Genomic DNA, 56,227 nt, shown 5'->3' with positions numbered 1-56,227 from the left:
CCAAATCGGTCATTGGCGGATCCCAAGCCTTTGTCATAACGCCGAAGGGACCAAACGACTACGCTGTTGCTCTTCGCCGCAAGCTGGTCACTGAAGTAAGCATGAACGTCGACCGGCAATTCCAGCAACAGGCGGATGGGCGCTCTTCGCAACCGTAATTCCGGACATTGAGAGGATTAGCCTGATAGATTTGGGCCAACTCTCTGCACCCCGGCACTACTCTCCGTTTCGCTTCTGCGCGATGATGTCCAGCCGCTCGCGGTCGGAGCGTTCGCGCTCGTCGCGGTCGCGCACATCCTTGTAGGCGCGCTCGACCATGTTGGTGCGGGCGGTCGCGGCGGCGATGAGGCTGGCTTCTTGCTTCGCATTTGCCAAGTTCGCCTCCTGGCGGACGACGGCCTGGGCGATGCGGCGGTGGTAGAGATCGGGAAACAGGCCGGAGAGAGAATTGTTTTGGTCGAAATGCCCCACCAGATCGCGGGCTTCGGTCTCGGCGGCACTGGCTGCGGCAAGGAAGGTGGCGTGGCGAGTTTCGTGCAGCGCCTTCAGCTGTTCCTGCACCTTGACCAGTTTTCGGAGGCGGTCCTTGCGTGGGCTCATTTCTATCTCGCCAATGTCAGGTCGACAAAGCCATCGACGAACAACGACAGCATGGTGCCGACGGCAAAATAGAAGATGATCATGCCGCCGGCGATGATGAAGGGCTGGGAGATGAAATAGATCGGAATCTGCGGGGTCAGCTTGTTGACGAAGCCGATCGTCAGGTTGACGAGAATGGCATAGGCGACAAACGGGCTGCCGAGGCGGATGACCAGGAAGAAGGTGTCCGACACCGTGTCGGTGACATCGACGAGTGCGGCCTGCGGGTTGAAGAAGATGTTGACCGGCGCGACCGTGTAGGAAGACACAAGCGCGCGTATGATCTCGTGGTCGAAATCGAAGACGAACAGCATCAGCAGGGCCGAAAACGAGATGATGGCGGCAAGGGCAGCCTGGGGTTCGGGCTCCTCGATCGCCGGTCCGCCGGTGCCGCCATAGCCGACCAGCATGGCGATGGCCGAGCCCATGAAGCGCAGGGCTTCCATGTAGAGCCTGGTCATGGCGCCGATCAGGCCGCCGACCAGAAGTTCCGAGATGATCATCGGCACCAGGATTTGCGGACGCGGATCGACGAAGGGAAAGATCTTGTCCCACAGGAAGGCAAGCAGGCCGCCGGTGGCGGCGACCGCGACGAACAGCCTGACCTGGACGGGAACGCGGGCACTGGACAGGCCCGGCATCAGCATGAAGCAGGCACCGATGCGGCAGAAGGCGAGGAACGCCGCGATGACGACGCCTTGCGAAAGCACGCTCACGATATGGTTCCGAGCACCCTGATCTCGACGCCCTTGGCGATTTCGACATGGCTGAGTACCGGCAGCGTGGTGAACAGCCGCTCGATGATCATGCGCACATAGGGGCGGGCGTCGGGCGCGGTGACGAGGACGAAACGCTCGCCGGCTTCCAGATATTTCTTGATCGCCTTGGTCGCGTCCTGGCCAAACTCCTCGAGCTGGCGCGGGTCGATGTCGAACTCGCGCACCTCGCCCTTGGCGTCGCGCTTGAGGCTCTGGTGGAAGGCGAGGTCCCAGCGGTTGCCGAGGCGCAGCACCTTCAGCACGCCGCCCTCGGAGAGGTCGCCGCAGATCTGCTGGGCCATGCGGATGCGGACATGTTCGACGATCTGCTCGGTGCGGCGCACATGCGGCGCGATCTCGGCGATCGCCTCGATGATCAGGTGCAGATTGCGGATCGAGACGCGCTCGGCGAGCAGCAGCTTCAGCACCGCTTGCAGGCCGGGGTAGGAGATGTGCGTGGTGCAGATCTCGTCGGCGAGCTTGCGATACTCCTGGTCCTGCCGCTCGAGCAGCGCCTTCATGTCCTTGTAGGACAGAAGCTGCGGCAGGTTGTTGCGGATGACCTCGGAGAGATGGGTCAGCAGCACCGACATGTTGTCGGCGAAGGTGTAGTTCTCGCGCTTCAGATCCTCGGCGAAGGCCTCGACCACCGAATAGGCGCGCATGCCGAAGGCCGGCTCGCGGATTTCCTCGCCCGGTATTTCGGGTATGTCGCGGTTGCCCAGCAGCACCATGATCTCGCCGACGCGCATCTGATATTCGGCCACCACGGTGCCGTGCACCTTGATCTGGTAGCTCTTCGGCGGGATGGCGAAATCGTCGGCGACACGCACTTCCGGTACGACGAAGCCATACTGGGTGGCGAATTTCTTGCGCATCTTGCCCATGCGAAAAACCAGTTCCTGATGCGACGTCAGCAGCCTTGTCGACAGCTGCTTGCCGATCAAGAGTTCGATCTCGGCGGTGGCGAGCGAGGCCTTGACCGAGTTCTTCTCCTCCTCGACCTTGGTCGCTTTTTCCTGATCCTTGATTGCCTCGGCTTCGGCGACGGCGCGATTGTGGCGCATCGGGATGACGTAGCCGAGGCCAGCCATGCCGGCGGCGAGCGCGAAGAACGGGAACAGCGGCAGGCCGGGCATCAGGCCAAGCAGCACCAGCAGCGATGCCGCGACGTACAGGGCACGCGGATGGGCGCCGAGCTGGCCGAACACCGCCTGGTTGGTCGAGCCGCGAGTGCCGCCCTTGGAGACGAGCAGGCCGGCGGCGAGCGAAACGATCAGCGCCGGGATCTGGGTGACGAGGCCGTCGCCGACCGACAGCTTGATGAACACGTCGGCGGCTTCGCCCATGCCCATGCCGTGCCTGATGTAGCCGATGGCGATGCCGCCGACGATGTTGATGGCGGTGATGATGAGGCCGGCGATGGCATCGCCGCGGACGAATTTAGAGGCGCCGTCCATCGAACCGAAGAAGGAGCTTTCTTCTTCCAGTTCACGGCGGCGCAGCTGTGCGGTCTTGTCGTCGATCATGCCGGCGGAGAGGTCGGCGTCGATCGACATCTGCTTGCCGGGGATGGCGTCGAGGGTGAAGCGGGCGCCGACTTCGGCGATACGCGTGGCGCCCTTGGTGATGACGATGAAGTTCACCACGATCAGGATCATGAAGACGATGAGGCCAATGACGAAGTCGCTGGCCATCACCAGCTTGGAGAAGCCGGCGATGACGTAGCCGGCGGCGTGCGTGCCCTCATTGCCGTGCGACAGGATCATGCGCGTGGTAGCGATGTTGAGCGACAGCCGCAGCATGGTGGCGATCAGCAGCACGGTCGGGAATGACGAGAAATCGAGCGGCCGCTGGATCCACAGCGCCACCATCAGGATCAGCACCGAAAGCGCGATCGAGAAGGCGAGGCCGATGTCGATGAGAAAGGCCGGGATCGGCAGGAACAGCACGGCCAGGATGATGACGATGCCGATGGCAAAGAAGACGTCGCGGCCATTCTTGGCCACCGCGCCGGGCTGAATGCTTTCGCTGATCGCCATGTCGTCCCCAAATTCGAAGCCTGCCGAGCGCGCGACAGCCCTGCGAGAGTAGCCCGCCAAGCTTGCGCGAGGGTGGGAGATTGGCTAGTTCGAACGATCGTGAGCAGGTGGGCGTGCGGGCCGGCTTCGTAAAGAAGGGAAAACCCATGCTTCTGATCATCGGCACCATCCGCTTGCCGCCAGACAAATTGGAGGAAGCCAAGCCCGCGATGGAACGCATGGTTTCCGCCAGCCGCGCCGAGCCCGGCTGTGTCGAATATTCCTATGCGCAGGATGTGTTCGATGCCGGACTCATCCGGGTCACGGAAGTCTGGGGCGACAGGGCAGCGCTCGACGCGCATTTTCGCTCGCCGCACCTTGCCGACTGGCGCGCAAGCTGGCCGGCGCTGGGCATCGGCGAGCGCAACCTCGTGCTCTATGAAGCCGGCGAGCCCATGCCGACCTGATCGATCTGGGGTCTGTTTCGCACCACAATGGCGCCTTGTCTGTCGCCATTGTGGTTGCCATGCCGTGTCGCCGGGCGTATCAGGCGGGCTTTCCACTGCCTTTTGATATCGGCGAGCCGCCACGGTGCTTTCCAGAAACCAACCGCAAGTCTACGCCCGCCGGCTGCGCGCGGTGCTGATCCGATCGGTGCCGCTGCTCGAGGCGCGCGGCATCGCCGTGGTCATCTTGGCCGGCGTCGTAGGCGTCATGGCCGGCATCCTGGTCACGGCGATGAGTCAGATCGTGCAGGATCTGCACGGGCTGTTGTTCGGCGTTCAGCCCGGCGGTCGGCTTTCCGGCATGTTCTCACTCGCCAATCCGATGCAGGCATTGATCCCGGCGATCGGCGGTATCCTGCTCGGGCTGACGGTGATCTGGCTGCGGAAGCGGAAATTCCGCACCCCGATCGACCCGATCGAGGCCAACGCGCTCTATGGCGGGCGCATGTCGCTGACCGACACCTTCATTATTGCTGGCCAGACGATGATCTCCAGCGGTTTTGGCGCCTCGGTCGGGCTGGAAGCCGGCTACACGCAGGTCGGGTCCGGCCTGGCCTCGCGGCTGGCGGGCATCTTCCGGCTGCGCCGCAACGATGTCCGAATCCTGGTCGGCTGTGGTGCGGCCGGCGCCATCGCCGCCGCCTTCGATGCACCGCTGACCGGCGCCTTCTACGGCTTCGAACTGGTCATCGGCATCTACTCGGTCGCCAATGTCGCGCCTGTCATGACCGCCGCGATCTCAGCCTCGCTGACCGCCGAAATGTTCGGCGGCGTGCCGTTCCCGCTTGAGCTTTCGGGCCTGCCGGCGCTCACCGCCAGCCAGTACGTGCCGTTCCTGATGCTTGGCCTGCTCGGCGGTGCCGCCTCGATCGCCATCATGCAGCTGGTGACGCTGATCGAACGCGGTTTTGCCAGGCTGTCGATCGATGCGTCGCTGCGCCCCATCATCGGCGGCGTCATCGTTGGCTTGCTGGGGCTGATCACGCCGCAGGTCCTGTCCAGCGGCCATGGCGCTCTGCATCGCGAATTCTCGATGAATTACGGGCTGGCCGTGGTGGCAAGCGTCTTCGTGCTCAAGCTGGCGGCATCGGCGGTTTCGCTGGGATCGGGCTTTCGCGGCGGACTGTTCTTCGCCTCGCTGTTCCTCGGCGCGCTGCTCGGCAAGGCGTTCGCGGATGTGATGGTTGTCGTCTCGCCGGCAACCGGCATCGACCCTGCGGTTGCCGCTGTCGTCGGCATGACGTCGCTCGCCGTCGGTGTCGTCGGCGGTCCGCTGACGATGACCTTCCTGGCGTTGGAATCGACCCGCGACCTGACGCTGACCGGTGTTGTCCTTGCGGCCTCGATCATGTCGGCCATACTGGTGCGCGAGACCTTCGGCTACTCGTTCTCGACATGGCGCTTCCATCTGCGTGGCGAGACCATCCGCAGCGCCCACGATGTCGGCTGGATGCGCAGCCTCACCGTCGGCTCGATGATGCGCAAGGACATCAAGACCATCGACGCCACGACGACGCTGGCCGCCTTCCGCAGGCAAGTGCCGCTTGGCTCGGCCCAGCGCGTCATCGCCGTCGATGCGGGCGATCACTATGTCGGCGTGCTGATCGTGGCCGAACTGCACAGCGATCCTTCCGATGGCGAGGTGGCGGTGCGCGATCTTGCCAAGTACAAGGACGCGGTGCTGGTGCCGAGCATGAACGTGCAGGCTGCTGCTGAGACGTTCCAGCGCGCGGGCGCCGAAGAACTCGCCGTGGTCGAGGATTTCACCGACCATATCGTTCTGGGGCTCTTGACCGAAGGCCATCTGATGCGGCGCTATGCCGAGGAACTCGACAAGGCGCGCCGGGACCTGTCGGGCGAGGGTTAGCGGGAAGGCTAGCGGGCAACCGCTCGCGTTTTTCCACCCCACCAGCGCATGGCTATGACGGCGACGAGAAGCGCCACATAGGGCCAATAGTGGACGTCGTGCACCGCGCGTTTGCCCTCGGCGATCACGAAGGTCAGCCATATGTCGTAGCCGCCGGGCGCTCGGCATCGCCTATCTACGCTGGGTCATCGACAACCCGACGCATTTCCAGATCATCTCGATGCGCCGGGCGATCGATTTCGACGCCTCCGAGAGGCTTGTTGAACTCAACGAAGAAATCCGCGGCATGATGGTGCGGATCCTGGAAGACGCGCGCGCTGCCCGCCAACTGCGAACAATGGATATGGAAGGCATTCCGCTGCAGGCGCGAGCCCTGGTCTACGGGCTTGCCCGCATGTGGATCGACGGCCAGTGCGCAATGGGGCGGCGCCGAGAAGGCCGAGTTGCTGATGCGGCAAAGCCTCGATAATTTTCTCGCGCTGCTGGCAAAGTAGAGCAGCGATCACAGCCTCAGATTCCGCGCACTTCCACCAAAAACCGCCGCGCAGTTTTTGGCGATATACATTAATGCTCGATCGGCCCCTTGGCCATCACAAGCGTCGTGCCGGCGGTCGTTGGGCGCTCGATCATGCGCCGCACGCGTGGCGGCTCGTCGCCGCTGTGCAGCGCCCGCACGCGCTCGCCGATGACGGCGTCGGCATGGGTGATGCGTCCATTGTGGCGCACATATTCGATCCAGGTCGGCGTGTGGTAGTGCTCGATCCATATGGTGGGATTCTCGAGATCGCGCGCCAGCGTCCAGTTGCGGGCGCCGTCACGGCGGCGGACGCGGCCGCGTTCGGCCATGATGGCGAGGAATTCCGGTTCGTCCTCGTGCCGGATCACATACTCGATCATGATGGCGATGGGACCACTGCGCGGCTTCAGGTCAAGCGCCAAATGCGGTTCCTTGAAGCGGTTGAGCGGGTCGAGGTTGAGCACCTGCTGTTGCGGCAGCGGGAGCAAAAGACCGATGGCGGCGCCGGCCAGCATGGCGATGCTGGCGGCGATCAGCGCGGTTTCGGCGCCATGCGCATCGGCGACGACGCCCCAGATCCAGCTGCCGAGCGCGATGCCGCCGAAGGTCGCGGTCTGATAGACCGACAGCACCCGGCCGACCACCCAGCGCGGTGTCGCCATCTGGACCGTGACGTTGAAATGCGACAGCGCGATCACCCAGCAAGCGCCGCCGACAAGCAGGCCGAGCGACGTCTGCCAGGCATGCTGGCTGACGGCGGCATTGAAGGCGCAGACGGCGAAGCCGGCGAAAGCACAGCGCACCATCGTCTCGCTGGACAGCAGCTGCCGCAGCCTGACGCTGATCAAGGCGCCGCCGACCGCACCGATGCCGAAGGCGCCGAGCATGATGCCGTAGGTCAGCGCATCGCCCTTGACGACGTCACGCGCCACCAGCGGCAGCAACGCCAGCACCGCGCCGGCACTGAAGCCGAAAGCGGCGCCTCTGACCAGCACCTTGCCGATGTTGGGCGACATGGCGACATAGCGCAGGCCGGCGCCCATGGCGGCACCCAGCGACTCGCGCGGCAAGGTCGATACCGGCACGTCCGGCTTCCAGCGCGCCAGCACGACGATCAGGCCGATATAGCTCACCGCGTTCGCCGCGAAGGCGGCGGCCGCACCGGCCGCGGCGACGATGATACCGCCGATCGCGGGGCCCACGCTGCGGGTCAGGTTGAAGCCCATCGAGTTGAGCGCTACGGCGGCCGGCACCTTATTGCGAGGAACGATGTCGCCGACGGAGGCCTGCCATGACGGGCTGTTGAGCGCGGTGCCACTGTCGATCAGGAAGGTGAAGGCAAGCAGCGTCCACGGCGTGATCAAGCCGGAATAGGTGAACAGGGTCAGAAGCACCGAGACGACCAGCATGAAGGTCTGGGCGACCAGCATCACCTTGCGCCGGTCGAAACTATCGGCGATGGCGCCGGCGACGAGCGCAAACAGCATGATCGGCAAGGTGGTCGAAGCCTGAACCAGGGCCACCTGATAGGGCGAGGTGGCGATCGTGGTCATCATCCAGGCGGCGCCGACGCCCTGGATCAGGCCGCCGAAATTGGAGACGAGACTTGCGGCCCACACGGCGCGGAAAATGCCGTGCCGGAAGGGCGCCAGCGACGAGACGCTCTCGCTTTCCGGCTTTTCGTCAATCATCGGAGGTTCCTGCCATGTCGTGCCGATTCGTCAGATGATCCGTTTGCTCAAGATCATTTGCCGAAAGTAGGGCATGGCGTCGCAAAGGGCGAACGTCTTTCGAAAAAGCTCATGGTCCAACAATGGGATAGAGGCGGTCCACGCTCTTTCTCCCGGCACGTCCGGAGGCGCTTAGGGACCGGCGGGCGTCTGTCTTCGCGCAATTGCGGATGGCATGTCGCGGCACACCTTCCTGGAACTGGCTCAGAAGCCGTTCTGGATGCGCTCGAAGATGACGTTGGTGAAGGCCGATATCTGGCTGCCGATGAAGGGGCCGGTCAGCGCCACCACCAGCATGATGGCGACGATCTTCGGCACGAAGGTCAAGGTGATCTCCTGAACCTGCGTCAGCGCTTGGATGAGGGCGATGCCGATGCCGACCACCATGGCGACCAGCACCACCGGCGCGGACGCGGTGAGCACCGTCCATACCGCGAACTGGACGATATCGAGAGCGTCGGCCTCGTTCATGGGACTGGCTCTCTGTCGAAAGCGTCAGCTCGCAGCCTTGACCGAGACTCCCGGGCCTACCGCGACTTCCGTGCCATTCTGCAACACGGCGATGAGACCGCTGCTGGCGAGGCGCACCGAGGCCACCGTGCCCGTCGTCTTGCCGTCGGCGGAGGTTATCGAGCGCCCGATCAGCGCGTCGGCCTGTGACAGTGCCGAGGATTGCATGATCTGGCCGAGCTTGGTGTTGGTTTGCACCGATTGCTCAACCTGCGAGAAGGTGGCGAGCTGGGCGACATACTGCGTCGAATCCATCGGCTTGGTCGGGTCCTGGTTCTTCATCTCGGCGATCAGAAGCTTGAGGAAGGACTGGTAGTCGACCGCTGTCTTCGAAGTCGACGCGGTGGCCTGGTTGGCGCCGGTCGGTATCGTCGTCGTCATATCCACATTCATCAGTATCGTGCTCCCACAGCCAGCGGGCGCTGGGCACCCGGAACATCGTCATTGCCGCCCAACGCGCGGCGTTCGAGCGGATAAAGCGCGCGGATTGCCTTCAGCGCCTCGTAGATATGATCCTCGCCGACCATGCGGTCGATCTGTTTCAGCGCCCCGCAGATCTGGGTGTCCTCGAAGTTTGCCAGCAGCAGCGGTAGCGAACGGCGGAACATGTCGCGCGCGGCGGCCGCGCCGGCCGGGTTCATCAGCATGACCTGCAGGATGAAATACAGCTGCTTGAGCGGTGTCGAGGCGTCGTCGGCCTGGATCACATGGCTTTCGAGCAGGAACTGGACGTCGTTCATCAATTCGACGGTGACCTTGCGGTCGACCCGGATGACGGCGCCGTTGATGTAGATCTTCTCGTTCGGCTTCAGCGATATCTTCAGCGTGTTGGTCATTGAATGCCGTCCCTGATGATCTGGGACACCTCGATCAGCCCTTCGAAATTGTTGGTGCGACCCTGGCGAATGTCTTCCGCCTCGCGCAGCAGCCACAGGCCGATGGAAATGAGGTTGGCGCGCAGCTCCTTGGGCAAGGCGTTGTCGCTGGAGCCGAGATCCTCGACGAAGGCGGTCCAGACGCGGTTGGTGAAATGCAGCGCCTCGATCGCCTCCATCGAACTGTGGCCGGCCGCCGCCGCCGCCGCCAGCATGTCGATCGAGCGGGTCAGGAGCTCCCGCTCGCGGTCCTTCGCGTCGGCAACGGAGGTGCTCTGGATGTCGGCGTAGGAGAATTGGTACATCGTTGGGGCTCTACCGTTCCGTTAAGCGTTGTCAGGTCAGGTAATTCAACAGGCTGAGCTGCTGCAGGCGTGCGGTCAGCGCGAAGGACGTTTCGATGTGCTGGGTCAGGTCCGCGACCCGGGTCGCGGCTTCGGCCGGATCGACGCCTTCCAGATCGAGAATATGCCTTTCGAAAAGGTCGACCTGCGTTTTCATGCGGTCGTTTGCATCGGAAACCCGCTTCTGGACGATACCGGTCTCGGATTGAATCTGGGCAATGCCGCTCAGAGCTTCGCCGACGATTGCCGTCGAGCGGCTGACGACCGTATTCTTCGCGGCCTGGCTGATGTTGCTGGACATCAGGCTGCTGACCATGGCTGCGGCCATTGCGAGCTTCTGGATGCCATCACTGTTGGCGCTGGTCGAGGTTGGGGTGGTCTCGTTGAGAGCGATGCGGCTGACGATCTGCTGGTCGGTGGCGTTCGACCAGTTGCCCTGCCAACCCGCGCCCGTGAACTGCGGCGCGACATCATTGGTGATGAAATCGTCCATCTGGGCAGCCGTGATGTTGGCCGCTGTCGGGTCGTCCTGGGTGAAGCCGAAGTTGGCGACGAAAGCGGCGTCGAATGCCGCCTTGGCGGGGGAGCCGGCAGCTGTGAAGTCGTTGATCGGCTTGACGTCGGTGTTGGTGCCGGCGAACAGGTATTCGCCATTGACGCTGGTGTTGAGGATCGAGGTCAGCTGCTGGATGGTCGCCTTGCCGGAGGATTGGGTGAGACTGTTGGAAGAATCGCTTGATGAAGCGGTGGTCAGGGCGGACAGAAAGGTTTGCGCGGCGCTGGAGAGCTGGCTAAGCGAGGTCTGCGTCGAGGAGAGCCGGGCGCCGACCAGGCCGTTGGAATCGATGATGACGTTGAGCCGGTCAAGATCGCGCTGGAAGGTGACGGCCTGGGTGGTGCGCCCGCCGAGAGCCAGCCCGACATCGGCGACCCTGCCCGTCGAGGATTCTTTCGTGGCTTTGACGAGATCGGCCTGCATGCGCATCTGCTGGGAGCGCATGGCATTCGACAAAGCGGCTGACGAGACTGAAGTCATGGATTATCCCACCGCGTTGAGCAAGGCCGTCAGCATGTCGTCGACGGTTTTCATCATCCGGGCCGATGCCTGATAGGTGTGTTCGAGGTCGAGGAGGAGCGACATTTCCTGGTCGACATTGACGCCGGTCGCGTTGGACAGCGCCTCGGCGCTGCGCGAGGCCAGTGCTTCCTTGGCGTCGGAAGCGGTTGAAGCCTGCTGGCGCAAGCCTTCGAACCAGCCGATCGAATTGGCCGCGTAGTCGGAAACGCTGGAGGTTGCCGAAACCCCGGCTGCGGGGTCGAAGGTCATCGGCTGGTCGAGCCGGTCGCCATAGGCAACCAGAAGGGTGGAATAGGATGCGCCGCCGCCGGTGTTGGCGACATAGGCGGCTCCGTTGGCGCCGCCGTCGCGCAGCAGCGTCGGATTGCCGCCGCTGCTCGGGTCCATCGCCGCATTGACGCTGATGGAAGCGGCAAGGCCGTTGACCAGCGTGCCCGCGGCCGGGATGGCCGGCGCCCCCGACCAGGTGAACAGGCCGGCTGCATTGGGCATCGAAGGTGCGGTCTCGGCAAAGGCGGTGATCAGGCCACGCGCTGTCTCGTCGAGCTGGCTCTGCATGGTCGAGGCGACGCCGTCGCGCAATTGCAGCAGGCCGGCAAGCGTGCCGCTGGCGCTGGTGTTGCCGCCGGCTCCCGCCGAGATCGGCACATTGTCGATATAAACGGCATTGCCTGCCGCGCCTGCGGTGTAGCCGGCGGATGCCGCGAAGGTGACCGTGCGCGGTATCGTCTCGAACAATGTCGTGCCGTCGCCGGTGGTGATGACCATGTCATTGTCGCCACGCGTGAAGGTCGACACCGGCACATAATTCGAAATCTTCTTCAAAAGCGCGTCACGCTGGTCGAGCGCGTCGGAAACGTCGGTGCCGGAACGGGTTCCGGACATGACCGCCGTGTTCGCATCCTGGAATTGGCTGAGCAGCGAGTTCAGGTCGTCGACGGCCGTGGCGATCTGGCCGTCGGTCTGGGTTCGGAAATCCTGGACGGCCTTGGAGCCTTCATTCAGCGAGCGCACGACCTGCTTGGCTGCGTCGATGACGCTGGCGCCGAGGTTCTGATTGGACGGCGAGGTGGCGTAGAGCTGCAGCGCCTTCTGCAGGTCGGCAATCGCGGTCGAGGGTGAGGACGCATTGTCGACGCCATTGACCGCAACACCTAGCTGATCCATGCCGCTGTAGAGCGCGTTCTGGCCGCTCCAGGCCGACAGCGCGCCGAGGTTCTGGCGGAACAGAAGGTCGTTGGTGGCGCGCTGGATATCAACCGAACGCGCGCCCGGCGCCGTGCTGGTGACGACGGCCTGACGGCGCGAATAGTCCGTGTTGGTGGCGTCGGCGACGTTGCGCGAGACGACGCTGGTCTGTCGCGCGGTGTTCATAAGTGCCGACTGGGCGATACTCAATGCGGTAGACAGTGACATGCGGGTCTTTCGCGGGCGGCGCCCGTCTTATCGCTTCAGGTTGACAAGAACGTCCATCAGATCGGAACCGGTCTGGAAGACTTTCGAATTAGCGGTGTAGCTGCGCTGCGCCGCGATCATGTTGGTCAGTTCTTCGGCGATATCGACGTTGGAATTCTCGAGCGCGCCAGAGATGATGGAGCCGAGCTTGCCTTCATTGGCGAAGCCGACACGGACCGCGCCGGATTCGGTGCCCTGTGAATAGACGTTGCCGGGCAGCGCGGTGAGCTGGTCCGGGCTCTGCACGTCGGCCAGCGGGATCTTGTAGAGCGGCTTGGTGGAGCCGTCCTTGTACTGCGCGTAGATGGTGCCGTCCTTGCTGATCTGGACCTTGTCGATGGTGCTCGGCGCGTTGCCGTTGACCTGGGCGTCGGAAACGGTGAAGCCGGTGCCGAGCTGGGTCAGCGCCGACAGATCGAGCGAAAAGGCGGCGCCATTGGGCACCGTCAGACCGACGCTGTCGACGGCGCCGGTCAGCTTGCCGGTGCTGGTGTCGAAGGTCAGGTTGGCTGAGCCCAGCGCGCCGCCGGTGTAGGGGAACGCTGTTCCGGGCGTGGCCTGCGACTGGTCGAAGACCGCCACCTGCCAGGTGCCGACGCCTGTGTTGGTGAAATAGACGTCGAGCAGCTTCTTGTTGCCGAGGTTGTCATAGGCGACCATCGAGGATTTCGACGTGTACTGTGCGCCGACAGCATTGGTGGTGGGCAGATTAGCGGCAGCGACCGGTGTCGCGCCTGCCGGCAGGTTGCCGGCATAGCTACCCTCGGTGCTCGGCGTTGCGGTCATGCCCTGGTCGGAGATGACAACAGGAACCAGTCCCTCGAAGCCGTTGACCGTCGCTGCCGGCACGCCATTGTCGTAGCTATAGGCCATCAGTTGGAAGCCGGCCGAGTTGACCAGCCTGCCCTGCCCATCGGGAACGAAGGCGCCGGCGCGGGTCAGGTAGGGCGTACCGCTCGGATCCTGAACGACAAAGAAGCCATCGCCGCTGACGGCAAGGTCGGAGACCGAGGTCGTGTACTGGAGGACGCCCGGATCGCTGACCGCCTGACGGATCGTCGTGGTGACGCCGCCGGAATTGTAGGCACCGCCCGTCGATGGCATGACCAGCGTCGAAAATTCGGCGGAGGACCGCTTGTAACCGGTGGTGTCGGAATTGGCGATGTTGTCGGCGACCGTCGACAGGCGATTGGCCTGCGCGTTCATGCCGGCAACGCCGGTCCGCATCATTCCGTAGAGGCTCATCGAAACGTCTCCCCAATGTGCATGCCACTGGCTCCAGTGTGGATGCCACTGGCTACGAGGCTACGCGTGTTTTCTTGCGCGAGGCTGGCGCGGCGCTGCATCAGAAGACGAGCCGGTAGCCAAGGAAACGCTTGGAATCGATCGGGTCGGTGCCCAGCTTCTCGCGCAGCTTCTTGCGCAGTTTGCTGATGTGGCTTTCCACCACGTTCTCCTCGACCTCTTCGTCGAAAATGCCGTAGATGGCGTTGAAAACCTGGGTCTTGGTGACGCGACGCCCGCGATTGCTCGCCAGATATTCGAGGATGCGGCGCTCACGGCGCGGCAAGGGCAGAGGCTGACCGTTGATCTCGGGGTCGCGGCCGTCCATGAAGATGCGCATGGCGCCGATCTCGGTGTAGGCGACATCTTCCTGGGCGCGGCGGCGGATGGCGGTGATGCGGGCCAGGATCTCTCTGATATGGACGGGTTTGCGAATGACGTCGTCGACGCCGCTCTCGAACAACCGAAGCGTGTTCTCCAGGGAATGCTGTTCGCTGAGTGCAATGACCGGAGCGCCGGTGCGGTCGCGGATCTGGCGGGGAGAGATGGAGCCTTCGCGGCAGTCGCCGATGAGGAAGGCTCGCACCGACCTCAGATCGGTGTCGGCGGCCGAGTTCACCCACTCACCGAACTCGCCGGACGCAAAGCCTGCACAGGCGATGCCCTCACGATCGAAAAGTGAATTGTATCCCTCTGTTACGAGCTCGCGCTCGTCAACGATCACAATCATCGGCCCCGCCTTCCGAATCAAATCATTTGCCCCGTGAAGAGAGGCGTATCCGCTGGCGAGAATCCTGAACAACCGTCATTTCTTGTAGCTAGTTTCTTGGGAGTCTGGAATCGCATCGGTTGCATTAGCGTGCAACCAGATATGCTTTCGGTAGCAAGTTTTGACCAAGTCAAACCGACAATTCCGGGTTGTGCAGTTGGTTTATTAGAAGCAGAAAATACGCTTATGGGTTGCAGAAGCCGCGCGCATTCGCGGTCCATTTTCCAAAGCCGGTGGCGACCATGTTGGCAATGACGCGGCATACATAGATCTTCTGCGCCGGATCGTTGTCGGGGCCGGCATGATAGCGGGCGACGGCCATCGACCAGGTCTCGTGGCGGGCATGGAGGCTGGCCAGGAAGCGCGCCGCGTAGTCGACGTTCTGGCGTGGGTCGAGCATGTCCTCGACGCTGCGAAAATGCGATGCGTGGTAGTGATGGTTGATCTGCATGCAGCCCAGATCGATCAGCGTCTTGCCCTCGCGCCGGGCATTGGCGAAGGCGGCAAGGGCCTCGGTCCGGCTCCTCGGAAAGACCGCTTTTCCCTCTATATTCAAAGCGTTGGGTTGAAGGCTGCCCTTGATGCCGGTCTCCGTCAGGCCCACGGCATAGAGGATGCCGGCGGGCACGCCATAGCGATCGGCGGCGCGCAGGATTTCCGGCTCGCAAGGGTTGGCCGCGGCTGCGGCAGCGCTTGCCGCGCTAGATAAAGATATCGCCGCCAGCGCGCTCGCGAGAAGGCGAACTGCCGCGGCCGTAGTCCTGCGCGTCATCGTTGCGTTTCCCTGAGGATTGCTGGCCCGATTGCTGGCCGCCGGCTCCAGAGCTGCCGCCGCCCGAATTCCCCGGTTGAAAGGATGATGGATCGCGGCCTGTTGCCGTCGGCAAGGGGGCGGTTGCATCGGTGCGGGTTGTAGAGGGAACTGCTACCGAAGGTTGCAGGATTGTGACCTTGTCAACCTCGAAGCCGAGACCCCGCAGCGACTTGACGATGGCCTCGCTGTCGGCGGACAGCCGACGATGGGCGTCGTGTGTTTCGGGCTTCAGCTCAATCGAAAGTTGTTCTCCGGAGAGGCGAAGATGGGCCGTCACCATGCCGAGTTCGGCGGGGTGAAGTTCGATCTTCAGCACATGTGTCGGAACGGCAACAGGGCTGGCCAGCTGAGCGGCCGTGGATGAGGCTGAAAGCGCCTTTTGCGAGCCGCTGTCGGCGGCTATGGCGTTGATCACATTGAGGGCTGCCTGGCTGATGGGACTCTGCGGCGGTGCGGGGAAGCTCTGTTCGGACACCACGTCGATGCGTGGGGCGGACAGGGACTGTTTCCCCGCTTCGGGCCGCATCGAGGACTGGACATCCCCGATACTCTTCATCGCCGCCGCGGTGTGCTTCGACTGCACGCCGGGCACGTCGGCAGCGGGGGCGTCCGGCAGCTTCAGGGCCGCCACGGTGTTGTCGCGTTTCGGCGCGCTGGAGGCAGAGCTCGGTGGCTGGGCGTCAAGCTCCGTCAAAGGCCCGTCGACGATCGACACCTGCTCCGGCTTCGAGATGGTTTCGAGGGCCTCGCGTTCGGCCGAGGACTTTGCTCGATAGGTCTTCGGCAGTGGAGCTTGCCCGTCGAGCGCCGGATCCGACGGGCTCTCGCCGGTGGCTGCGTCGCGCCCGGATGCCTTGGCCGATGTCGAGAAATGGCGCAGGTCATGAAACGCGATCAGCAGCGACAGGTCGTCCTGAAGCGGCACGGCATCGGCATCCGGCGTCGTCTCTTCGGCATTGGCATCGTCCTTGTGCGCCTTTGCATCCAGATCGTCCTTGCCGATTCTCACGGTCGGCACCTTGGCAGAGGTGGTCTCTCCGGGACCGGCCGAAGCCGGTTCGGCCTTGCCGCCATTCCCGGCAAGGCCGGCGGCGAGCTTGCCCCAGCGCTGGTCGCGCGATCCCGCCTCGGTCGTCGATTGCCGTTCCGGGCGGGTAGAGCCGGTGTCGCCGCGCAACATCTTGCCGAAGCCGTCGTCGTCGTTCCTGCCATTCGCTGCCGGTTGCTCCGACGACGCGCGCGTGGAGGCAAATCCTGGCAAGGCCGAGCCGAGGCTGGTGGTCATTTGGGGGCGGCTCCAAGCATCTGGTCGATCAGGTCGAGCTGTCGACGTGTTCTGGTCATGGCGGCGTCTGTCGGATCGATGGGCTCGGGACCGGCCGCGGGCGACGGTGCCGAAGCCGGCATGACAGTCGCTGCGTCGGCGGATGTGGCTGCAACCGCCGCCGTGTCCGGCGCATTGGCGGCCGGTCCACCGGGGGCCGCAGTGGCGGCAGGTTGCTCCGCGATCGCGCCTTCGACCGGTGGCAGTCCGCTGTGATCGGCGCCTGGCGCCGTGGCGATCTTGGGCGCCGGTGATTGCCCGGCCGCAACAGGAGCAGGCTTTTCCTGGGGAAGGGCGGCGGGCGGCGCGACGACCTCGCCGGCAATGGCCTGCGCGGCATCGAGCAAGGCGCGGTCGCCTTGCGACAATCTGGTGCGGTCGATCTTGCCGAGCTTGGCGCGAACGTCCTCGATGGTGCCCGAGGTGACGGTGGAAAGGCTGGCATAGAGCAGGGCGCGAGGATCGTCCTGGTTGGTGTTGCCGTCGCGGCCCCGCTCGGCCCGCGCCGAAGCAAAAGCCGACAGCTCGTTCAGGCCGTCGATCGCGGCGCGGCGGGCGATGCGCAGATAGATCACCTTCTCGCGCTCGGCATCCATCATCGAGGTGATGTCGGCCAGCTTGTCCTGACTGATCGACATGTGCAGCGCGATGACGCCGGTGACGAAGGAGTCGGCGAACTGGCTGGCATAGGGCGAATAGAGGTAGCGCTCGACATATTGGGTGGAGGCAAGCGCGAAGCGTGCCGCGTCGCCTTGCCCGGCTGCAATGCCGACCGAACGGCGAAGTGCGGCTTCCTCGACCAGCGTGCCAGGGCTGAGCAATCTTGCCTGGTCGAGCAGACCGAGTGCGGCCGCGGGCTGGTCGCCGGCAAGCAACGAGCCTTTGACCAGGGCAAGGAAAGCACCGAGATCGGGAGGCAGCGCCATGGGGTCGATAGGCTTCAAGGCTTCGATCGCCTCGCCGGGCCGGCCGGTAAGGTAGTCGATCACGCCTTGGGCTATGGCAAGGCTTTGCGGGTCCGTCGTGGCGCGCGACGTGGCGGCTTCGACGGTCACCGGGTTACCGCCGCTCATGCCGTAGACGAGCAGGGCGCGAAAGTTCTTGGGATCCTTGTAATCCTCGGCATCCGCCGTGCGCAGGCGCGCATCCGCCATCTCCAGCAGTTTGGCCTGCATCGGCAGGGCGGCATGGTCGCCGGTGGCAATGCGGTCCTGGATGAGCTGCAGCGAGCGCACCAACTGATATGGCTGCAGCGCCTCCTGGGCGAAGCCGGTCGACGGGTGTCCGCCGGCCAGCAGCAACAGGCCAAGCAACCGGCTGGTGACGGCCGCTCGCCTCATCCGCCGGTTGCCATCAGGATTTCGATGCGGCGGTTTACGGCCGACAATGGATCCGCGGGATCCTTCGGCTGGCGATCGGCGAAGCCGGCGACCTCGGTGATGCGGCGTTCGTCGACGCCACCGCGCACGAGCATGTAGTAAGCGGAATGCGCGCGCGCCGTCGACAGTCGCCAATTGTCGTAGCTGTCGCTGCGGAACGGCCGGGCGTCGGTGTGGCCGTTGATGCTGATGGTGCCCTTCTGGCTGTTGACGATGCGGCCGATCTTCTCCATCGCCAGCACCAGTTCGCGGCTCGGCAGCGCCGAGCCAACCTCGAACATGCCGAAGTCGAGCTGGTCGGTGATCGAGATGACGACGCCCTTGTCGGTGGCTTCAACGGAGACGCCGTCGTGCAGCTTGTCGCCGGGCTTGAAGGCATTGGCCAACTGCTGCTTGACATCGGCCGCTGCCTTGACTGCAGCCGCGGTCGGCGCCTTCTCGCCGGTGTCGGGCTTGGCAGCCTTTTGCGCCTCGGCCTCGGCCTTGGCTGCGTCCGCAGCCTTGGCATCGTCCGGCTTGGTCTCGCCCGGTTTGACCTCGCTCGGCTTCGTGTCGCCGGCCTTGGCCATTGCGGTGGCGGCGTTCACAGCTTGCTTGCCTGTCGCGTCCTTGGCCAGCGGCTCGGGCGGTGCGGCCGCGACGGGCGGCACGGCCTTTACCTTGGCGACCTGTGTTTCAGCGGCCTTGTCGCCGGGCTTGACAGGATCGCCCTCGATCCTGGTGCGCTCGGCACTGGCCTCAGCGGCGGGCGCCGCGACCTGCTGCGACCAGAAATCGGGCTCGAAGGGATCGCGATAGGAGGCACCGCCGGAGGCGCCCGTCGCCGGGCCGGCAGCCTGCGCGCCGCCGTCACCCTTCTGACTGACATTCTGCATGACGCCGGTATCGGTGGCGATTTCCGAAAGCACCGCGTAAGGATCGGCGAACAGATGCTCGTCGGAGTGTTCCGCTTGCGGGAGTTCTTGCTTGTCCTGTTTGCGGTCCGCCGAGCCATCGCCGTCCTGGCCGGCCTTGCTGGTCGCCTTCTTCGGATTGTCGGCCGTCGTCCCAATCGCGCGCGGACCGTCGCCGAGATCCTCCAGGCCCTTGCGGCTCGAATTGCGGTCGACCAGCTTGACCGGGTTGAAGTAGCTGGCGACGGCTGCCTTGGTCTGTTCGTTGGCGGCGTTGATCAGCCACATGACCAGGAAGAAACACATCATGGCGGTCATGAAATCGGCGAAGGCGATCTTCCAGACGCCGCCATGGTGGGCCTCGTCATGGTCATCATGACCACGCCGCACGATGATGATTTCGTGGGGTGTGTGTCCGGCCTCGGCGACGCTCATGCCAGAACCTCTGAGAGGGTCGTCGACCATTCGGCCATGCGTGTCTCGAACACCGCTTCGTCGATGGCGACGGTGAGGTCGAAGCCTGGTGCCTCGACAAAGTCGAGATTGGCCGCGCGCGGCCCGAGCGATGCCCTCAGTGTCTCGAACAGCGAGAGCGGCCCGCGCACGACGACACGCACCGCCTCGGCATCGCCGACGGCTTCGCGTATTGCGCTAGCGAGCACCTCGATCGAGCGTTTCTGCAGATCGTCACTGACGATGCCGCCGATGATGCGGGCGACCGTGGTCGCGACAAGCCCGGTCACGCGTGCCTCCATGACATCGATACGCGACGAGACCGCCTTGCCGAGATCGTCGCCGAGGCTTTCGAGAAATACCCTTGCTTCCTCTGCATTGGCCTGGCGCTCGGCTTCGAGCGCGGCATCATGCGCGATCGACAGGCGTGCCTCGAGCGCCGCCTCGGCCTGAACAACCGCTTCCGCGATCAGCGTGCCGATATCGGCTTGCGACGTCGGTGCCTCGGGCTTGTGTTCGGGATCGGCCGCGACGCGAGGCTGGCCGGCACGGTGCGTGCGGGTGCCAAAATCAGGCAGGAGGTCGAAAAGGGCTGCGGAGGGCATGGCTTACACCGCGACTTCCTGGGCAGCCCATTTGCGCAGAATCTGCGCTGTGCGTTCCTCGTTGAGGTCGACCATCCGGGCAAGCCGATCCTGCGGGGCCGGTCTGATCTTCTGGCGAAGATCGTCGAGCGGTGTCGGACCGGGGCGCGTGCCGGGCAAGGCGGCAACTGCGGCATTGTCGGCGGCGGCCGTTGCTTCCGGCGTGGGCAGCGAGCGCTGGACGTCATCGAAGCTGGGGCCTGACAGGGCCGGTGTCGCCTTTGCCGTCAGCGCCGCCGCCATCGGCTTCAGGCCGAAGAAGGCGACCAGGAACACCACGACGATGAAGGCGCCGGCGTTGATCAGGGTGCCGGCATGCTGGCCGATGGAATCGAGCATTCCAGCCTGCGGGATCGCCTCGCCATCCAGCCCGTCGATGAACTCTACCGCCGACACATCGATGACATCGCCGCGCTTTTCGTCGAAGCCGGTTGCCGAGGTCACCATCTTCTGGATGTCGGCGACACGCTTGGCAATCTGCTCAGGCGTGGCGTCCTTGCCGAGGATGGCCGTCAGCCGCTGCTGGTTGACGACGACGGCAATCGACATCTTGGTGACGCTGTAGCCGTTGGAGACCGTGGCGATCTTCTTCGAATTGATCTCGTAATTGGTGATTTCTTCCCTGCGGTCGTTCTGCGAAGAGGATTGCGGTCCATCGGTGGCGGTTGCCTGGGTTTCGGGCAGGTTCTGCTCGACGCTGGCCGGGGTCGAGGCCTGCTTCTGGTTGTTGTTCTCGTTGGCGCGCACCGACTGCACCGAGCGCTCGACGCGGGAGTTTGGATCGAAGATGGTTTCTTCCGTCTGGCGGGTGTCGGTGTTGACCTCGGCCTTGACGCTGGCGCGGAAATTGTCGGGGCCGAGATAGGCCGTCAGCGCGCGGCGGATGTTGTCGCCGATCTGCGCCTCGACGGTCTGCTCGACGCCGAGCGTGCGGGCGGCGCTGGTGTTGGAAGGATCATCGCCCGCGGCCAGCAGATTGCCGCTGGAATCCAGGACCGTCACCTTGTCGGCCGACAGGCCGGGGACCGCGGCGGCGACGAGATGGCGGATCGACATGGCGCTCTTCTCGGCGTCGATGCCGGCGTAGCGGATGACCACAGAGGCGGAAGGCTGCTGTTCGTCGCGGCGGAAATTGGCGCGTTCGGACATGACGATGTGGACGCGCGCCGCCTTGATGCCCGATATAGACTGGATGGTGCGGGCAATCTCGCCTTCCAGCGCGCGCACACGAGTGATCTGCTGCATGAAGGAGGTGAGGCCGAGCGAGCCGACATTGTCGAACAGTTCGTAGCCGGCATTGGCGCTGGTCGGCAGGCCCTTTTCGGCAAGCAGCATGCGCGCCTGCGCGGTGGTGCCGGCCGGCACCAGCACCGAGGTTCCGTCGGCGCCGACGTCGAAGCCGATGCCGGCTTCGCCCAGCACCAGGCCGATCTGGTTCACGTCGGCGCGGTCGAGCCCGACATAGAGCGTGTCGTAGGCGGGACGGTTGAGGTAGACCGAGGCGATGCCGATGACGCCCATCACCAGAACGGCGATGCCCGCCAGCATGGCGAGGCGCTTCACGCCAAACCCGCGGAGATTCGAGATGATGCTCTGGATCTGTTCCGGCACGGTTCGACGACTCCCAGGATGATTGTCCGCCGGAACACTAGTCCTCGAAGCTTGTGCGAAAATGAAATCGGGCCGCGCTTGCGGCGCGGCCCGTCAATCGGAGTGCGAAAAGCAGGGCGCTGGTGGCGCCCGCGATTAGTTCTTGAACAGCGACAGGATAGACTGCGAGGCGCTGTTGGCGATCGACAGCGACTGGATGCCGAGCTGCTGCTGCACCTGCAGCGCCTGCAGGCGGGTCGATTCCTTGTTCATGTCGGCATCGACGAGCTGGCCGACGCCGCGGTCGATGGAGTCCATCAAGCTCTGGGTGAAAGTCTTCTGCAGGTCGATGCTGCTCTTGGCCGAGCCGAGGATGGTGGCGGAATCGGTCAGCTGAGCCATGACCTTGTCGATCCTGGTCACCATCTGGGTGATGATATCGTCGGTTACCCCGGCTGCCGTGATGTCGAGGTTGTAGGCGGAAATATTGTCGACCTTGGCGACCGCTCCCGCCGCCAACTGGCCGGCGGCGTTCGCGGCGATGTCCGTTCCTCCGCCGGCGATCGCGGCACTATAGGCGGTGTCATACAGGGTCTGAGCGGCCCCCGTGGAATAGATCGAGGTCTGGCGATCGAGGGTGCCGTAGTTCTTGACGTCTGTGGCAAGGCCATAGTCGAAAAGCTTGGTGCCTTCGACATCGATATCGATCGTTCCAATCGAAATGGCGCCGGATGAGGAACGATTGAATGAGGACACGATCTGGGAGTCGGGCTGGGCGCCGTCATTGGCCGCGGCAACCTGCTTGGAGGTCACCGCAAGGAAATTCGAGCCCGAGAAGGTGGCCGCGTCGGCAAAGGACTTCATCTGCGCCTGAAGCGCCTTGATCTCGGTCTGGGTTTTTGCCTTGGCTGCGTCCGTCTGGCCGACGGTCGAAAGCAGCTTGGTCTTGATCTGGCCAATCGTCGTCAGCACATTGTTCATGCCGGTGTAGGCGGTGTCGACTTTGGAGGCGCCGAGGCCGAGTGCGTCTTGCACCGTCGACAGGGCCGAATTGTCCGAGCGCATCGTGGTGGCGATCGACCAGTAGGCGGCGTTGTCCGAGGCCTGCGAGACCCGGTAGCCGGTCGAAATGCGAGCCTGCGTCTGTTCGAGTGACTTGTTGGTGGCGCTGAGGCTTTGAAGTGCGGTCAACGCCGCAGCGTTTGTCATGATGCTCGCCAAGAAAGTCGCTCCTTCTCAAAAGCCGACATGCTCAGACATGCCGGATAGGCCTGTTCAACGGGTGGCATCGTGCCGGTAGGGCCGATTCGCCAACGGTTGTAAGCTATTGGTTAACCATAATTAGCGCGCCATGGTTAACAGCCTGTTAAACGCTGGCTTTCGAGAGTTAAGGACCGAGGGTTGCGCGGGGCTGGAGCAAAACGCAAATCGGGCCGCGCTTTTGGCGCGGCCCGATTTTTAGTGCGAATTGTGGTGGAGCGGAGGCGATTAGCCGCGGAAGAGCGACAGGATCGACTGCGAGGAACCGTTGGCGATCGACAGAGCCTGGACGCCGAGCTGCTGCTGGACCTGCAGAGCCTGGAGACGGGTCGATTCCTTGTTCATGTCGGCATCGACGAGCTGACCGACACCGCGATCGATGGAGTCCATCAGGTCCGAGGTGAAGGTCTTCTGCAGGTCGATACTGCTCTTGGCGGCGCCGAGCGTGGTGGCCGAGTTGGTCATGTCGGCGAGCGCGGAGTCGATGACGGTCAGCATCTGCTTGATCTGCGTATCGCTGGCAGCCGTGCCACCCGAGAAGATGGAAAGCGAGGCGGCCGAATAGGTGTCGGTGGCCAGTGCAGCCGCGCCCAGGGCTGTCTGGGTGCCGGAGACCGCGGCGACCGTACTGCCGTCGGTGCCGAGGCGGTACGTGTCAAGGATGCCCTTCGCGAGGCCCGCGGTGGTGCCAGCTTCATACAGCTTGATGCTTTCCACCTTGACGTCGATGGTCGAGATCGAAGATGCGCCGGCCGCGTCACGGTTGAACGCCGAAAGGATCTTCACATCGGCCGCCGTCGTGGCTGTTGCGCCGCTGTCTACGGACAGCATGTTGGTGCCGGAGAAGGTGGCGCCGTCGGCGTAGGACTTCATCTGCGCCTGAAGAGCGGTGATTTCTGTCTGGGTCTTTTCCTTCGAGGCATCCGTCTGGCCGTAGGAAGCCAGCAGCTTGGCCTTGATCTGGTTGATGGTGGAGATCGCGCTGTTCATGCCGGTGTAGGCGGTGTCGACTTTCGAGGCGCCGAGGCCGAGTGCGTCCGAAACGGTGGACATTGCCTGGTTGTCGGAGCGCATCGTGGTGGCGATCGACCAGTAAGCGGCGTTGTCCGAGGCCTGCGAGACGCGGTAGCCGGTCGAGATGCGGGCCTGGGTGTCCTGGAGGGATTTGCTGGTGGCGTTAAGGCTCTGCAGAGCCGTCAGCGCGGCGGAGTTCGTCATGATGCTGGACATGGGTACTCGTACCTTGGTTTTACAGGTGTTTTCTTGACATACCGGGCCTCCCGGTATGACGGTGCGGCATCATGCCAATGATCTCTGAAATCGATCACCCGCCATCTGCGAGCGAATATGCGGGCAAGTCCCTACCAAAGGGCTAAACCGGACGGTTAATCGAAAATATTTTGCTTGAAATTCTGTACCTGTGCGGCACGGCCGCGACCAGTTACCAGGGATCAGCCGCCAGCGGTCAATTGAAGGAGCGCACCAGGCTGCCGACAAGCAGATTCCAGCCGTCGATCAGGACGAAGAACAGGATCTTGAACGGCAGCGACACCACCGTCGGCGGCAGCATCATCATGCCCATCGCCATGGTGATGGTGGCGACGATCAGGTCGATGACCAGGAAGGGCAGCACGATCAGGAAGCCGATCTCGAAGCCGCGCCGGATTTCCGAGATCATGAAGGCGGGTACCAGGATGCGCAGGTCGACGGTGTCGCGCGAAACAGTCTGGCCGCGCTCGCGGGCGAGATCGGCGAAGAGGTCGAAGTCCTTGTCGCGCACATTGCGCAGCATGAAGGTACGGAACGGATCCGAAATCTTGTCGAAGGCTTCGGTCTGGGTGATCTGGTTGTCCATCAGCGGCTTGACGCCGGTGTTCCAGGCTTGGTCGAAAGTCGGCGCCATGACATAGAAGGTCATGAACAGCGACAGCGAAATGAGAATGAGGTTTGCCGGCGTCGACTGCAGGCCGATGCCGGCACGCAGGATCGAGAAGGCGATGACGAAGCGGGTGAAGCTCGTCACCATGATCAGCAGGCCCGGCGCCACCGACAGCACGGTCAGCAGGCCGAACATCTGGATGATGTAGCCGACGGTGGTGCCGTCGGCCTTGCCGATGCCGCCGAGATCAAGCTGCTGCGCCGCCGCGACCGACGTGGCGGCCGCGATCATCGCCGTGGCGAGAAGGAATTTTCTCATTCGAGCAGCAATGTCCTGATGAGGATCTGTTTGGCGTGACCCTGGCTGCGGATCGCGGCGCGCTCCTCGAGATCGGCCTTCAGGTGCTGGTAGCCGCTGGCGCCTTCGATCTGATGCATCTTCAAGGTGCGCACCAGCGCCAGAAGGTCCTGGTGGATGTCATCCGACATTGCCTGTAGCTGCGGTCCGTCATAGACCACGGACACCTCCATCCTGATCCAGGTATCGGCAGGCGAAGCGATGTTGGTGGTGATTGGCGCCAGCACGACGAGCGTCGGCCCCACGCCCGGCTGTTCGGCCGCAGCCGACTGCTCGACCTTGCCTTCGTTCTCAGGCGCCACCGGTACCGACGCAGGGGCATCGACGCCCTTGAGATAGCCGCCGGACATCCAGCCCATGCCGATGGCGGCGGCCGTCACGACCAGCAGCATGGCGGCCTGGATGGCAAGGGAGGGACCCTTGCGCGGCTGACCCTGTTCGACATTTGCCACGGTGCGGTGTTCCCCAATCCTAGAACGGAAGAACCTGGTCGAGAATCTGCTGGCCGTAGGCAGGTTGCTGGACCTCGGTGATGCGGCCGCGTCCGCCATAGGAGATGCGCGCCTCGGCGATGCGTTCGTAGGGAATGGTGTTCTCGGCGCCGATGTCGGCCGGCCGCACGATGCCGGCAATGGTCAGCACCCTGAGTTCGGCGTTGACGCGCACCTCTTGCGATCCCTTGATCATCAAATTGCCGTTAGGCAGAACATCGATGACGATGGCGGCGACATTGAGCTCCAGGTTTTCCGATCGCTTGATCTCGCCGTCGGCCGTCGTGTCCGTGGTGGAGTTGAGAGCGCCAGCACCCTTGCCGGCGGTGCTGCCAACCTTGTCCCATTCCGCGCTGATATCGAAACCGAGCTTGCGGTTGGCGGTGCGGCTCCTGTCGTTCTGGTTCTTGAAGTTGGCCCGGTCGTTGATCTTGATCTTGACGGTCAGGATGTCGCCCTGGGACAGCGCCCGCGGGTCGGTGAACAGCCGGCTCTGGCGGTCATCCCACAGCGAGAATTTCCTGGGCGGTGCCGGCGGTGTTTCCGGATAGCGATAGAGAGAGCCGGTGCTACCATCGTCGATGCCGGAACCGACCGGCGACAGAGCCGGATCCCTGCCGACCTCCTTGAGGTTGGTTCCGCAGCCGGACAGCACGGCAACCGCGCACAGGAGGAGCATCTTGCGGATCATGACGGATCTACCCTTCGGGCTGCGCTGGCCATGATGCCGGTGAGCGTTGCCGCCGCCTTCTGGTCCATTTCGTTGAGGATGACGCTCGCCTTGCGTGAATCGAGCTTCATCAATATGGCCGCCGCCAGATCGGCGTTGACGATGGCCAGCCGCTCGGCGGCGGCGTCGGGTTTCATGCCGGCATAGATCTGGACGACGCCGTCTTCGGCCCTGGCCAGGAAAACCTCGCGCCGCTTCAGCCAGGTCTCGTACTCGGCTTTCTTTGCATCCAGAGCTTTCATGCGCTCGTCAATGCCGGCCTGGAGCTGCTTCAGTTCCGCCGCCTGCAAAGCATAACGGCGATCGCGGGCGGCGTCGGCGATGTTGGAGCAGAAGCGCTCGATCTCGGTCTGGTCGGGTGCCTTTGCCCGCGCCGTTTGCGGCGCCGCCGCTGCAACCGGTGCTCCCGGCAAGACCTGGCGGACCGTCTCCTCACCACGTGCGGTATCGCCGGCAAAGGGCAGTGCCGCGAGAACGGCGGTCGCGAGCAGGATTGCGGCGGGGCGGCGTCTTTCGTAGCGTGAGAGGGAGATCATCGGCGTCGCCTATTGCAGAACCAGGTCGGCCTGCAGGGCGCCGGCCGACTTGATGCCCTGCAGAATGGCAATGATGCCGTCCGGCTTGACGCCGAGACGGTTAAGGCCGGAAACCAAGGTCTGGAGATCGGGTCCGTCAAGCACCGCAACGCGGGCGTCGGGCCGGCTGGCGTCGATGGCGGTGAACGGTTCTACGGCGGTCTCGCCCTTGGAGAAGGGCTCGGGCTGCACGACGCGCGGTGCTTCGGTGATGCGCACGGTGAGCGTGCCGTGGCTGATGGCGACCCGCGAGATCTTGACATCATTGCCGATGACGATGGTGCCGGTGCGCTCATCGATGACGACGCGGGCCGGCGTGTCGGATTCGACCACCAGGTTCTCGATCTCGGCATAGAAGCGCGCCGCCGAAACACCCTTCGGTCTTCTGATCTGCACAGTGCGGGAATCGCGCTCGGCCGCCACCCGCATGCCGAAACGCTGGCTGGTGTAGTCGTTGATAGCGTCCGCGATGCGGATCGCGGTCGAGAAATCTGGGTTGCGCAATTGCAGCGTCAGCGTCGCCTGATCGTCGAACTCGGCCTGGACGGCACGCTCGACGATCGCGCCGTTCGGCACGCGTCCGGAGGTCGGCACGCCTTGCGTCAGTTGCTCGGCCTGCCCCTGGGCGGTGAAGCCGGACACGATGACCGAGCCCTGGCCGACGGCATAGATCTCGCCGTCCGCCGCCTTCAGCGGCGTCATGATCAGCGTGCCGCCGGAAAGCGAGGTCGCGTCGCCCATCGAGGAGACGTCGATGTCGATGCGGGCGCCCGACTGCACGTAGGGCGGCATGTTGGCGGTGACGATGACGGCGGCGACATTCTTGGCGCGCGCGCTGCCGCCTTCGGTGGCGATGCCGAGATTTTCGAGCATGGCGCGGATCGACTGTTCGGTGAATGGCGAGTTGCGCAGGCTGTCGCCCGATCCGGCAAGGCCGATGACCAGGCCGTAGCCGACGAGCTGGTTGTCGCGCGAACTCTGCAGCTGGGCGATGTCCTTGATGCGCGAGGCGACCTGGCCCGGCGGCAGCGAACTCGGCCCGGTGGAAACCCGGAACATGCGGCTGGTGGTGGCCGGATCATATTCAGGATCGTTGTAGACGCCGCCATTCTTGGCGGCGAGCTCGCGCTTGGCCTTCGGCGTCAGGCCGTCGGCCAGTGCCGGCTGCAGGCCAAGCACGGCTGCCAATATCAGGGTAAGGCCGCGCATCATGAGGCGCTGACCTGGATGGTGCCATCCGCCATCACGACGCCGGACAGGATCTTGCCGCTGTCGATGTTGCGAACCTTGACGAGGTCGCCCGCGGCACCTGGCTGCAGCGTCACGGCGGTCGCCGAGATCGTCAGTCCGCCGGCGATGAAGAAGACCTGCACGGAGGCGCCCTGTTCGACCAGCCAGGCCTCGCGGATGGCGGTGGAGGGGATGTAGCGGCCGGGCAGCAGCGTGCGCTTGGCGACCTTGCCGTCGAGTTCCTCGGCCCGTGTGACGACTCCGTCCGGCTTGTGCTTGCCGGCGATGAGGGTCACCTGTTTCAGGGCTGTGAGTTCGATGGTCTGGCCGGGATAGATCACCCGGTTGGGGATCAACACGACGTCGCCGACAGGTTGATTGCTGACGATCTCGGTGGCCGATTGGTTTGTCGACTCCTGGGCAAAAGCCGGCATGCCGCCGGCCACCAGCGCAAGGACGAGCGCGGTGCGGCGGAATGCGGACAGGAGGCCGGGCGTCGACATCATGCGTTACCTGATGTTCTTGGAGACGACGGAGGCCATGTCGTCGGCGGCCTGGATGACCTTGGAGTTCATCTCATAGGCGCGCTGCGCCGAGATCAGCTCGGTGATTTCCTTGACCGGGTCGACGTTGGAGGCTTCGAGATAGCCCTGCTGGATGGTGGCAAAGCCGGGATCGCCCGGGACGCCGACATTGGCCGGCCCCGAAGCCGTGGTTTCCTGGAACAAATTGTCGCCGAGCGGTGCCAGGCCCGCCTCGTTGGCGAAATTGGCGATCTGAAGCTGGCCGAGGTTCTGCAGGTCGGTCTGGCCATCGATGCGGGCAAAGACCTGCCCCGTCTTGTTGACGATGACCTCGACGGCATCGACGGGGACGTTGATTGCCGGAATGACGGCGGCTCCGTCGACTGTCACCAACTGGCCGGTGGCGTTGGTGTTGAGCGCGCCGGCGCGGCTGTAGAGCGTGCCGCCGTCGGCACCCTCGATCTGGAACCAGCCTCTGCCGGTGAGCGCCAGGTCGAAACTGTTGCCGGTGCTGGTCAGTTCACCCTGTGTGTGCACGTTGCGCACGGCCGTCGTCTTGACGCCGAGGCCGATCGAGACGCCCTCCGGCACCAGCGAGGCGTTGGAGCGGTTGGGCACACCCTGCGTGCGGTCGACCTGATAGAGCAGGTCGGAGAATTCAGCACGAGCGCGCTTGTAGCCGGTGGTGTTGATGTTGGCGATGTTGTTGGCGATGACTTCCAGATTTGTCTGCTGGGCATTCATGCCGGTGGCGGCGATGGCGAGTGCTTTCATGGCGGAATTCCTCAGATGCCCATTCGACTGACTTCGAGATAGGCGGAAACCACCTTGTCGCGAATGGCGACGGCGGTCTGAAGCGCCTGCTGCGCGCTCATCACGGCGTCGACCACCTGACGGGTGTCGACGTCGCCCTTGAGGGCTTGCACCGACACCTGCTCGGCATTCTGCAGTGTGTTGATGGTCTTGGAGGCTGCCTGGCTTAGCGCCTCGGCGAAGGAGGTGCCGATGTTGCCGCCGGCCGAAGGTGTCGCGCCGCCCTGGAGCAGGCTTGTCACCGCGTCGTCGCCGCCGATCGACGACTTGAACTGAAGGGCTCCGATACCGCTGATCATTACTGGTTCCTCATCAGGTCGATGGTCATGGAAATCAGGTCGCGCGCCTGCTTGACGACCTGAAGGTTGGCCTCGTAGGAGCGGTTGGCCTCGGTCATGTCGGCCATTTCGATCAGCACGTTCACGTTGGGCATCTTGACGTAGCCCTTCTCGTCGGCGGCTTCGTTGCCGGGCTGGAACTCGACCGGAAAGTCGCTGGGATCACGATCGATAGAATTCACTGCAACCGTCGAGCTGCCGGAGGTCCGGTCGAGCTCGGAGACGAAGCTGATGGTCTTGCGGCGATACGGATCGGAGCCGGGCGTGGTGCCGGTCGACTGGGCGTTGGCCAGGTTTTCGGAAACCACACGCAGGCGCTCCGACTGGGCGCCGAGGCCGGATGCTGCGACTTTGAGGGCTGCGGTCAGCGCGTCCATGGTCAGCTCTTCACCGCCATCATCATCATCGAATGGAACGCCTTGACGATCGCCGTGTTGAGCTCGAAGGAGCGGCGGACTTCGCCGGCCTTCAGCAACTGGTCTTCCAGCACGACCGAGTTCTTGGACGGCATGACAACGCCGTCATCTTCCTGCGGCTTGATGGTGAAGCCGGCATTGGTCGCGGCGTTGCCGAGATGGCCAGCCTGCGTGGCCTGCAGCGATACGGCTGTGCGATCGAGGACCTTTTCGAACGGCTCGACATCGTTTGCCTTGTAGCCCGGCGTGTTGGCGTTGGCGATGTTGCCGGCGACGGCGGACTGGCGCACGGCCAGCCACTGGGCTTGCTTGGCGGCGAGGTCGAAAAGGGAAACGGGCTCCATGGGAATCTCCGAGCGGGTTCCCGAAGACTAGGCCGCCAGTCTTGCGCGGACCTTGCGGATGGCCGGACGCCTGAGACGGGGCGTTTATTTGGAGAGTTCGATCACCTGGTCGGCACTGGTGACCATGACCCATTTACCGTTGCGCTGCTCGATAGAGGATACCTGGCTGGAGTCAGGCAGTATCGAGCCACGCTGGACGATCCAGAGGCCAGCGTCGTCCTCGATCATGGCACGGCCGTTGGCAACATGAACCATGCGGAATTTCGCCGCGTCGGCCGGAAAGGGTTGCTCGTCAGGTGCAGGTGCCGGATTGGCGTCATCCTGCACGGTTCCCGTGGCAAGCAGATCGAGATTGGCGGCGGGGACGTCCTTTGCCGTCAGCGGCGCGCTGCGTTGGGCGACCACGCCGCCGCCCGCCCGTCCCGAATTGGTGCCGGTGCCGCCGAACTTCATCGCCTGGACGCCAAACTGGTCCTGGTTGAAGAAGATGTACCAGGGAAACAGAGCGCAGATCAGCCCGAGCGTGATGCCGAGCGCGGCAATGACGAAATCGCTGCGCCGATCGGACTTCTTGTTCAGCCGGGGAAACTGCGCCTTTGGTGGCAGCGGCCATTCTCTGAGCGGGAACAGTCCGTCGATCAGCGAGTCGCGGCTGGCCTGCGTCATCTCGGCAGCCTCCGTCTGGGGAGCCCGGTGCAGAGCGGGCTCGGCGGCCCTTGCCCGAACAGGATCGGCTTTGGCAGCCCGTGGCAGGGTTGGCTTTACGGCTCTGGCCAGAACGGCTTCGGCTTTGGCAGCTATGGCACGGGCAGCCTTTGCCTTGGCAGATCGGGCTTCGTCAGCCCGGGCTTCCTCGGCGGCGTTGGCCTCGGCGATCATGTCGCGCAGGATGCGCTCGGTATATTCGCGTTCAGTCTCCGGCATCGGCGTTCAGCTTGCTCTTGAGGTGGCGGGCGAGATCGGAGAACGGGTCGGCCGACGGACGGTCCTTCGGCGCTTGCGTCAGTGCCTCGTAGATCAGCGGCACCTGGCGCACGGCAATATCGAGTTCGGCATCGACGCCGCCCTGATAGGCGCCCAGCAGGCGGATATCGCGCGTGTCCTCGAAGCGCGAGATCATCGACTTCAGCCTTGTCACCAACGCGCGCTGTTCGACGCTCCAGGCCTTGCCGGCCAGGCGCGATATGGACGACAGCGGATTGACCGGCGGATAGCGGCCCTGTTCGGCGATCGTGCGGTCGAGCACGACATGGCCGTCGAGGATGCCGCGCACGGAATCGGCGACCGGATCGTTGTGGTCGTCGCCGTCGACCAGCACGGAGATAATGGCGGTGATCGACCCCTTGCCTTCCGCGCCTGGCCCGGCGCGCTCGAGCAGCTTGGGCAGTTCGGTGAACACCGAGGCCGGATAGCCGCGGGCGACCGGCGGCTCGCCGGTCCCCGTCGCCACCTCGCGCAAGGCGTGAGCGAAGCGGGTGATCGAGTCCAGCACCAGGAGCACACGGTGCCCCTGGTCGCGAAAATGCTCGGCGACGCGCATGGCGGTGTCCGGCGCCCGCCGGCGCATCATGGCGCTTTCGTCGCTGGTGGCGACGACGGCGACGGTCTTGGCCATACTGTCGCCGATCGTGTCCTCGAGGAATTCGCGGACTTCGCGGCCGCGTTCGCCGATGAGCGCCACGACGACGGTGTCGAAAGCGTCGGCGCCGGCAAGCATGGCAAGCAGCGTCGACTTGCCGACGCCGGAGCCGGCGAAGATGCCGAGGCGCTGGCCGAAGCAGAGCGGCGTGAAGATGTCGATGACCTTGACGCCGGTCATGAAGGCGGTGCCGACGCGCTGCCGCGCCATGGCGCCGGGCGTCGTCTGGGCGCCGCTCGATGCGTCGTCGCCCCTGACCAAAGGCGGGCCGCCATCGATTGCCCTGGTGAGCGCGTCGATGGTGCGACCACGCCACGAGGCATGCGGCGCCACCGCGAGCGGACCGCGGCGGAATACGGCATCGCCGATGCCGGCATCGGCGCTGCGTTCGAAGGGTGCCACGACGACCTCGTCACGGCTGATCTTGACGATCTCGCCGCGGCGCGCGCCGGCATGGCCGCGCTGCTCGACGATGTCGCCCAGTCTGGCGAAATTGGAAAGGCCGTGCACCTTGTAGTGCGTGGGCGTGACTTCGGTGACGCGGCCGCCGCGCTTGAGCAGCGCCTCGGTGTCGGCGAAACGCCGCCAGACCCGTTCCAACGCGGCAAGCCGGTCTTCCGGCGCCGGCTGGAGCTGTCTTTCGGGTGCGCGCAGGGATAGCTGGTCGAGCGACATGGGTTATTTCGAGCCGAGCGTCTTGATCGCCTCGTCGGTGGAGGAGTCAGTCTGCCGCATCAGGGCGGCGGTGTTCTCGAAGGCACGCTGAACCATAATCAGCCGGGTGATCTCCAGCACCGGATTGACGTTGGATTCTTCGAGAAAACCCTGGGCGACGCCGATATCGGAGCGATCGGTGACAGGCTCCGGCGTGCGCGCCGGAACGATGCCGGAATTTCCGTAGCGGACGAAGTTCTCGCCCGGGTCGAAATTGTAGAGGCCGATCGAACCGACAAGCTGATCGTTCTGGCGCAGCGAACCGTCGGCCCCGGCCTTGGGCGGACCGCTGCGCGGGTCAAGCTGGATCGGCGAGCCGCCGGCATCGAGTACCGGGTGGCCCTCGATCGACATCAGTTCGCCGTTCTCGTTCATCGAAAAGCGCCCGTCGCGGGTCATGACGGCGCCGACAGGCGTCTCTATGGCGAACCAGGCATCGCCCTGAATGGCGAAATCGAAGGGATTGCCGGTCTCGCTCAAAGCACCGTGAGCGCCGGAAAGATAGGTCTTGCCAGAGGAGGCGAAGGACACCGATTTCGGCCCGGTGCCGGACACGACGTCCTCGAACTTCACGCCGGTGGCGCGAAAACCGATCGTCGAGGCGTTGGCGACGTTGTCGGCGATCGTGTCGAGGCGACGCTCGAGCGCGATCTGCGAGGATAGGGCGACGTACAGACTGTCCCGCATAATAGTCTCAGAACCTTAGTTTCTGCATGGCCATCATCAGGTCGGTGGAGATGCCGACCGTGATCGGCTGGGAAAACAGCACGCTAACCGAGGTGACGGCCGATGAAGTGGGGTTGTTGATTTCGTACATGCTGGTGAAGCGAGTCAGGAACTTGCCGAGTTTCTCGGGGTCGGAGAAATCCGAGATGTCGAGTTTCTGCTCGAACAGCTGCGCCTGCTTGTCGACATCGGCGGTGGCGAAAGAATCGGGCAGGCCGAGCACGGTGCGCACGACGCTGGCAAGCGCGGTGTCGGCCAGCACGTCGTACCAGTTGGTGATGGTCGGGGCCTTGCGGTCGAAATAAAGCGCCAGCCGCACGCCCTGGTTGGTCTGGCCGGCATCCTCTTCGAGGGTCTGGCGCATGTATTTGTCGACGGTCGGCTGCTGCGCCGGATTGATGGTGGTGGTGTTCGCACCATAAGCTTCGAAATTGAAGGCGGAGGCAAGTGCTGCGTAGGTCTTGTCCGTCATCTTGTTAGCGACGCTGTCGGGGTTGCGGACGCCACCCTGCAGAACGCTCTTGATGAGATCCTTGTCTTCCGTGGTCGAATCGAGGCCGAATGAAGCCAGTGCGTAGGTGTAGAGCCGATTGTTCGACATCAGATCGTCGATCGACTTCACCTTGGTGATGTTGGCGAGATAGTATGTCGTCTCGCCTTTCACATAGTCCGAATCCGCATCGAGGCCGGCGATTTCAGCCTGCGAGGCATAGTTCTTGGTCACCAGCTGCTGCGTCTTGTTGTAGATGGTCGCATCGGCGCCGTTGGCGGCGAAATTGAAGGCCCTGACGAATTCGGCGTAACGCTTGTCGGTCAGCTTGTTGGCGAAGCTGTTGGGATCGGAGACGCCTTCCTTGAGCGCCTTGACCATGAAGGCCTTGGCGTAGTCCATGTCCTCGAGCCCATAGGCCTTCATGGCGTATTTGAACAAGCGGTCATTTTTGACGAAATCGTCGATCGATTTCACCTTGGTGATGTTGGCGAGATAATATTTGGTATCGCGATCAACCACCGGCTGCTGCTCGATCCTGTCGATCGACTTGGTGATATCCTTGGTGATCAGCTGGTAGCTGGTAAAGGTATTAAGCAAAGACGTGCCTCCGGCCGAAGCTAATGTCGGCACAATAGCCCTACTTCCTTGCGCGAAACTGAATCGGATCCGGTGGCTTCGATTCAAGCCTCACACAAGGCACGGGAGCTATCCCTTACGCCTGATGTGAAATGCGGAAGGACCTTTCGTGGGCATTCTGATTGGACTGGTGGTTACGCTCGGCTGCGTCCTTGGCGGCTTCATGGCCATGGGCGGCCATCTTCACGTGCTGGTCCAGCCGTGGGAAGCCGTGGTTATCTGCGGTGCCGCGTTCGGCACGTTTCTGGTGGCCAATCCGATGAAGACGGTCAAGGATACCGGCAAGGCCATCCTCGAGGCGTTCAAACAGGCGGTGCCGAAGGAACAGAACTACTTGGAAACGCTGGGCGTGCTGCACTCACTGATGCGCGAGCTGCGCTCGAAGTCGCGCAGCGAAGTCGAGGCGCATATCGACAATCCCGAAGAATCGGCGATCTTCCAGGCCTTTCCGACCGTACTCAAGAATCACGACCTGATGGCCTTCATCTGCGATTACTGTCGCATCATCATCATCGGCAATGCCCGCTCGCACGAGATCGAGGCGCTGATGGACGAGGAAATCCAGACCATCAGGTCCGACAAGATGAAGGCCTATCATGCAATGGTGGCGGTCGGGGACGGCTTGCCGGCGCTCGGCATCGTCGCCGCCGTCCTCGGCGTGGTCAAGGCGATGGGTGCGCTCGACCAGTCGCCGGAAATCCTCGGCGGTCTGATCGGCGCCGCACTTGTCGGAACGTTCCTCGGCATCTTCCTGTCCTATGCGGTGGTCGGGCCGGTCGCCACCAAGATCAAGACGGTTCGCGAGAAGAACAACCGCCTCTACATCATCGTCAAGCAGACGCTGCTGGCCTACATGAACGGCGCGCTGCCGCAGGTGGCGATCGAGTTCGGCCGCAAGACCATCTCGTCCTATGAACGGCCGACAATCGACGCCGTAGAGCAGAGCACGATGAACACCGGTGCCGTCGAAAAGAAGGCCGCCTGAACGATGCGCGACAGATCGGTCCCAGCACTGTCATGACCAGTCCGGGCAGCCCAGCGGAAGCGCGCTCGCTGATCATCGAGCGTCTGGTCGGCGACAGCGGCGAAGCCGCCCAGGTCATCGGCACCGGCCGGGCCATGGCCGAACGCGCCGCGCCGTTGCTGCAGAAGAGCTTGACCAGTGAGCTTGGTGTCCCGGTCACCATCGATCTCAGGGCCGTCGAGGTCAGCCGCGTCTCGGAGGCGCGCTCGCGTGCCGGCGAGACTTTTGCCATGACAATCGTCGCATCATCCACGTCCTCGGATGCCATGACCCTGGTGATTGATGCGCCGGCGATCGCGATCATGGTCTGCACGCTGTTCGGCGGCGATCCGGAGATGTCGGCGTCGCCCATAGAGCGCGATCTGTCGCAGATCGAGGTCGATGTCTCGACCATGGTGTTCCAGCAGGTCGCGCAGGCCCTGAACGGATCGGGACGACGCTCGCTCGACCTGCGCCTGCCCGTGCCGCGGGCAATGTCGGGCACCGAGGCGAAGCGGCACGTGCTGCGCGACGGCGCGGCGATCCGTATCGTCCTTGGCATCTCGACGCCGGCCGACAGCGGCACCGTCACCGTGACGATGCCGCAGCGTATCGTGCTGGCCAGCCGGGACAGTGCCGCCGTCGCCGGCGAGAACGATCAGGGGGCCAGCTGGCGCGCGCGCTTTTCGGAAGAGGTGATGCGCTCCACCGTAGCACTCGAGGCCACGATGCCGCTGGCCCGGCTGACACTCGGCGACCTTGCCGGTTTCGAAATTGGCCAGGTCATTGAATTCGAGGAAACGGCGCAGTCGCAGGCGCGTCTCAGCGCGCGCGGCAAGACGCTGTTCGTGTGCGAGTTCGGCAAACTGGGACAGAATTACACCGTTCGAATCAGGCATCCCTACGATGCCGGGCAGGACTTTATCGAAGCGCTGATGCCGGCTTCCGCCGGCAGCGCCTGACATTTGGAGACGACGCATGGCCAAGACCAAGGTGGAAGCCGATCTCGACCAGCCGGACGAGCAGCTCGACCGTGCCATTGAAGAGTTGCGCGGTGTGCTGCATGACGAGGAGCAGCGCCCCGATGCGGCGTTCAGGGCCGCTTCCGGCGCCAATTCGAGCGTCATCATGAACATCCCCGTCGATGTCCAGATCATCCTCGGCAGCACCGAGATGCCGGTCTCCGACCTGATGGCGCTGCAGAAGGGGTCGACGGTGGCGCTCAATCGCCGTATCGGCGAACCTGTCGACGTCGTGGTCAACGGCCGCAAGATCGCGCGCGGCGAGATCACCGTGCTGGAAAGCGATCCGTCGCGCTTCGGCATCAGGCTGACCGAAATCATCGCCGGCACGAAGGGCGCCTAGGACATGGGTTGCGGAGCTTGCCGGTGGCAGCGGAGGCGAGTGGCATGACGACGCCGGTGACCTTGACCCGCGCGCAGAAGGCGGCCGCCATATTGGTGGCGATGGGCAAGCCGTCGGCCAGCCGCCTGCTGAAATTCTTCAAGCAGGAAGAACTGAAGGCGCTGATCGAGGGCGCCCGTCTGCTGCGGACGATTCCGCAAAACGATCTCGAGCGCATTGTCGCCGAGTTCGAGGCCGAGTTCACCGAAGGGGCGGGATTGCTCGATTCCGCCGACAGGATGGACACCATCCTCAACGAGTCGCTGTCGCCCGAAGAGATGAGCGCAATCATGGGCGACAAGAGATTCGAGGTCGCACCGGAAGGCCCGCCGCCGATCTGGCCCGAGCTCGAAAAGCTCGAGCCGGCGCGGCTTGGTGCCTTCCTGGCCGGCGAGCATCCACAGACCGCGGCCATGGTGCTGTCCAAGCTGGCGCCGCAAGTGGCGGCGAGCGTGCTGCTGACGTTGACCAAGCCGATGCGTGGCGAAATCATCAAGCGCATGGTGACGATGGCCAATGTTCCGGAAGCCGCCAGCAAGATCGTCGAGAACCGGCTGCGCACCAGCGTGCTGACGGAAACCTCGACGAAGGACACCTCGGCCGGGCAGGCGCGCGTCGCCAGCGTCCTCAACGAACTGGACAAGCCGCTGCTCGAGGAGGTCATGCAGGACCTGGAAGCCGCCGGCACGCCCGATCTCGATGGCGTCCGGGCTCGCCTGTTTGCCTTCGACGACTTGCCGCTGCTCACCCAGAAGGCGCGGGTGCTGCTGTTCGACGGGCTGTCGACCGAACTGGTCACGCTGGCCCTGCGCGGCGCGCAGGCGGGACTTGCGGAATCAGTGCTGTCGGCGATCGGCGCGCGGTCGCGGCGCATGATCGAAGCCGAACTCGGACAGGGATCGGAAGGGATTCCCCTCGCCGACATCACGGCGGCGCGCAAGACGATCGTGACGACGACGATCCGGTTGTCACGCGAAGGCGCGTTCGAGCTCCCCTCGACCCAGAACGCCGCCTAAGACCGGGCCATGGCTGATGCGGTCGACAAGGATTCGAAAACCGAAGAGGCAACGGAAAAGAAGATCCGCGACACAATCGAACAGGGCAAGCTGCCCCATTCGCGGGAAACGGCGCTTCTTGCGTCCTTCGTCGCCATACTGGTGTTCACCGTCTTCTACGCCAAGGACGCCGTCATCGATCTCGGCATGTTCCTGTCGATGTTCCTGGAGAAGCCGGAAGCCTGGCCGATGGACACCGAGACCGATGTCATCGCGCTCTACAAGATCGTCCTCCTCGAGGTTGGCCGCGCCGTCTTGAGCCTGTTCGTGCTGCTGACCGTAGCAGGTGTCGGCGCCTCGGTGTTCCAGAACATGCCGCAATTCGTCGGCGAGCGGGTCCGGCCGCAATTTTCGCGCATCTCGATCGTCAAGGGCTGGAACAGGCTGTTCGGCATCCAGGGCTTCGTCGAGTTCGCGAAGTCGATCGGCAAGGTCGGCTTTGCCATCCTCGTGCTGATCTTCACGCTGTCGGAAGATCACCGCAAGCTGCTCGCCGGGATGATCACCAATCCGGTCGCCTTTGGTCTCGTCATCCGCGGCATCGCCGTCGACATCCTGGTGGCGATCGTCTTCGTCATGGGGCTGATCGCGGCAATCGACATCGTCTGGTCGCGCTTCCACTGGAAGCAGGACCTGCGCATGAGCAAGCAGGAGGTCAAGGACGAGTTCAAACAGTCCGAGGGCGACCCGATCGTCAAATCGCGGCTGCGCTCGCTGGCGCGTGACCGGGCGCGCAAGCGGATGATGACGGCGGTGCCGCGCGCGACGCTGATCATCGCCAACCCGACGCACTTCTCGATCGCGCTGAAATACGTACGCGACGAGGACTCGGCACCGATGGTGCTGGCCAAGGGGCAGGATCTGGTGGCGCTGAAAATCCGCGAGATCGCCCGGGAACACAACATCCCGATCTTCGAGGACGTGGCGCTCGCCCGCTCCATGTACAAGCAAGTTTCGGTCGATAATGTGATCCCGTCACAATTCTACCAGGCCGTCGCCGAACTGGTGCGGATCGTCTACTCCAAAAAGGCTGAGCGGAGACAGATTTCATGAACCGCCAACCGCACGCAAAATCCCGCGAGATCATCGTCGCCAGCGCCATCGAGCAGGTGGTGGGGGAACTGAGGCTGATCGATGTCGCCGACTACATCGCCTTTATCCGGCTGGAGCATTTCGCGTGCCTGTCGGATCTGGTCGATTCAGCGGTGGAGCTGTTCTTCATGCCTGGCACGCTGCGGCTTGGCCATGGTGGCGAGGCGCATGTCGACTGGAGCGGCACCCCGCGCATCGTGCTTGACCTGGAGCTGCGGCCGCCCGGCGTCACCGTCTATTTCCAGCTGACGCTGAGCGAGCTCGGTGCCTCGGTGGTGGTCAACTACGTGTCGTTCGAGAAGCCGGGCGAAGACCCCGAGCACAACACGGCGCTGCTCGAGGCTGTGATCGAAGAGGCGCGTATCCGCAAGGTCGAACCGCTGGCTTATCGCTGACAACGATTGCGAGCCGCCCTCAGCCGATCCTCGAATTATCCTATTCGATCAGGCCCAGCCGTAGCGCCTTGGCCACGGCCTGGTTGCGGTTGACGGCGTTGAGCTTCTGGGTCGATTGGGTCAGATACTGGTTGGCGGTGTGCACCGACAGCTTCAGGAGCCGCGCTATCTCTTCGCTGGTGTTGCCGTTGGCGGTCAACTTCAGGCATTCGAGTTCGCGCTTGGAGATGGCGCGCATGCGGCCGGCATCGCCCGGACGGATGCGGGCGACGGCGGCGAACAGCGAAAAGCAGCGGGCGTGGATCTCGTAGAGCGTCTCCTGCGGCAGGGCGATCTCCGAGCCCAGGAACACGACGAGGCCGCATTGGCCGCGATCGGCGTGGACGGGGAGGGCGATGCCGCTGGTGCCGGGCGCCAGCGCCGCCATCTGCTCGGTCCAGGCGAGATTGCCGAACATCTCGGCCATGGCGGCGACACCGTCATCCGTCCACCAGCGCGGTTCGGTCGAGATGCGGGTGTGGCGCACGATCTCCTCACCATTGGCTCCCGAGATGAACTTTGTCGCCACGGCAATCCCGGGATAGTCGGAATCGAAACAAGGAACGAGCCGTGCCCGTTCGGCCGAAGGGCTGACAAAGAACAGGCCGAAGGCCGAGGCGTTCATGTCGACGGCGATCCAGCGACAGCGGCGCACGGCATCGGGAATGGTGACGGCGTGGTGCGTTTCGGAGCCGAGCGAAAAGGCGCCGAACGGATTGCGCTGCTCGTTGAAAAGGGCTTCGGCAGCCTCCTTGATATCGGCGTGTTTCAAATGATGCCGCTCCTGATCGCCGTGGCGATGGCCATCGCGCGGTTGCTGGCCGCGAATTTCTGGATGGCGTGGGTGATGTAGCTGTTGACGGTGTTGGAGGAGACGCCAAGGATGACGGCGACCTCGTCGGTGGTCTTGCCTTCGGAGACCCAGAACAGGCATTCGCGCTCGCGATCCGACAGCGGATCCTGCATTGCGGCGGCGGCGATCAGCTGCGGGATATGCGAAAGCGCGTAGCAGCATTTCAATTGCGCCCGCATCAGCGCTGGCTGGTCGATGCCGCCGGCACTCGCTGCCGAGAACAGGGCGAACAGGCGCTGGCGGCCGACATTGAGGCGCAGCGAATAGATCTCGGCATGGCCGAGCACGTCGAGAAGGCGCGCCTCTTCGCCGGTGATCAATCCGTCTGCTTCGGGTGCCTGAGATGCCACCAGCGGCTGCGGACGGATGCCGGGCGCGACGGTGAGCGCGCCTTGCGCAAGCCCGGCGATCAGCCGCTTGCCGATCAGCTCGATGGCGTCGAAAATCCAGTTGGACGAGACGATGCGCGCATCGTTGCGGTCCTGGTCGTGGACGATGGCGACCAGCATGTAGCTGTCGGCGCCGATCTCGGCGGTCAGTTGCATGAAAAAGCTGGTCAGATCGCCGCGCGACGTCAGGCGCGAGCCCAATGTGTCGGATTGAAGTAGCGCGGCGGGACTGCTCATTCTTGTTGCTTTTGGCCGGAATCGTTTCTGCTGTCCGGATGCTGGAAGCCAGCCGCCGAACCCGAATACGCATTACTTTGACGAAGACACACGCGTGGCGCAGGGCTGCGCCAACCAGGTCCGAATCCATTCAGGGAACGCGAAGCCGTCCGCGTCTGGTGCCGGAAAAACTCCGGAACAAGAGACTTTGGGTGGTCGCCGCGCCCCCCGAGGACCGGCTGATTCGGGTCTAATCTACCCGCAGTTGAATCCGACATCAAACGCGATTTGACAAAATCGAATCTGGTGGACTCAGGTGCGACTCAGATGCGGATTTTCGCACTTTGGACAGAAGACCGCGACGCGAAAAGTCGTCAATGATTGCAAGCCGGCCATATCGGTGGCTAGTCGATTCCGGTAGGTTCGGGAGCGTTGAAGAGGCGGGCGCCTCTTGCAGCCATGCCTGCGGGCGGCAGGCCGTCGCAATCATCTCGCCGCGGGACGCAGCGTGGCGGCAATTTGGTTTCGGGGGAAACAATGAGCGATTCATTTCGGGAAATTACATCCGTCTCGTGGTTTGGGCGCATCAAGCGTGCGGTCGGCGGGGTCATCTTCGGCCTGCTTTTGGTCGTGCTGATGGTGATCGGGCTGTTCTGGAACGAGGGCCGCACAGTGCAGACGGCGCGCTCGCTGGCCGAAGGGGCCGGCGCCGTCGTTTCGGCCAGCGCCGACAGAGTCGATGCCGCTAATGACGGTAAGCTGATGCATGTCAGCGGCCCGGTGACGGCAGACAGCGGTCTCGCCGATCCGGATTTCGGCATCGCGGCGCAAGGGCTGCGGCTGTCGCGTGGCGTAGAGATGTACCAGTGGAAGGAAGAATCCAAATCCGAGACCACCAAGAAGCTTGGCGGCGGCGAGGAGACGGTGACCACCTACAGCTATTCGAAGGTCTGGGACGACAGCCAGATTGACTCCTCGGATTTCAAGAAGCCGGACGGCCACCAGAATCCGCCGATGGCAATCCACAGCCGGACCTTCCAGATTCCGCAAGGCAAGCTCGTCGCCTTTGATCTCGACCAGCCGGTGCTTGATCGCATCGAGGGCGACAAGGCGTATGCGCTGTCGCCCGACCAGTCGGCCGCGATCAAGGCCGCCTATACCGGGGCAAAGCCGCTCAGCATCGTCGACGGCAAGATCTATCTCGGCGCCGACACCACAACGCCGGCGCTGGGCGACTACCGCATCGGCTACGAGCTGGCGCCGCTCGGCGTGGTCAGCATCGTCGCGCGGCAGGCCGGCAGCCGGTTCGAACCTTACCAGACCGAGGCGGGCGATGCGTTGCTGATGGTCGATACGGGCGCGGTGCCGGCCGACAAGATGTTCGCCGAGGCGGTCAGCGCAAACACGCTGGTCACCTGGCTGTTGCGCGCCGCTGGCCTGCTGTTGCTGACCATCGGCTTTGCCCTGTTCCTCAGCCCGATCGGCGTGATCCTCGACGTCATCCCGTTCCTCGGCAGCATGGCGCGGATGGGAACCGGCATCATCGCCTTCTTCCTGGCGATCGTGGTCGGCACGACGACGGTCGCGATTGCCTGGTTCTGGTATCGGCCGGTTCTGGCGGTGGGCATCCTTGCGGCCGGCGTCATCGCGGCAGCAGCGGTCTACTATCTCGGCCGCTCGCGCAAACCGGCCGAGCCAACCGTCACGCCCAGCGTTGGCGCCGCGACCTGGTCGCGAGGACCGGGCGGCGCTGCCGCCCGGTCCTGACCGTCTTTGCTTATGCTTGTCCCCAAAACCGCCACACACTTTTGGGCGACAGGCATTACCGACCCTCGAATCCGGTCAGCACGCCGACGGCGTTGACGCCGATCTCCTCGACGGCATAGCCGCCCTCCATCACGAACAGCGTCGGCAGGCCGAGCCTGGCGATGCGGCGGCCGATCTTGGGATAGTCAGATGTTTTCAGCTTGAACTGGCTGATCGGGTCCTTCTCGAACGTGTCGACACCGAGCGAGACGATGACGACATCCGGTGCGTAAGCGGCGAGCCTGACGCAGGCATCCTCCAGCGAGGCGCTCCAGGCGTTCCAGTCGGTGCCGAAGGGCATGGGATAATTGATGTTGAAGCCTTCGCCTGCACCGGCGCCGCGTTCGTCGGCATGGCCGAGGAAGAACGGGTACTCGACCATCGGGTCGCCATGCAGGTTGAGCACCTGCACGTCGGCTCGGTCATAGAAGATCTCCTGCGTGCCGTTGCCGTGGTGGTAGTCGACATCGAGGATCGAGATGCGTTTGGCGCCCTGGTCGCGGAACCATTGCGCGGCAACGGCGGCGTTGTTGATGTAGCAGTAACCGCCCATGAATCCGGCACCGGCATGGTGGCCGGGCGGGCGGCAGAGCGCGAAGGCGGATGTCTCGCCGCCCTTGACCATGCTGGCGGCGGTCAACGCCACGTCATAGGACGATTTGATCGCGGCCCATGTGCCTTCGACGAAGGTGGCGCCGGCATCGAAGGAATAGTAGCCGAGCAAGGCGTCGATGCGCTTTGGCGGCACGTCGCCGCGCAGGCCGCGCGTCGGCCAGGTGAAGGGCATCGCCGTGCCCATGAAGCCGGCTTCCACCCATTGCGGCCAGACCGTCGGCAGGAAGTCGATGTAGTCTGATTTGTGGATGCGCTTGGCGGCGGCGAGATCATGCTCGAGCGGCAGGACGATCGGCCCTAACTTCTCGCTTTCAACCCGCGCCTTGATGAATTCGGCCCGTGAAGGCTTTTCGAAGCCCGGCACGATGGCGCTCGTGACCAGTTCCATCTGGCCGGCATGACCAGCATGGAGCGGCGAATAGACAGTCTTCATAAAATTCCTCTCGAAGTGCGAAATCAGTCAAGATTGAGGTAGGGGCTCACCAGAGCGAGCCACATGGTTTCCACATCGTCCTCGATGAGGTCGAATGTCCTGCGATCTTTTTTCAGCCCTACAAGCCGGCAGACATGGCCGACCTCCATCATCACCACGCCGAGCCGGCTGGCGATCGTGTCTTCGAGAGCCGGGTTCGCATGCTGCAGCCATGCGGCGTAGAGGGCGACGATCTGGTCGTCATATTCGTTCTGGATCGGCCTGAGGTCGGCGTTGCCTGAAATAGCCTCGATCACCGGCATCAGGCTGGCGTTTTCGAGGTAGAGCCTGGAAGTGTCGATGAAGAGCTTGCGCACCTCCTGCCGAAACTCTTCGCGGTTGGTGGGCGGGGCGACCTTGATGCGCTTCGCGATCACCTCGGGAAAGGAGGACAGCCAACGCCGGGCGAGGTCCAGAAGGATGGCTTCCTTATTGGGAAAGTACTGGTAGACCGAACCGACCGACAAGCCCGCGCGCTGCGCAATGGCCAGCGTCGTCGGCGTCCTGGTTCCTTGCTCCCGCGTCAAGATCAGCGCCGCGTCGAGAATCCTGTCGACGACCTTGCTCGACCGTTGCTGCCGCGGCTGCTTGCGCGGCTCGAGCGCTATCCTGGTTTTGCGGTCGAGACTGCGCTTCACTGCTTGATGTCCTCGTTCCCCGCCCGGTCTCAACACAGGCGCAGGGTGCTGTCCACAATACATTCCATATTCCGCACGTTGACAAACGCGAATAATCAGTCGCATTCTTTATCGACGCTGCCTTCCGGGATGACAAGGGGAATTTCGAAGACAGCGCACTGGCATCTTTTCCATCCCATGGCGCCGCTCCGGTGGAGCGGCAGGTCGTTGGACAAGAGGGTTGTCGGTGTCAGTCAGTCGTCAAAAGCGCGGAGTCGCGATGTCTGTCACGGGTGCGGGTCACAATGCGGATCTGATCGTCATCAACGGTCGTGTGCGGACCATGGACGATGACAATCCCGCCGCCGAGGCCGTTGCCGTCAAGGACGGCGCCATCATCGCCATCGGCAGCCGCGCTGCAATCGAAGAGCTCAAGGGATTGGCCACCAAGGTTATCGACGCCAAGGGCGGTTCGGTCGTGCCGGGCTTCATCGAAGCCCACATGCATCTGTTTTCAGGCGGGGCTGAACTTGCCCACCTTCAGCTGACAGGTATTCACGGGTTCGAGGCGCTGCAAAAGGCGATCCGCGATTATGCGCCGACGCGACCCGATGCGAAGATGCTGGTCGGGCAGGGCGTCGACTACACCGTGCTCGGCAGCGAGCGGGTGACGCGCCACCATCTCGACGCCATTTTGCCCGATCGCCCGTTCTGCATGGCCGCGCCCGACCATCACACCATGTGGGCCAACACCAAAGCGCTGGAAATGGCGGGCATCCTGCAGGGGCGCACGCTTGGTCCCGGCAATGAGATTGTCATGGGTGATGATGGACTGGCCGCGGGCGAATTGCGCGAAGGCGAGGCCTTCGGCCCGGTGCTCGACCTTGCCGGCGAAAGCCGGGTGCGGCTGGGGCTGTCGACCGGCGGCGAGCCGGATCCGATGCCGACGGCGGCGGAACGGGACGCCGATCGCGACATCATGCGGCGTGGGCTCGCCTGGTGCGCCCGCCACGGCATCACCTCGATCCAGAACATGGACGGCAATCTGTATCAGCTCGAGCTGCTGGCCGAGATCGAAGCCGAGGAAGGCTTGCCTTGCCGCGTTCAGATCCCGTTCCACTACAAGAACTTCATGACGCTCGACATGCTCGACAAGGCCTCCGTCATGGCCGAACGCTACAACAGCGAATGGCTGTCGTCGGGCATGGTCAAGGTGTTTTATGACGGCGTTCTCGATTCCTGGACGGCTGTCATGGTCGAGCCCTACGCCGACCGGCCCGACTGGGTGGGCGAGCCTCTGTTCACGCCACAACAATTCATCGATCTGGCCGTCGCGGTCGATAAGCGTGGGCTGCAGATCGCTGTACACTCGATCGGCGATGGCGCGGTGCGCGCGGTGCTCGACGGTTATGAGGCGGCGCAGAAGGCGAACGGCAAGCGCGACAGCCGTCACCGGGTCGAGCACATCGAGGTCACCACCATTTCGGACGTGCCGCGTTTCGCCGAACTCGGCGTCATCGCCTCCATGCAACCGCCGCATCCGCCCGGCGCCATGGATTTTCCGCTGGAGCCGACGGTGTCCCGCATCGGGCCGGCGCGCTGGCCGCTGAGCTATGCCTGGCGAACCCTGAAGGATGCTGGCGCGCATGTCGTCTTCGCATCGGACTGGCCGGTGTCGCCGATCGATCCGATCCTCGGCATTCGGGCGGCAATGTTGCGCAAACCATGGGCAGACAGCGACCCGGACCAGAGCTTCTCGCTGCATGAGGCGCTCGCCGCATATACGGTCGAGGGCGCCTATGCCGAATTCGCCGAGCACCGCAAGGGCGCACTGAAAACCGGCTACATGGCCGATCTGGTCGTATTGTCGGCCGATATCGAGAAAACGCCGCCGGCCGATCTGCACAAGGTGCGGCCGGTGACGACGATCTGCGGCGGCAAGATCACCTACCAGGCCTGACAATGGCATGCGGCTTGCTAGCCGAAAGTAACTGACTGAACTGTGGTTCAATGCCGGGCTTGCCAACCTACCGGCCATGTGGTCACATCGAACAGGGGAAGAGCTCCGCCAGCAAGAGCGGGGTCAACAGTGAGGCGTAATCGTGCCGGACAAACCGGATCGGAATGCGATTGAAGTAGTAAACGTCAGCAAAATTTTCGGGTCAGGTGAGGGGCAAGTCGCTGCCCTCGACACGGTCTCGGTGTCCATCCGCGAGAACGAGTTTTTCACGCTGCTGGGGCCATCCGGCTGCGGCAAGACGACGTTGCTCAGGCTGATCGCGGGCTTCGACTTTCCAACCGCTGGTGAAATCCTGCTTTATGGCCAGGATATTGCGCCGCTGCCGCCCTTCAAGCGGCCGGTGAACACCGTTTTCCAGTCCTATGCGCTGTTCCCGCACATGACTGTCGCCGACAATATCGGCTTTGGCCTGGAAATGCTGGGCAAGCCGAAGGCCGAGATCAAGGCGCGCGTCGCCGAGATGCTGAAGCTGGTCAAGATGGAGGCACTCGCGGGTCGTCGCACCAGCCAGATCTCCGGCGGCCAGCAGCAGCGCGTGGCGCTGGCCCGGGCGCTCGCGCCGCAGCCGAAGGTGCTGCTGCTCGACGAACCCTTGTCGGCGCTCGACTACAAGCTGCGCAAGGAAATGCAGATCGAGTTGAAGCGGCTGCAGCATGAGACCGGCATCACCTTCATCTTCGTCACCCACGACCAGGAAGAGGCGCTGACCATGTCGGATCGCATCGCGGTGATGTCGTCGGGCAAGATCCTGCAGGTCGGTTCGCCCTGGGATATCTACGACAAGCCGGCGGAGCGCTTCGTCGCCGACTTCATCGGCGAAACCAACTTCCTCACCGCCGCCATATCAGGCATCGGCAACGGCAAGGCGCGCGCGACGCTCAAATCCGGCACGACCATCGAGGCGACCGTTGCCGAAGGCTTCCAGCCCAAGGGCAACGCCACCGTGGTGGTGAGGCCCGAGCATGCCAAGCTGACCAACAGCAAGGGAGACCTGTCAGGCACGGTCGAGAACGTCGTCTATTTCGGCACCGACACGCATATCCACGTCCAGCTCGACAGTGGCGAGGACTTCACCGTTCGCCAGCAGAACACACGCAGCGCCGGCTGCGGTTTCGAGCGTGGCGACAAGGTCGGTATCCTGATCGGCAACGATGCCGCGCAAGTGCTGAAGGACTGATCATGGCGACCGCGGAAGAAGTCGCCAAGGCAGCGGAGCGGCGCGATGTGCGTGACCGCTGGCTTCTGTCAGCACCAGCGTTGCTGGTCATTTTCCTCGCCGCGACCGGTCCCCTGCTGATCGTGCTGGTCTACTCGTTCCTGACGCCAGGCTCCTATGGCGACGTGAAGTGGCAGTTCTCGCCGGAAGCCTGGATCGCGGTGTTTCTGGAACGCGATATCTTCGACGATACGCTTTCGATTGCCGCCGCCCACGTCACCATCTTCCTGCGCTCGATCAAGCTTTCGGTGGTGACGACCATCGCCACTTTGGCGCTTGGCTTCCCGACCGCCTATTTCATGGCCACACGCAGTGAAAAGACCCGTGATCTCTGGCTTTTCCTGATTACTATTCCGTTCTGGACCAACCTGCTGATCCGTACCTTCGCGGTGCTGCAGATCATTCGCAACGAAGGCATCATCAACACGATCCTGCTCAAGCTCGGCATCATCTCGGCGCCGATCCAGATCCTCTACACCGACACCGCGATCCTGATCGGCATGGCCTATGTCTACCTGCCGCTGATGGTGCTGCCGATCTATGCCAGCATGGAGAAGCTCGATTTCCGGCTGGTCGAGGCGGGCTATGATCTCTACGCGACACGTTTCCAGGTGCTGCGGCGGATCATCTTCCCGCTGGTCAAGCCGGGCGTCATCGCCGGCTCCATTCTGGTCTTCATTCCAGCACTTGGCGCCTATGTGACGCCGAGCGTGCTTGGCGGCGGCAAGAACATGATGCTGTCCAATCTGATCGAATTGCAGTTCGGGCAGGGCCGCAACTGGCCGCTCGGCTCGGCGCTGTCGATCGCCGTCATGATCATCGTCATGGTGGCGCTGCTTGCCTATGTGCGCAATGCCGGCAAGTCAGGGGTGCGTCATGGCTAAGAACTTTTCCATCAAGCACCAGCCAGGTTTCACCGCGATCGCCGCGACCTGCTTTATCGTGCTCTATCTGCCCATCATCGTGCTGGTCATCTATGCCTTCAACGCGGCGAGCTCGACCTCCGAATGGGGCGGGTTTTCGCTGAAATGGTTCCAGTCGGCATGGCAGAACACGCAGGTCGTCGATGCCACCTTGCGTTCCTTCCAGATTGGTTCCATCGCGGCGGTGCTTTCCACCATCTTCGCCACCATGGCGGCGCTCGCCACCACGCGCACCGCACCCTATCCCGGCCTCACCTTCAAATATGCGGCGATCAACCAGCCGCTGATGGTGCCCGAGATCGTCACCGGCGTGGCGCTGCTGATCTTCTTCTCGCGCGTCAAGATCTTCACCGGCTATTCCGGCATCGGTTATCTGGTCGCCGCGCATACGGCGTTCTGCATTCCCTTCGCCTACCTGCCGATCCGGGCCCGGCTTGAGAATATGGACCTGACGCTGGAGCGTGCCGCCGCCGACCTCTACGCGACGCCCTGGAAAACCTTTCGCCGCATCACGCTGCCGCTTCTGTGGCCCGGCATCCTTGCCGGGCTGATGCTGGCGTTCGTCATCTCGCTCGACGATGTCGTCATCACCGAGTTCGTCAAATCGGGCGGTCAGGACACGCTGCCCACCTACATGCTCGGCCAGATCCGCCGCGGCATCACACCCGAGATCAACGCGATATCGACCGCCTTCCTGCTGCTTTCGGTCGCGATCGTCACGTTGTTTTTCTTCGTCAGCAGGAAACGAGACTGAACCGAAAATGGGAGTTAAAAACATGAACTGGAAGACAACAGCAACCGCCGTGGGGTTGGCGCTGCTCGCATCGACGAGCCTGGCGCGCGCCGATGGCGTGCTCAACATCTACAATTGGGGCAACTACACCAGCCCCGACGTGATCAAGAAGTTCGAGGCCAAATACAACGTCAAGGTGACCATCACCGACTACGATTCCAACGACACCGCGCTGGCCAAGGTCCGCCAGGGCGGCACCGGTTTCGACATCGCCGTGCCTTCGCAGACCTACGTGCCGATCTGGATCAAGGAAGGCCTCCTACTGGAAACCGATCCGGGCAAGATGGAGAATTTCAAGAACGTCGCGCCGGAATGGGCCAACCCTGAATTCGATCCGGGCCGCAAATATTCCGTGCCGTGGGCCTGGGGCACGATCGGCGTCGTCGTCAACACCGATGCCTATAAGGGCCCGGCCGATACATGGGGCATCGTCTTCAACACGCCCGACGAGCTGAAAGGCAAAGTCAACGTCGTTCCGGAGATGGGCGACGTTATCTTCGCGGCGATCAAATATGTTGGCGGCCAGCAGTGCACCGACGACAAGGCGGTGCTGAAGAAGGTGCGCGACCTGCTTGTGGCGGCTAAGCCGAACTGGATCGCGATGGAATACAACACCATCGAGAAGATGGGCGCCGGCGACTTCAAGGCGACCAGCGACTGGAACGGCTCGGCGCTGCGCCAGCGGCTGGCCAACCCGGCCATCCACTACAACTATCCGAAGGAAGGCTTTGGCCTGTGGAGCGACAACGTCGTTGTCCTCAAGGAGGCCAAGAACGTCGAGAATGCCAAGCTGTTCCAGAACTTCATCATGGATCCGGAAAATGCGGCCGGCCTCTCGGCCTTCCACCGCTATGCCAACGCCATCACCGGCTCGGACAAATACATGCCGGCCGACATGAAGGACGCCCCGGAAGTCGTCATTCCGGCCGAAGCCAAGCCGAAGGGCGAGTTCCAGAAGATGTGCGCGCCTGAAACCCAGGAGCTCTACACCAAGATCTGGACCGAACTGCAGAAGTAATCTGCTGCATTACGGACCTGGCGGCACACGCCGCCGGGTCCTTTCTTTTCCGGGAATGGCCTTTCATGGACTCCTACCGCAACTCCGATCCGCGGCCGCCGATCATGCAGGGCTCGCCGCCAGCCATGGTGCCGCCGAAGCTCGACTGGGACCGGCCACCGTGGAACCGCTGGGCGTTCCAGCACATTCGCGAAATTCTGCCGACCGCCGAAGTCTGGCGCGGCAATGGCCATCGCCACCGTTTCGAACGCGCCGAGGCCGATCTCGACGGGCTGGCGGTCGAAGACAGCGAGGGCAAGCCGACAACGCTCGCCGGTCTGCTCGACGAGACCTATACCGACGGCTTCCTGGTGCTGAAGGACGGCAAGGTCGCCTATGAGCGCTATTTCAACGGCATGAGTGACCGCACGCTGCACCTGTCGCAGTCGATGGCAAAATCCGTCACGGGTTCGGTGTTCGGCATACTGGTCGGGCGCGGCCTGATCGATCCGGCCAAGCCGGTGACCGACTATCTGCCGGAACTCGGCGCGACAGGCTGGGCCGGCGCCAGTGTCCAGCATGTGCTGGACATGACCAGCGGCGTGCGCTTCTCCGAGGAATATACCGACCGCTATTCGGACATTGGCCAGGTCGATGTCGCCACCGGCTGGAAGCCGGTGCCGCTGGACAGCGATCCGGCCTTTCGCTGGCCCTCGCACATGTTCGAGCTGATCCTGGGCCTGAAGGAAACGATCCGCCCGCATGGTGCTGCGTTCGAATACCGCTCGATCGAGACCGACGTGCTTGCCTTCATCATGGAACGGGTGACCGGAAAACGGCTGCCGCAGCTGGTTTCGGAAGAACTCTGGCAAAAGCTCGGTGCGGATGAAAGCGCCTACTTCACCGTCGACCGCGCCGGCTATGCGGTGGCCGATGGTGGCCTCAACGCCACGCTGCGCGACTACGGCCGCTTTGGCCATATGATCCTCGACAATGGTGGTGGTGTCGTGCCGGCCGACTGGATCGAGGCCACGCGCAACGGCAGGCATGGGCCTGATTTCAGCCCCAGCCTGCCGGAGGGCAGCTATCGCAACCAGTTCTGGATAGAGGATCCGCGCTCGCGCGCGCTGATGTGCCGGGGCGTGTTCGGGCAGATGATCCATATCGACTGGAACACAGGAATGGTCGTGGTGAAGCTTTCGACCTATCCCGATTTCAGCAATCTCGCCTATTCCATAGCGACGCTGAAGGCCGTGCACGCCATCGCCGCCGCGCTCGCCTGAGCCTCAAAAAGAAAAGATCCAGAAGGAAACGCCATGACCGGCAAGACCGCGTTCGAGACCCGCTATGGCTTTCGCCGCAACGAGGTGCTGCTCGCCAACTGGCGCCAGAACCCGTTCAACCGGTGGTCGTTCCAGAATCTCGGCGAACTGGTGCCGACCGCCCGCGTGGCGGCGGCACCGGCTGGCGTCGAGGCGCCGGTTCGGGACATGAGCGGCCTGCTTGGCGAAAGGGTTTCGGTCGGCAGTGCGCCGGAGATGGTGGCTGAATTTCTCGCACGTTCGAGCACCGACGCGCTGACGGTGATGAAAGGCGGCAAGATCATCGGTGACTGGTTCGCGCCGCATATGGATTTCGGCGCCCGCCACATCATCTTTTCGATCAGCAAGTCGCTGACCGCCATTGTCGCCGGCATCTTGGAAGGCGAGGGGGTGTTCAACCCGGAATCTCCGGTGACGGCCTATGTTCCTGAAGCCGCCGGCTCGGCCTATGGCGATGCGAGCGTGCGGCATGTGCTCGACATGAGCGTCAGCCTTGATTTCGAGGAGGCCTATCTCGATCCCGAGAGCGCCTTCGCCCGCTATCGCCGCGCCACGCTGTGGAATCCGGGTGGCGGCACGGAGAGCCTGCGCGAATTCATTCTGACCTTGCAGCGTCTGGCCGAGCCGCACGGCCAGACCTTCCGCTACCGCTCGCCCAATTCCGACCTGCTCGGCCTGCTGCTCGAGCGCGCTTCCGGCCAGCGCTTCGCCGACCTGATGCGCGAGAAGCTGTGGCTGCCGCTCGGCGCCGTCAGCGAAGCCTCGATCGGCGTCGACATGGAAGGCACGGCCCGCACCGCCGGCGGCATTTCGGTGACGCCGCGCGATCTGGCGCGTGTCGGCGAGATGATGCGGCAAGGTGGCATGGCCAACGGCCGCCGCGTCGTGCCGGAGGCCTGGGTGCGCGATACCACTGCTACCGGCGGCAGTGCTGACGCCTGGCAGCGCGGCACGATGCTGCCGCTGTTTCCCAAGGGCCGTTACCGCAACAAATGGTACCAGACTGGACACGAGAGCGGCGCCTATTGCGGCATCGGCATCCATGGCCAGTGGCTGTATGTCGATCCCAGGACCGAAGTGGTGATCGCCAAGATGTCGTCGCAGCCCGAGCCGGTCGATGATCCGCTCGATGTCGAGATCGTCACCTTTTTCGAAGCGCTGAGCTGCATGGTCTAGACTGGGCCCGAGCCGCCACACTAGGCCACGCTTTCCTGTGGACCCGCCGGTCTGATCAAAGCGCGGCGGTTGGCGGACCGGACGTCTGCGCCTATGGTCGCCGCTCTTTGGATGAGAGCAGGAACGACATGGCATCCGACATCAAGCGCATTGCAGCCATCATCGCGGCCGAGATCAGCGCGCGGCCCGAACAGGCGGCCGCGGCGATCGAATTGCTCGACGAGGGCGCGACGGTGCCGTTCGTGGCGCGCTACCGGAAGGAAGTCACCGGCGGGCTTGACGACACGCAATTGCGTGACCTTGCCGAACGGCTTGCCTATCTGCGCGAGCTCGACGCGCGCCGCGACACCATCCTTGGCTCCATCCGCGAACAGGGCAAGCTGACCGCGGAGCTCGAGGGCAAGATCGTTGCCGCCACCACCAAGGCGGAGCTGGAAGACATTTACCTGCCCTACAAGCCCAAGCGCCGGACCAAGGCCGAGATCGCCAGGGAGCGCGGGCTGGGGCCGCTGGCAGAGGCCATTCTCGCGAACCGCGCTCTGGTGCCTGCCGAGCTGGCGCTGGCCTATGTCACCGAGGAGGTCGCCGATACCAAGGCAGCGCTCGAAGGCGCGCGCGACATCCTGTCGGAACAGTTCGCCGAGAATGCCGATCTGGTCGGCAAATTGCGGACCTACATGAAAGAACGCGCCTTCATGCGGGCCAGGGTGGTCGACGGCAAGCAGGAGGCCGGCGCGAAATTCTCCGATTATTTCGACCATGTCGAGCGCTGGGCAAACGTACCGAGTCATCGCGCGCTGGCGATGCTGCGCGGCCGCAACGAGGAGGTGCTGTCGCTCGACATCGAGGTCGATACCGACGACACCTCGCCGGTAAAGCCGGTCGAACGGATGATCGCCAACGCCTATGCCATCGGCGGCAGCCTGCCGGGAGACCGCTGGCTGATGGAGGTCGCCGGCTGGACCTGGCGGATAAAACTGTCGCTGCATCTGACGCTTGACCTGATGCGGGACATGCGCGAGCGGGCCGAGGAAGAGGCGATCCACGTCTTCGCCCGCAATCTGAAGGATCTGCTGCTGGCGGCTCCCGCCGGTTCGCGCGCCACGATGGGGCTCGACCCCGGCATCCGCACCGGCGTCAAGGTGGCGGTGGTCGATGGCACCGGCAAGGTGCTGACAACGACTACGGTCTATCCGTTTCCGCCCAGGAACGATGTGCGCGGTACCCAGGCGGAACTCGCCAAGCTCATCCGCCTGCACAAGGTCGAGCTGATCTCGATTGGCAACGGCACCGGCAGCCGCGAGACGGAGAAGCTTGTCGCCGACATGCTGTCCGACATGCCGGCGGACGGTGGTCCGAAGCCACTCAAGGTGATCGTCAGCGAGGCGGGCGCCTCGGTCTATTCGGCATCGGCGACGGCGGCGGCGGAATTCCCCGGCCTCGACGTGTCGCTGCGCGGCGCGGTGTCCATCGCCCGTCGGCTGCAGGATCCCTTGGCTGAGCTGGTCAAGATCGAACCCAAATCGATCGGCGTCGGCCAATACCAGCACGATGTCGACCAGTATCGGCTCGGCCGCTCGCTGGAAGCGGTGGTCGAGGATGCGGTCAATGCCGTCGGCGTCGATCTCAACACCGCCTCGGCGCCGCTTTTGGCGCGCGTTTCCGGTCTCGGCGCATCGCTGGCCGACGCGATTGTCGCGCATCGCGATGCTACCGGTCCCTTCGCCAGCCGGAAGGACTTGCTGAAGGTTCCCCGCCTCGGACCTCGCGCGTTCGAACAATCCGCCGGCTTCCTGCGCATCGCCAATGGCAGCGAGCCGCTCGATGCCTCGTCGGTGCATCCCGAAGCCTATGGCGTGGCGAAGAAGATCGTCGCCGCCTGCGGGCGTGATGTGCGCTCGCTGATGGGCGACAGCGCCGCGCTCAAGGCGCTCGATCCGCGCGTCTTCGTCGACGAACGTTTCGGCCTACCGACGGTGCGCGACATACTGGCGGAGCTGGAAAAGCCCGGCCGCGATCCGCGCCCCGGGTTCAAGACGGCGACCTTCGCCGACGGCATCGACGACATCAAGGATTTGAAGCCCGGCATGCTGCTCGAAGGCACCGTTACCAACGTCGCCGCCTTCGGCGCTTTCGTCGATATCGGTGTCCATCAGGACGGGTTGGTGCATGTCTCGCAGCTGGCCGACCGGTTCATCAAGGACGCGCATGAGGTGGTCAAGGCCGGCGACGTGGTCAAGGTGCGGGTCGTCGATGTCGACATCAAGCGCAAGCGCATCGCGCTCTCCATGCGCAAGGATAGCGGCGAGGGTGGCGCACCACGCGGCGGACCGCGCGACAATGGTGGCGGCACGCCGCGTTCGCCGGCGCCGCAGCGCCAGCCGGAGCGCCCAGCGCAGCAAGGTGCGTTCGGCGCGGCACTGGCGGATGCGCTGAAGCGGAAGTAGCTACCAAGCCAGAACAGCCGGTTCCTTCTCAACCTGGCCCAGCAGCCAGTCGCGGAAACTTGCCACCGGCGGATGGCCGCGCTTGTCGTGCGGGACGACGAGATAATAGGCGCTGCGGCTTTGCATGGGCTGGCCGGGCGCAAGTACAAGCTGGCCGCGCTGCAATTCGCCCGCGATGAGGATCAACGGCAACAGCGCCACGCCGAGCCCAGCTATACAGGCCTGGGCAGCGGTGCCGAACTGTTCGAACTGCATGCCGGGTCCCGTCGGTGCGCTCAGGCCCTGATGCTCGAACCATTCGGTCCAGGCGCCAGGGCGGGTCGCCATATGCAACAGGGGCAGGCGGCCGATGTCGGCCGGTGTGGCGATTGCGCGGCCGGCGAGGAATTCGGGCGACACGACCGGGGCCACCGTTTCGCGCACTAGCAGTGTCGAGTCGGCCTCCGGCCAGTCCGGCAGCCCATAGTGGATGGCGGCATCCAGCCGCTCACGGGCGAAGTCGAAGCGGCCAACGCGGGTGACGAAGTTGATGGTGATGTCAGGGTTGTTTTCGACGAAATCGGGGATCATCGGCATCAGCCAGCGCGTGCCGAAGGTCGGCAAAATGGCAAGGTTCAGGATGCCACTATGCCGATTGCTCATCAATCCAAGAGCTGCGTCACGCAACTGGCCAAGCGCTGAACGCACCGCCTCGGCGTAGATTTCGCCCGATGCCGACAGCCTGACATTGCGGCTATCGCGCTCGAACAGCCGGCGGCCAAA

Annotated in this window: 58 protein-coding genes (2 of these 58 only partly in view); 19 read left to right on the top strand and 39 right to left on the bottom strand. The window is 63.7% G+C overall.

Translation table 11 applies throughout. From position 1 onward, the window contains the following. Nucleotides 1-158, top strand: partial view of a DUF1194 domain-containing protein gene (locus ASD12_RS05440; protein WP_056582664.1) — the final stretch only. The gene continues 721 nt to the left of window position 1, outside the view; the window shows 158 of its 879 coding nt (coding positions 722-879); its start codon lies beyond the left edge, outside the window; its stop codon occupies nt 156-158. Nucleotides 159-216: 58 nt separating this feature from the next. Here ASD12_RS05440 and ASD12_RS05435 read toward each other — a convergent pair whose 3' ends face one another. Genes ASD12_RS05435 through flhA form a run of 3 tightly spaced genes read right to left on the bottom strand, consistent with a single transcriptional unit; the run spans nt 217 to nt 3,439 of the window. Then, nucleotides 217-600 (bottom strand): hypothetical protein, encoded by a 384-nt coding sequence (locus tag ASD12_RS05435; RefSeq protein WP_056582663.1) that lies wholly within the window; start codon nt 598-600, stop codon nt 217-219. Between the two features lie 2 nt (nt 601-602). Then, nucleotides 603-1,355 carry a flagellar biosynthetic protein FliR gene (gene fliR, locus ASD12_RS05430; protein ID WP_013529768.1) on the bottom strand — a complete coding sequence of 251 codons (753 nt, stop codon included), beginning with the start codon at nt 1,353-1,355 and terminating at the stop codon, nt 603-605. Beyond that, nucleotides 1,352-3,439, bottom strand: a complete 2,088-nt coding sequence (gene flhA, locus ASD12_RS05425) for a flagellar biosynthesis protein FlhA (protein ID WP_056582661.1) — start codon at nt 3,437-3,439, stop codon at nt 1,352-1,354. The genes fliR and flhA overlap by 4 nt, the downstream gene beginning before the upstream one ends. 146 nt (nt 3,440-3,585) lie before the next feature. On the opposite strand from flhA, the gene ASD12_RS05420 reads away from it, so the two are divergent. The 3 genes from ASD12_RS05420 to ASD12_RS05410 all read left to right on the top strand — a co-directional run bounded on the left by ASD12_RS05420 (nt 3,586) and on the right by ASD12_RS05410 (nt 6,260). After that, a complete protein-coding gene (locus tag ASD12_RS05420) occupies nt 3,586-3,885 on the top strand; it encodes a putative quinol monooxygenase (protein WP_056582659.1) in 300 nt (99 codons plus the stop codon). Between the two features lie 124 nt (nt 3,886-4,009). Beyond that, the gene (locus tag ASD12_RS05415) at nt 4,010-5,791 is read left to right on the top strand and encodes a chloride channel protein (protein ID WP_056582657.1); all 1,782 of its coding nucleotides are present in this window, start codon (nt 4,010-4,012) and stop codon (nt 5,789-5,791) included. 139 nt (nt 5,792-5,930) lie between these two features. Beyond that, nucleotides 5,931-6,260, top strand: coding sequence for a TetR-like C-terminal domain-containing protein (locus ASD12_RS05410; protein ID WP_082525258.1), 330 nt, complete (start codon nt 5,931-5,933; stop codon nt 6,258-6,260). 95 nt (nt 6,261-6,355) lie between these two features. Here the strand turns inward: ASD12_RS05410 and ASD12_RS05405 are convergent, their stop codons facing one another. The 31 genes from ASD12_RS05405 to ASD12_RS05255 all read right to left on the bottom strand — a co-directional run bounded on the left by ASD12_RS05405 (nt 6,356) and on the right by ASD12_RS05255 (nt 34,576). Beyond that, nucleotides 6,356-7,999, bottom strand: coding sequence for an MFS transporter (locus tag ASD12_RS05405; RefSeq protein WP_056582653.1), 1,644 nt, complete (start codon nt 7,997-7,999; stop codon nt 6,356-6,358). A 243-nt stretch (nt 8,000-8,242) separates the two neighbouring features. Next, complete coding sequence (gene fliQ, locus ASD12_RS05400) at nt 8,243-8,509, bottom strand: flagellar biosynthesis protein FliQ (RefSeq protein ID WP_056582650.1); 267 nt, start codon at nt 8,507-8,509, stop codon at nt 8,243-8,245. Nucleotides 8,510-8,533: 24 nt separating this feature from the next. After that, on the bottom strand, nt 8,534-8,941 hold the full coding sequence (flgD, locus tag ASD12_RS05395; protein WP_056582649.1) for a flagellar hook assembly protein FlgD: 408 nt from the start codon (nt 8,939-8,941) through the stop codon (nt 8,534-8,536). After that, entirely contained in the window at nt 8,941-9,384 is a 444-nt protein-coding gene (gene flbT, locus ASD12_RS05390; RefSeq protein WP_056582647.1) for a flagellar biosynthesis repressor FlbT, read from the bottom strand. The genes flgD and flbT overlap by 1 nt, the downstream gene beginning before the upstream one ends. Then, nucleotides 9,381-9,728 (bottom strand): flagellar biosynthesis regulator FlaF, encoded by a 348-nt coding sequence (gene flaF / locus ASD12_RS05385; protein ID WP_056582645.1) that lies wholly within the window; start codon nt 9,726-9,728, stop codon nt 9,381-9,383. Before flaF ends, flbT begins: the two co-directional genes overlap by 4 nt. Nucleotides 9,729-9,759: 31 nt before the next feature. After that, entirely contained in the window at nt 9,760-10,803 is a 1,044-nt protein-coding gene (locus ASD12_RS05380; RefSeq protein ID WP_056582644.1) for a flagellar hook-associated family protein, read from the bottom strand. Between the two features lie 3 nt (nt 10,804-10,806). Then, the gene (gene flgK / locus ASD12_RS05375; protein WP_056582642.1) at nt 10,807-12,261 is read right to left on the bottom strand and encodes a flagellar hook-associated protein FlgK; all 1,455 of its coding nucleotides are present in this window, start codon (nt 12,259-12,261) and stop codon (nt 10,807-10,809) included. Between the two features lie 27 nt (nt 12,262-12,288). After that, a complete protein-coding gene (locus ASD12_RS05370) occupies nt 12,289-13,545 on the bottom strand; it encodes a flagellar hook protein FlgE (RefSeq protein ID WP_056582640.1) in 1,257 nt (418 codons plus the stop codon). Nucleotides 13,546-13,645: 100 nt separating this feature from the next. After that, a complete protein-coding gene (locus ASD12_RS05365) occupies nt 13,646-14,314 on the bottom strand; it encodes a response regulator transcription factor (protein WP_056582638.1) in 669 nt (222 codons plus the stop codon). A 223-nt stretch (nt 14,315-14,537) separates the two neighbouring features. Then, nucleotides 14,538-15,125 (bottom strand): transglycosylase SLT domain-containing protein, encoded by a 588-nt coding sequence (locus ASD12_RS05360; RefSeq protein WP_056582636.1) that lies wholly within the window; start codon nt 15,123-15,125, stop codon nt 14,538-14,540. Continuing rightward, entirely contained in the window at nt 15,055-16,452 is a 1,398-nt protein-coding gene (locus ASD12_RS05355) for a flagellar hook-length control protein FliK (RefSeq protein WP_056582634.1), read from the bottom strand. Before ASD12_RS05355 ends, ASD12_RS05360 begins: the two co-directional genes overlap by 71 nt. After that, nucleotides 16,449-17,831 carry a hypothetical protein gene (locus ASD12_RS05350; RefSeq protein ID WP_056582632.1) on the bottom strand — a complete coding sequence of 461 codons (1,383 nt, stop codon included), beginning with the start codon at nt 17,829-17,831 and terminating at the stop codon, nt 16,449-16,451. Before ASD12_RS05350 ends, ASD12_RS05355 begins: the two co-directional genes overlap by 4 nt. Continuing rightward, nucleotides 17,828-19,198, bottom strand: coding sequence for a MotB family protein (locus tag ASD12_RS05345; protein WP_056582630.1), 1,371 nt, complete (start codon nt 19,196-19,198; stop codon nt 17,828-17,830). Before ASD12_RS05345 ends, ASD12_RS05350 begins: the two co-directional genes overlap by 4 nt. Then, the gene (locus ASD12_RS05340) at nt 19,195-19,821 is read right to left on the bottom strand and encodes a hypothetical protein (RefSeq protein WP_056582628.1); all 627 of its coding nucleotides are present in this window, start codon (nt 19,819-19,821) and stop codon (nt 19,195-19,197) included. The genes ASD12_RS05345 and ASD12_RS05340 overlap by 4 nt, the downstream gene beginning before the upstream one ends. A gap of 3 nt (nt 19,822-19,824) precedes the next feature. Beyond that, a complete protein-coding gene (gene fliF / locus ASD12_RS05335; protein WP_056582626.1) occupies nt 19,825-21,471 on the bottom strand; it encodes a flagellar basal-body MS-ring/collar protein FliF in 1,647 nt (548 codons plus the stop codon). Nucleotides 21,472-21,606: 135 nt separating this feature from the next. Next, a complete protein-coding gene (locus ASD12_RS05330; RefSeq protein ID WP_056582624.1) occupies nt 21,607-22,671 on the bottom strand; it encodes a flagellin in 1,065 nt (354 codons plus the stop codon). Nucleotides 22,672-22,938: 267 nt separating this feature from the next. Further along, nucleotides 22,939-23,940 (bottom strand): flagellin, encoded by a 1,002-nt coding sequence (locus tag ASD12_RS05325; RefSeq protein WP_056582621.1) that lies wholly within the window; start codon nt 23,938-23,940, stop codon nt 22,939-22,941. A gap of 235 nt (nt 23,941-24,175) precedes the next feature. Further along, nucleotides 24,176-24,907 carry a flagellar type III secretion system pore protein FliP gene (gene fliP, locus ASD12_RS05320; RefSeq protein WP_023810007.1) on the bottom strand — a complete coding sequence of 244 codons (732 nt, stop codon included), beginning with the start codon at nt 24,905-24,907 and terminating at the stop codon, nt 24,176-24,178. Next, nucleotides 24,904-25,398 carry a flagellar basal body-associated FliL family protein gene (locus ASD12_RS05315; protein WP_056582619.1) on the bottom strand — a complete coding sequence of 165 codons (495 nt, stop codon included), beginning with the start codon at nt 25,396-25,398 and terminating at the stop codon, nt 24,904-24,906. Before ASD12_RS05315 ends, fliP begins: the two co-directional genes overlap by 4 nt. A gap of 19 nt (nt 25,399-25,417) precedes the next feature. Further along, nucleotides 25,418-26,128: a flagellar basal body L-ring protein FlgH gene (flgH, locus tag ASD12_RS05310; RefSeq protein WP_056582618.1), complete on the bottom strand. Its 711-nt coding sequence runs from the start codon at nt 26,126-26,128 to the stop codon at nt 25,418-25,420. After that, nucleotides 26,125-26,703, bottom strand: a complete 579-nt coding sequence (locus ASD12_RS05305; protein WP_056582616.1) for a MotE family protein — start codon at nt 26,701-26,703, stop codon at nt 26,125-26,127. The genes flgH and ASD12_RS05305 overlap by 4 nt, the downstream gene beginning before the upstream one ends. A gap of 9 nt (nt 26,704-26,712) precedes the next feature. After that, a complete protein-coding gene (locus ASD12_RS05300; RefSeq protein WP_244482750.1) occupies nt 26,713-27,801 on the bottom strand; it encodes a flagellar basal body P-ring protein FlgI in 1,089 nt (362 codons plus the stop codon). A gap of 149 nt (nt 27,802-27,950) precedes the next feature. Next, nucleotides 27,951-28,478: a flagellar basal body P-ring formation chaperone FlgA gene (flgA, locus tag ASD12_RS05295; protein WP_056582612.1), complete on the bottom strand. Its 528-nt coding sequence runs from the start codon at nt 28,476-28,478 to the stop codon at nt 27,951-27,953. A gap of 3 nt (nt 28,479-28,481) precedes the next feature. Next, nucleotides 28,482-29,270: a flagellar basal-body rod protein FlgG gene (flgG, locus tag ASD12_RS05290; protein ID WP_013529795.1), complete on the bottom strand. Its 789-nt coding sequence runs from the start codon at nt 29,268-29,270 to the stop codon at nt 28,482-28,484. Nucleotides 29,271-29,281: 11 nt separating this feature from the next. Then, a complete protein-coding gene (locus ASD12_RS05285) occupies nt 29,282-29,608 on the bottom strand; it encodes a flagellar hook-basal body complex protein FliE (protein WP_056582610.1) in 327 nt (108 codons plus the stop codon). Next, on the bottom strand, nt 29,608-30,024 hold the full coding sequence (flgC, locus tag ASD12_RS05280; RefSeq protein ID WP_056582608.1) for a flagellar basal body rod protein FlgC: 417 nt from the start codon (nt 30,022-30,024) through the stop codon (nt 29,608-29,610). The genes ASD12_RS05285 and flgC overlap by 1 nt, the downstream gene beginning before the upstream one ends. Before the next feature lie 2 nt (nt 30,025-30,026). Then, complete coding sequence (gene flgB, locus ASD12_RS05275; RefSeq protein WP_056582607.1) at nt 30,027-30,407, bottom strand: flagellar basal body rod protein FlgB; 381 nt, start codon at nt 30,405-30,407, stop codon at nt 30,027-30,029. A gap of 84 nt (nt 30,408-30,491) precedes the next feature. Further along, a complete protein-coding gene (locus ASD12_RS05270; protein ID WP_056582605.1) occupies nt 30,492-31,331 on the bottom strand; it encodes a hypothetical protein in 840 nt (279 codons plus the stop codon). Beyond that, nucleotides 31,318-32,721, bottom strand: a complete 1,404-nt coding sequence (gene fliI / locus ASD12_RS05265) for a flagellar protein export ATPase FliI (RefSeq protein ID WP_056582603.1) — start codon at nt 32,719-32,721, stop codon at nt 31,318-31,320. The genes ASD12_RS05270 and fliI overlap by 14 nt, the downstream gene beginning before the upstream one ends. Before the next feature lie 3 nt (nt 32,722-32,724). Then, nucleotides 32,725-33,447, bottom strand: a complete 723-nt coding sequence (gene flgF / locus ASD12_RS05260; RefSeq protein ID WP_056582601.1) for a flagellar basal-body rod protein FlgF — start codon at nt 33,445-33,447, stop codon at nt 32,725-32,727. A gap of 7 nt (nt 33,448-33,454) precedes the next feature. Continuing rightward, a complete protein-coding gene (locus ASD12_RS05255) occupies nt 33,455-34,576 on the bottom strand; it encodes a DUF1217 domain-containing protein (protein WP_056582599.1) in 1,122 nt (373 codons plus the stop codon). 148 nt (nt 34,577-34,724) lie between these two features. On the opposite strand from ASD12_RS05255, the gene motA reads away from it, so the two are divergent. Genes motA through ASD12_RS05225 form a run of 6 tightly spaced genes read left to right on the top strand, consistent with a single transcriptional unit; the run spans nt 34,725 to nt 39,564 of the window. After that, nucleotides 34,725-35,600, top strand: coding sequence for a flagellar motor stator protein MotA (gene motA, locus ASD12_RS05250; protein ID WP_056582597.1), 876 nt, complete (start codon nt 34,725-34,727; stop codon nt 35,598-35,600). A gap of 32 nt (nt 35,601-35,632) precedes the next feature. Further along, complete coding sequence (locus tag ASD12_RS05245; RefSeq protein WP_056582594.1) at nt 35,633-36,580, top strand: FliM/FliN family flagellar motor switch protein; 948 nt, start codon at nt 35,633-35,635, stop codon at nt 36,578-36,580. Nucleotides 36,581-36,596: 16 nt separating this feature from the next. After that, complete coding sequence (gene fliN / locus ASD12_RS05240) at nt 36,597-36,983, top strand: flagellar motor switch protein FliN (protein WP_056582592.1); 387 nt, start codon at nt 36,597-36,599, stop codon at nt 36,981-36,983. 44 nt (nt 36,984-37,027) lie between these two features. After that, nucleotides 37,028-38,038, top strand: coding sequence for a flagellar motor switch protein FliG (locus ASD12_RS05235; protein WP_056582590.1), 1,011 nt, complete (start codon nt 37,028-37,030; stop codon nt 38,036-38,038). Nucleotides 38,039-38,047: 9 nt separating this feature from the next. Further along, nucleotides 38,048-39,130, top strand: coding sequence for a flagellar biosynthesis protein FlhB (gene flhB, locus ASD12_RS05230; protein ID WP_056582589.1), 1,083 nt, complete (start codon nt 38,048-38,050; stop codon nt 39,128-39,130). Next, nucleotides 39,127-39,564: a hypothetical protein gene (locus ASD12_RS05225; protein ID WP_056582587.1), complete on the top strand. Its 438-nt coding sequence runs from the start codon at nt 39,127-39,129 to the stop codon at nt 39,562-39,564. Before flhB ends, ASD12_RS05225 begins: the two co-directional genes overlap by 4 nt. 40 nt (nt 39,565-39,604) lie before the next feature. On the opposite strand, the gene ASD12_RS05220 is transcribed toward ASD12_RS05225, so the two are convergent. Next, nucleotides 39,605-40,375 carry a helix-turn-helix transcriptional regulator gene (locus ASD12_RS05220; RefSeq protein WP_056582584.1) on the bottom strand — a complete coding sequence of 257 codons (771 nt, stop codon included), beginning with the start codon at nt 40,373-40,375 and terminating at the stop codon, nt 39,605-39,607. Further along, nucleotides 40,372-41,082 (bottom strand): helix-turn-helix transcriptional regulator, encoded by a 711-nt coding sequence (locus tag ASD12_RS05215; protein ID WP_056582582.1) that lies wholly within the window; start codon nt 41,080-41,082, stop codon nt 40,372-40,374. Before ASD12_RS05215 ends, ASD12_RS05220 begins: the two co-directional genes overlap by 4 nt. A 516-nt stretch (nt 41,083-41,598) precedes the next feature. Here ASD12_RS05215 and ASD12_RS05210 point away from each other — a divergent pair. Next, nucleotides 41,599-42,828, top strand: coding sequence for a TMEM43 family protein (locus ASD12_RS05210; RefSeq protein ID WP_156398539.1), 1,230 nt, complete (start codon nt 41,599-41,601; stop codon nt 42,826-42,828). Between the two features lie 55 nt (nt 42,829-42,883). Here the strand turns inward: ASD12_RS05210 and ASD12_RS05205 are convergent, their stop codons facing one another. Together ASD12_RS05205 and ASD12_RS05200 are read right to left on the bottom strand one after the other, a co-directional pair. Beyond that, on the bottom strand, nt 42,884-43,915 hold the full coding sequence (locus ASD12_RS05205) for a histone deacetylase family protein (protein WP_056582578.1): 1,032 nt from the start codon (nt 43,913-43,915) through the stop codon (nt 42,884-42,886). 23 nt (nt 43,916-43,938) lie between these two features. After that, the gene (locus ASD12_RS05200; RefSeq protein WP_056582577.1) at nt 43,939-44,592 is read right to left on the bottom strand and encodes a TetR/AcrR family transcriptional regulator; all 654 of its coding nucleotides are present in this window, start codon (nt 44,590-44,592) and stop codon (nt 43,939-43,941) included. A gap of 259 nt (nt 44,593-44,851) precedes the next feature. On the opposite strand from ASD12_RS05200, the gene ASD12_RS05195 reads away from it, so the two are divergent. The 8 genes from ASD12_RS05195 to ASD12_RS05160 all read left to right on the top strand — a co-directional run bounded on the left by ASD12_RS05195 (nt 44,852) and on the right by ASD12_RS05160 (nt 55,465). Beyond that, nucleotides 44,852-46,531 carry an amidohydrolase gene (locus tag ASD12_RS05195; RefSeq protein WP_056582575.1) on the top strand — a complete coding sequence of 560 codons (1,680 nt, stop codon included), beginning with the start codon at nt 44,852-44,854 and terminating at the stop codon, nt 46,529-46,531. 142 nt (nt 46,532-46,673) lie between these two features. Beyond that, entirely contained in the window at nt 46,674-47,768 is a 1,095-nt protein-coding gene (locus tag ASD12_RS05190) for an ABC transporter ATP-binding protein (protein ID WP_056582573.1), read from the top strand. Between the two features lie 2 nt (nt 47,769-47,770). Continuing rightward, nucleotides 47,771-48,691 (top strand): ABC transporter permease, encoded by a 921-nt coding sequence (locus ASD12_RS05185; protein WP_056582570.1) that lies wholly within the window; start codon nt 47,771-47,773, stop codon nt 48,689-48,691. After that, complete coding sequence (locus ASD12_RS05180; protein WP_056582568.1) at nt 48,684-49,484, top strand: ABC transporter permease; 801 nt, start codon at nt 48,684-48,686, stop codon at nt 49,482-49,484. The genes ASD12_RS05185 and ASD12_RS05180 overlap by 8 nt, the downstream gene beginning before the upstream one ends. A 22-nt stretch (nt 49,485-49,506) precedes the next feature. Then, entirely contained in the window at nt 49,507-50,541 is a 1,035-nt protein-coding gene (locus ASD12_RS05175) for an extracellular solute-binding protein (protein ID WP_056582566.1), read from the top strand. 65 nt (nt 50,542-50,606) lie between these two features. After that, a complete protein-coding gene (locus ASD12_RS05170) occupies nt 50,607-51,803 on the top strand; it encodes a serine hydrolase (protein WP_056582564.1) in 1,197 nt (398 codons plus the stop codon). A 33-nt stretch (nt 51,804-51,836) separates the two neighbouring features. Continuing rightward, a complete protein-coding gene (locus ASD12_RS05165) occupies nt 51,837-53,018 on the top strand; it encodes a serine hydrolase (protein WP_056582561.1) in 1,182 nt (393 codons plus the stop codon). A 128-nt stretch (nt 53,019-53,146) separates the two neighbouring features. Next, on the top strand, nt 53,147-55,465 hold the full coding sequence (locus ASD12_RS05160) for a Tex family protein (RefSeq protein WP_056582559.1): 2,319 nt from the start codon (nt 53,147-53,149) through the stop codon (nt 55,463-55,465). Here the strand turns inward: ASD12_RS05160 and ASD12_RS05155 are convergent, their stop codons facing one another. Beyond that, a protein-coding gene (locus ASD12_RS05155) for a LysR family transcriptional regulator (RefSeq protein ID WP_056582557.1) crosses the window boundary here: on the bottom strand, nt 55,466-56,227 show its 3' portion. It continues 150 nt past the right edge of the window; the window shows 762 of its 912 coding nt (coding positions 151-912); the start codon falls outside the window, past its right edge; it ends in the stop codon at nt 55,466-55,468.

Origin of the sequence: Mesorhizobium sp. Root102, from assembly GCF_001425625.1 — a bacterium.
Classification (GTDB): domain Bacteria; phylum Pseudomonadota; class Alphaproteobacteria; order Rhizobiales; family Rhizobiaceae; genus Mesorhizobium.
Note: the sequence above shows the minus strand (reverse complement) of the source record. Positions and strands in the feature narration are given on the sequence as shown.

Excerpts from the sequence above, each read along its gene's own strand:
- ASD12_RS05435 (WP_056582663.1), bottom strand. The coding sequence starts at position 600 with ATGAGCCCACGCAAGGACCGCCTCCGAAAACTGGTCAAGGTGCAGGAA.
- flhA (WP_056582661.1), bottom strand. The coding sequence starts at position 3,439 with ATGGCGATCAGCGAAAGCATTCAGCCCGGCGCGGTGGCCAAGAATGGC.
- ASD12_RS05420 (WP_056582659.1), top strand. The coding sequence starts at position 3,586 with ATGCTTCTGATCATCGGCACCATCCGCTTGCCGCCAGACAAATTGGAG.
- ASD12_RS05405 (WP_056582653.1), bottom strand. The coding sequence starts at position 7,999 with ATGATTGACGAAAAGCCGGAAAGCGAGAGCGTCTCGTCGCTGGCGCCC.
- fliQ (WP_056582650.1), bottom strand. The coding sequence starts at position 8,509 with ATGAACGAGGCCGACGCTCTCGATATCGTCCAGTTCGCGGTATGGACG.
- flgD (WP_056582649.1), bottom strand. The coding sequence starts at position 8,941 with ATGAATGTGGATATGACGACGACGATACCGACCGGCGCCAACCAGGCC.
- flbT (WP_056582647.1), bottom strand. The coding sequence starts at position 9,384 with ATGACCAACACGCTGAAGATATCGCTGAAGCCGAACGAGAAGATCTAC.
- flaF (WP_056582645.1), bottom strand. The coding sequence starts at position 9,728 with ATGTACCAATTCTCCTACGCCGACATCCAGAGCACCTCCGTTGCCGAC.
- ASD12_RS05380 (WP_056582644.1), bottom strand. The coding sequence starts at position 10,803 with ATGACTTCAGTCTCGTCAGCCGCTTTGTCGAATGCCATGCGCTCCCAG.
- flgK (WP_056582642.1), bottom strand. The coding sequence starts at position 12,261 with ATGTCACTGTCTACCGCATTGAGTATCGCCCAGTCGGCACTTATGAAC.
- ASD12_RS05370 (WP_056582640.1), bottom strand. The coding sequence starts at position 13,545 with ATGAGCCTCTACGGAATGATGCGGACCGGCGTTGCCGGCATGAACGCG.
- ASD12_RS05365 (WP_056582638.1), bottom strand. The coding sequence starts at position 14,314 with ATGATTGTGATCGTTGACGAGCGCGAGCTCGTAACAGAGGGATACAAT.
- ASD12_RS05360 (WP_056582636.1), bottom strand. The coding sequence starts at position 15,125 with ATGACGCGCAGGACTACGGCCGCGGCAGTTCGCCTTCTCGCGAGCGCG.
- ASD12_RS05355 (WP_056582634.1), bottom strand. The coding sequence starts at position 16,452 with ATGACCACCAGCCTCGGCTCGGCCTTGCCAGGATTTGCCTCCACGCGC.
- ASD12_RS05350 (WP_056582632.1), bottom strand. The coding sequence starts at position 17,831 with ATGAGGCGAGCGGCCGTCACCAGCCGGTTGCTTGGCCTGTTGCTGCTG.
- ASD12_RS05345 (WP_056582630.1), bottom strand. The coding sequence starts at position 19,198 with ATGAGCGTCGCCGAGGCCGGACACACACCCCACGAAATCATCATCGTG.
- ASD12_RS05340 (WP_056582628.1), bottom strand. The coding sequence starts at position 19,821 with ATGCCCTCCGCAGCCCTTTTCGACCTCCTGCCTGATTTTGGCACCCGC.
- ASD12_RS05325 (WP_056582621.1), bottom strand. The coding sequence starts at position 23,940 with ATGTCCAGCATCATGACGAACTCCGCCGCGCTGACGGCTCTGCAGAGC.
- fliP (WP_023810007.1), bottom strand. The coding sequence starts at position 24,907 with ATGAGAAAATTCCTTCTCGCCACGGCGATGATCGCGGCCGCCACGTCG.
- flgH (WP_056582618.1), bottom strand. The coding sequence starts at position 26,128 with ATGATCCGCAAGATGCTCCTCCTGTGCGCGGTTGCCGTGCTGTCCGGC.
- ASD12_RS05305 (WP_056582616.1), bottom strand. The coding sequence starts at position 26,703 with ATGATCTCCCTCTCACGCTACGAAAGACGCCGCCCCGCCGCAATCCTG.
- ASD12_RS05300 (WP_244482750.1), bottom strand. The coding sequence starts at position 27,801 with ATGTTCCGGGTTTCCACCGGGCCGAGTTCGCTGCCGCCGGGCCAGGTC.
- flgA (WP_056582612.1), bottom strand. The coding sequence starts at position 28,478 with ATGATGTCGACGCCCGGCCTCCTGTCCGCATTCCGCCGCACCGCGCTC.
- flgG (WP_013529795.1), bottom strand. The coding sequence starts at position 29,270 with ATGAAAGCACTCGCCATCGCCGCCACCGGCATGAATGCCCAGCAGACA.
- ASD12_RS05285 (WP_056582610.1), bottom strand. The coding sequence starts at position 29,608 with ATGATCAGCGGTATCGGAGCCCTTCAGTTCAAGTCGTCGATCGGCGGC.
- flgC (WP_056582608.1), bottom strand. The coding sequence starts at position 30,024 with ATGGACGCGCTGACCGCAGCCCTCAAAGTCGCAGCATCCGGCCTCGGC.
- flgB (WP_056582607.1), bottom strand. The coding sequence starts at position 30,407 with ATGGAGCCCGTTTCCCTTTTCGACCTCGCCGCCAAGCAAGCCCAGTGG.
- ASD12_RS05270 (WP_056582605.1), bottom strand. The coding sequence starts at position 31,331 with ATGCCGGAGACTGAACGCGAATATACCGAGCGCATCCTGCGCGACATG.
- fliI (WP_056582603.1), bottom strand. The coding sequence starts at position 32,721 with ATGTCGCTCGACCAGCTATCCCTGCGCGCACCCGAAAGACAGCTCCAG.
- flgF (WP_056582601.1), bottom strand. The coding sequence starts at position 33,447 with ATGCGGGACAGTCTGTACGTCGCCCTATCCTCGCAGATCGCGCTCGAG.
- ASD12_RS05245 (WP_056582594.1), top strand. The coding sequence starts at position 35,633 with ATGACCAGTCCGGGCAGCCCAGCGGAAGCGCGCTCGCTGATCATCGAG.
- fliN (WP_056582592.1), top strand. The coding sequence starts at position 36,597 with ATGGCCAAGACCAAGGTGGAAGCCGATCTCGACCAGCCGGACGAGCAG.
- ASD12_RS05235 (WP_056582590.1), top strand. The coding sequence starts at position 37,028 with ATGACGACGCCGGTGACCTTGACCCGCGCGCAGAAGGCGGCCGCCATA.
- flhB (WP_056582589.1), top strand. The coding sequence starts at position 38,048 with ATGGCTGATGCGGTCGACAAGGATTCGAAAACCGAAGAGGCAACGGAA.
- ASD12_RS05225 (WP_056582587.1), top strand. The coding sequence starts at position 39,127 with ATGAACCGCCAACCGCACGCAAAATCCCGCGAGATCATCGTCGCCAGC.
- ASD12_RS05215 (WP_056582582.1), bottom strand. The coding sequence starts at position 41,082 with ATGAGCAGTCCCGCCGCGCTACTTCAATCCGACACATTGGGCTCGCGC.
- ASD12_RS05210 (WP_156398539.1), top strand. The coding sequence starts at position 41,599 with ATGAGCGATTCATTTCGGGAAATTACATCCGTCTCGTGGTTTGGGCGC.
- ASD12_RS05205 (WP_056582578.1), bottom strand. The coding sequence starts at position 43,915 with ATGAAGACTGTCTATTCGCCGCTCCATGCTGGTCATGCCGGCCAGATG.
- ASD12_RS05195 (WP_056582575.1), top strand. The coding sequence starts at position 44,852 with ATGTCTGTCACGGGTGCGGGTCACAATGCGGATCTGATCGTCATCAAC.
- ASD12_RS05185 (WP_056582570.1), top strand. The coding sequence starts at position 47,771 with ATGGCGACCGCGGAAGAAGTCGCCAAGGCAGCGGAGCGGCGCGATGTG.
- ASD12_RS05180 (WP_056582568.1), top strand. The coding sequence starts at position 48,684 with ATGGCTAAGAACTTTTCCATCAAGCACCAGCCAGGTTTCACCGCGATC.
- ASD12_RS05175 (WP_056582566.1), top strand. The coding sequence starts at position 49,507 with ATGAACTGGAAGACAACAGCAACCGCCGTGGGGTTGGCGCTGCTCGCA.
- ASD12_RS05170 (WP_056582564.1), top strand. The coding sequence starts at position 50,607 with ATGGACTCCTACCGCAACTCCGATCCGCGGCCGCCGATCATGCAGGGC.
- ASD12_RS05165 (WP_056582561.1), top strand. The coding sequence starts at position 51,837 with ATGACCGGCAAGACCGCGTTCGAGACCCGCTATGGCTTTCGCCGCAAC.
- ASD12_RS05160 (WP_056582559.1), top strand. The coding sequence starts at position 53,147 with ATGGCATCCGACATCAAGCGCATTGCAGCCATCATCGCGGCCGAGATC.